Here is a 57129-nt window from a genome sequence, read left to right as displayed (position 1 = left end):
GGCGCGGACGGCTCCGAACCGTCCCTGGGAAGGAGTATCCCGGCCGCGTACGGTGTGAGCATGGGGGAGAGCACAGCCGTTCGGAGTGAGGGGCCGGGATGAGCGACGCGATGATCTTCGCGATCAGCCTCGGGGTGACGATCCTCGGGCTCGTCGCGAGCTGGGGCGTCCACCGCCGCCGGGGCGCGGCGACGGGCCTGCGCGGCGCGTCGCTGGCGCTGGTGCCGCTCGCGGCGGCCATGACGGGCGTGACGGAGTTCTTCGTCGACCTGGCGTTCAGCCCCGTCAAGTGGATCGGCGTGGGCGTGGCCGGGCTCGCCGTGGTGCTCTACCTGTCGTCCGGCGCGATGCTGAGCCGGCGCGCGGGCGCGGCGCCCGCGGAGGCGCCCGCAGGGAAGAAGGCGCGCCCGCAGGCCGGCGGCGGCGGACGCGGCGCGGTGGAGCCGCCCGCGCGGCGCGACGGCGGGGACCCCGAGCTGGCGGAGATCGAGGAGATCCTGCGCAACCGCGGCATCAGCTAGACCGCATGATCCGGTCCCGTCGCGGGGCCGGTTCCGAGGGCGTCCCGGCCGGGGCGCCGCCCGTGATCGCGCGGGCGGCGCCCCGGCCGTGTTTCTTCCGGTGAAGATCGCCGTCCGGAGGACGGTTGATATCGGAACGGACTCGGATCGGTAAAGCTTGTCGTTGTCGGGCTTCGGACGGTCCAAGCATCGATGTGACCAAACGTACTATTCGGGCGATTCACCCGTTAGGCCGGTCGGACGCGTGTGCCCGAGATGACGACGAGATCACAAGTCAGATACGGGGACTGGCGTCCGTCGCCCGGTCGATGGACAGTCGTGCTCGAAGCACGAGGTATCCCTCCGGCAAACGCGGCATGACGGGCATGGACGGCGCTGGACGATCTCCGTCGCCGGACGGCCCGCGCGCCGTCGGCGGCGGTGCCGCACCACGGCCGGATCGGTAGGAGGTAGGAAAGCGTGACCACACCCCTAGAGGTGTCCGGTTCGGAGTCCGAGGCGCAACCCGAGGCCGTCCTCGCGGGCGTCGGGGCGAAACAGATCCAGGGCCGGTCCCTGGGCCAGATCGCCTGGCTCCGCCTGCGGCGCGACAAGGTCGCGCTCACCGGCGGCGTCATCGTCGTGCTGCTGATCGTCGTGGCGATCGTCGGCCCGTTCCTGGTCCAGTCCCCGCTGACCTACCACCAGGACCTGATCGACCCGACGTACAACCGGCCCAACAGCGGCATCTGGCACACCGGCATCTCGGGCGAGCACTGGCTCGGCGTCGAGCCCGGCACCGGCCGCGACATGCTCGCCCGCATCGTCCACGGGGCGCGGATCTCGCTGCTCGTGGCGTTCCTGGCGACGCTGCTGTCGGTCGTCATCGGCGTCGTCCTCGGCATCACCGCCGGGTACTTCGGCCGCTGGGTCGACACCGTGATCAGCCGCGCGATGGACGCGTTCCTCGCCTTCCCGCTCCTGCTGTTCGCGATCGCGCTCGTCGGGGTCGTCTCCGACGGCGCGTTCGGGCTCAAGGGCAACGGGCTCCGGGTGAGCGTCCTGGTCTTCGTGATCGGCTTCTTCAACTGGCCGTACATCGGCCGCGTCATCCGCGGGCAGACGCTGTCGCTGCGCGAGCGGGAGTTCGTGGACGCGGCGCGCAGCCTCGGCGCGCGCAACGGCTACATCCTGTTCAAGGAGCTGCTGCCGAACCTCGTCGCGCCGATCCTGGTGTACTCGACGCTGCTGATCCCGACCAACATCCTCTTCGAGGCAGCACTCTCGTTCCTCGGCGTGGGGGTGATCCCGCCGACCCCGTCGTGGGGCGGGATGCTCACGCTCGCGGTGCCGATCTACTCGTCCGACCCGATGTACATGATCGTGCCGGGCCTGGCGATCTTCATCACCGTCCTCGCCTTCAACCTCCTCGGTGACGGGCTGCGGGACGCTCTCGACCCCCGGGCCAAGTGACCCCGGTTTTCTTCCTGTCACACGAATGAAGAGGTGCGCCTGCGCATGAAGAAGATCAGACCCCTCGCGGCCGCTGCGGCCGTGCTCGTGACCGGGGCGGCCCTGACGGCCTGCAACGGCGGGTCGGGCGGATCCAGCGGACCCGGTTACAACGCCGCGGTGAACAAGGTCGTCAACGCGTCCGACACGAAGGGCGGCACGCTCCGCCTGGCCGACTCCGACGACTTCGACTCCCCGGACCCCGGCAACACCTACTACGCCTGGACGCAGAACTTCGCGCGCCTGTACGGGCGCGGCCTGACGACCCTGGCGCCGGGCGCGGGCCAGGAGACGCTGAAGGTCGTCCCGGACCTCGCCACGAGCCTCGGCACGCCGGGCGACGGCGGCAAGACCTGGACGTACAAGCTGCGGACCGGCGTCAAGTACGACGACGGCACCACGGTCACGGCGCAGGACGTCAAGTACGCCATCGAGCGCAGCAACTACTCCGACGAGCTCCAGCTCGGCCCGAAGTACTTCAAGGCCTACCTCCAGGACAACTCGCCCGCGTACAAGGGCCCCTACAAGGACAAGAGCGACTCGGGCCTGAAGTCCATCGAGACCCCGGACCCGCAGACGATCGTCTTCCACCTGGCCAAGCCGTTCGCGGAGTTCGACTACCTGGCCGCGATGTCGCAGTCGATGCCGGTGCCGAAGGCCAAGGACACGGGCCTGAAGTACGAGTCGAAGATCGTCTCGTCGGGCGCGTACAAGGTCGACAGCTACGTCCGCGGCAAGTCGATGACGCTGTCGCGCAACACGTACTGGGACCAGAAGACGGACCCGATCCGCAAGGCGCTGCCGGACAAGATCGACCTGCAGCTCAAGCAGAACCCCGATGACATCGACAACCGGCTCCTGGCCGGCAAGCTCGACATGGACATCACGGGCGTCGGCGTCCAGAGCGGCACGCAGGGCAAGGTGCTGCAGGGCAACCAGAAGGGCTTCACCGACAACCCCTTCCAGGGCTTCCTGCGCTTCCTGTCGCTCAACATCCACGTGAAGCCGCTCGACAACATCCACTGCCGGACCGCGGTCCAGTACGCCACCGACAAGGTCGCCGCGCAGACGGCCTACGGAGGCCCGCTGGCCGGCGGTGACCTCGCGACGACGCTGCTGCCGCCGTCGGTCGCCGGCTACCGCAAGTTCGACCTGTACCCGCAGACCTACAAGAAGGCCGGCGGCCTGGACGACGCCACGATCGCCAAGGCCAAGCAGGAGCTGGCGGCGTGCGGCCAGCCCAACGGCTTCTCCACCAAGATCTCCGCCCGGTCCGACCGGCCCAAGGAGGTCGCGATGGCCCAGGCGATCCAGCAGGGCCTGACGAAGGTCGGCATCAAGGTCGACATCGTCCAGTTCCCGGCCGGCGACTACTTCAACAAGTACGTCGGCGCTCCGAAGTACGTCCACGACCACGGCATCGGCATGATGCTCATGGCGTGGGCCGCGGACTGGCCGACCGGCTACGGGTTCCTGTCGCAGATCATCGACGGCCGCGCGATCAAGCCGTCCGGCGGCAACAACCTGCCCGAGCTGGACGACAAGCAGATCAACGACGCCTTCGACGCGGCGATCGCCAACGTCCAGGAGGCCGCGCGCCTCAAGGCCTACGGCGACATCGACGAGGCCGCGATGAAGCAGGCCGTCGACGTGCCGCTGATCTACGCCAAGGCGCTGCTGTACCGGCCGAAGACCGCGACGAACGTGGGCATCACGCTGGGCTACGGCGGCATGTACGACTACCTCAACATGGGCGTGACGAAGTAGTCCCCTCCCGTCCGTGAGTTCATCCGAAGGCAGGTGAAGGCGGCGCCCGCCGGCCGGTCCGAAGATCTCGGGCCGGCCGGCGGGCGGAGCCGATCAATGTGCTCGCTTACATCATCCGGCGCCTGATCGGGGCCGTGCTCATGCTGCTGCTGGTCAGCCTCGTGACCTTCGGCATCTTCTTCTGGATCCCGAAGCTGGCGGGCCAGACCACCGATCAGCTCGCGGCGGCCTACGTGGGCAAGGCGCCGACCGCGCAGGCGATCCAGGACACCAAGGAGCGCCTCGGCCTGGACAAGCCGGTCATCGTGCAGTACGGCACGTACCTGAAGGGGATCGTCGCCGGTCAGGACTTCAAGGCCGGTCCCGTCGTGGACCACTGCCCGGCGCCCTGCCTCGGCTACTCCTTCCGCACCAGCCAGCCGGTGCTCCCGCAGCTCATGGACCGCGCGCCCGCGACGCTGTCGCTCGCGGCCGGCGCGTCGATCATCTGGCTCGCCGCCGGCATCTCGATCGGCGTGCTGTCCGCGCTGAGACGCGGCAGCGTCTGGGACCGGGTGGCGATGGTCGTCGCGCTCGGCGGCGTGTCCCTGCCCATCTACTTCACCGGCCTGGTGTCGCTCGCGATCTTCTCCTACAGCCTCGGGATCTTCCCCGGCGGCGGCAGTTACGTGCCCTTCACGCAGGATCCGGGGACGTGGTTCCTGTCGCTCGTCCTGCCCTGGGTGACGCTGGCGTTCCTCTACGCGGCGATGTACGCGCGGCTCACCCGCGCGGGGATGCTGGAGACGCTCGGTGAGGACTACATCCGCACGGCGCGGGCCAAGGGCCTGCCCGAGCGGACGGTCATCACCAAGCACGCCCTGCGCTCCACGCTGACGCCGATCCTCACGATCTTCGGCCTGGACCTCGGGCTGATGCTGGGCGGCGCGGTGCTGACGGAGAACACCTTCAGCATCCCGGGCCTCGGCCAGCTCGCGATCAGCTCCATCGGTACCGGCGACCTGCCCGTGGTGCTCGGCGTGACGCTGCTCGCCGCGTTCTTCATCGTCATGATCAACCTGGTCGTGGACCTCCTGTACGCGGCCATCGACCCGAGAGTGAGGCTGGGCTGATGACGGGGGAGCCGTTCCTCTCGGTGCGCGACCTGAAGATCCACTTCCCGACCGACGACGGGCTCGTCCGGTCGGTGGACGGCCTGACGTTCGACCTCGAACGCGGCCGGACGCTCGGCATCGTCGGCGAGTCCGGCTCGGGCAAGAGCGTCACGAGCCTCGGGATCCTCGGCCTGCACAACCGCCGCAACGCGAAGGTGTCGGGCGAGATCTGGCTGGACGGCAAGGAACTGGTCGGCGCGTCGCCCGACGAGGTCCGGCGCCAGCGCGGCCGCAAGATGGCGATGATCTTCCAGGACCCGCTGTCGTCGATGCACCCCTTCTACACGGTCGGCAAGCAGATCGTCGAGGCGTACCGCGTCCACAACGACGTCTCCAAGAGCGTCGCGCGCAAGCACGCCATCGACATGCTCGGCCGGGTCGGGATCCCGAAGCCGGACCGGCGCGTGGACGACTACCCGCACCAGTTCTCCGGCGGCATGCGGCAGCGCGCGATGATCGCGATGGCGCTGTCGTGCGACCCGGAGCTGCTGATCGCCGACGAGCCGACCACGGCGCTCGACGTGACCGTCCAGGCGCAGATCCTCGACCTGCTCCGGGACCTGCAGCAGGAGTTCAACTCCGCGATCATCATGATCACCCACGACCTCGGGGTCGTGGCGGAGCTGGCCGACGACGTGCTCGTGATGTACGCGGGCCGGTGCGTGGAGCAGGCGCCGGTGGACGAGGTCTTCCACGCCCCGCAGCACCCCTACACCTGGGGGCTGCTCGCGTCGATGCCGCGGCTGGACCGGGCGCGTTCGGAGCGGCTGAACCCGATCAAGGGCTCACCGCCCAGCCTCATCAACGTGCCGAACGGGTGCGCGTTCCATCCCCGCTGCGCCTACGCGACGCTGAACGAGGGACGCAGCGAGTCCGAGCGGCCCGAGCTGACGGAGGCCGCGCCGGGGCACCTCGCCGCGTGCCATCTCCCGCTGGACAGGCGGCGGGAGATCTGGGAGTCCGAGATCCGGCCGACGCTGTGACGAGCACGAGTGGGAAGACAGTGAGCACTTCAGAGACCACGACGGACGCGGCGCCCGCCGAGCGTCCGGCCCCGTCCGGCGAGCCGCTGCTCCAGGTGGAGGACCTCGGCAAGCACTTCCCGGTGACGGCCGGGCTGCTGCGCCGCCAGGTCGCCGCGGTGAAGGCCGTGGACGGGGTGTCGTTCTCGGTCCGCCGGGGCGAGACGCTCGGCCTGGTGGGGGAGTCGGGCTGCGGCAAGTCCACCACCGGACGGATGATCATGCGGTTGCTGGATCCGTCGTTCGGGCGGATCACCTTCGACGGCCGGGACATCACCGGGCTGTCGCAGCGGCAGCTCCGGCCCCACCGCCGCGACCTGCAGATGATCTTCCAGGACCCGTACTCGTCGCTGAACCCGCGCAAGACGGTCGGCGCGATCGTCGGGGCGCCGTTCCACCTGCAGAACGTCCAGACCGAGCACGGCGTGAAGAAGGCCGTCCAGGAGATCCTGGAGCTGGTGGGCCTCAGCCCCGAGCACTACAACCGGTACCCGCACGAGTTCTCCGGCGGGCAGCGGCAGCGCATCGGGATCGCCCGCACGCTGGCCCTCAAGCCCAAGCTGATCATCGCGGACGAGCCGGTGTCGGCGCTGGACGTGTCGGTGCAGGCCCAGGTCGTCAACCTGCTGGAGGACCTCCAGGACGAGCTGAACCTCACCTACGTGGTGATCGCGCACGACCTGTCGGTCGTCCGGCACATCTCCGACCGCGTCGCCGTGATGTACCTCGGCAAGATCGTCGAGGTCGCGGACCGGAACGACCTGTACGAGCGGCCGATGCACCCGTACACGAACGCGCTGCTGTCGGCGGTGCCGGTGCCCGACCCGTCCCGGCGGGAGGGACGCGAGCGGATCCGGCTCCAGGGCGACGTGCCGAGCCCCCTGGACCCGCCGCCCGCGTGCCGCTTCCACACGCGCTGCTGGAAGGCGCAGGACATCTGCAGGCAGCAGGAGCCGCCGCTGGTGGCGCTGAGCCCGGGCCACGAGGTGGCGTGCCACTTCCCGGAGAACACGACGGTCAGCGCGACCGACCTGGTGGCGAAGGCGGAGGCGGGACCGTCCGGGTCGGGCGACGCCTGACCCCGGCGCGCACGAGAGCGGCCCGCACGGAACCTTCCGTGCGGGCCGCTCGCGGTCCGGGCCGGGGCCGGGCGCCGCGCGGGGAGACGCGGCGCCGGCCCCGGGGTCACTCGGTGGAGATGGCCCGCAGGACGTCCATCCGGCCCGCCCGCCACGCCGGCCACAGCGCGGCCAGCACGCCGATGACCGCAGCGACGATCAGGTACGTGACGAGCGATCCGTAGGGGATCGACAGGATGTTCAGGCCGTCGTCGGCGAGGGCCTGCTGCAGCGACGTCCCGAACCCGATGCCGATGCCCATGCCGAGCAGGGCGCCGAACACCGCGATCACGATGGACTCGGCCCGGATCATGCGGCGGAGCTGGCGGCGGCCCATCCCGATCGCGCGCAGCAGCCCGATCTCGCGGGTCCGCTCGACGACCGACAGCGCGATCGTGTTGATGACGCCGACCGCCGCGATGATCACCGACAGGACCAGCAGGATCGTGATGAAGCTGATGAGCCCGTCGACCTGCTTGCCGACCTCGTCCTTCAGGTCGGCCTGGTCCTGGACCTTCAGCGCGGGGTTCGCCGCGACGGCCTTGTCCAGCCCCGCCTTGGGCGCCGTGGAGCCGCCGGTGTCGACCGCGACGAACGACACGACCGGACGGGCCGTGTGCGCCAGGTGCGCCTCCTCGGACACGATGCGAGGGCCGACCATGCCGCTCTCGTCGTACACGCCCTTCACCTTCAGCGGCAGCGTCTTGCCGTCGGCGAAGGTGACCGGCAGGACCGACCCGACCGCGACGCCGCGCGCCTTGGCCGTCGGCGCGTCCAGCAGGATGCCGTCGCGGCCCGGGTCGTCGGACCCCGACGTGATCTTCAGCCGCGCCGCCTTGGCCAGCGTGGGCATGTCGGCGGCGATGTAGCCGACCTTCTTGCCCGCGATGACGGCGTTCCCGTCGTACTGGCGGGCGGCGGTCTTCACGCCCGGCACCTTCGTGATGGCGGTGACGGTGGCCGGGTCGATCCCGCCCAGACCGGACGAGCTGATGAGGTAGTCCGCGCCGAACTGGTCGTCGATCTGGGAGTTCACCGACGCCCGGATGGACGCGCCGAGCACGTTCACCGTCGTGATCAGCGCGAGGCCGATCATCAGGGCGGCGGCGGTGGAGGCGGTCCGGCGCGGGTTGCGCAGGGCGTTCTGCTGCGCGAGCCGTCCCGGCACCCGCAGGACCTTCGCGAACGGCCACCCCAGCACCTTGATCACCGGGACGCTGATCAGCGGGGCGAGCATCGTCACGCCGATGAACACCGCGAACGCGCCCGCGCCGACCAGCACCGCGTTGCCGGTGCCGCTGCTCGCCGAGCCGCCGAGGCCGAGGCCGATGAGGACGGCGCCGAGCGCGGTCAGGACCGCGCCGAGCACCAGCCGGATCCGCAGCGACCGCTGGGGGAGCGCGACGTCGTCGCGCATCGCGGCGACCGGCGGGATCTTCGCGGCGCGCCGCGCCGGGAAGTACGCCGACACGACCGTCACGATCGTCCCGACGAGGTAGGACACGATCGCCGTGCGGGCGGTGAACACCAGGCCCCCGCCGCCGACGAACCGCTGGAGCGCGACGGCCAGCCCCGCGCCGACCGCGATCCCGAGCGTGGACCCGACGATCCCGACGGCGATGGCCTCTCCGATCACCGCGCGCGTCACCTGCCGCCGCGCCGCGCCGATCGCGCGCAGCAGCGCCAGCTCACGCGTGCGCTGCGCGACGAGCATCGAGAACGTGTTGAAGATGATGAACGCGCCGACGAACACCGCGATGAGCGCGAACGCCAGGAAGAACGTGCGGAAGAACCCGAGGAACGCCTCGACGTCGCTCTTGTTCTCCGCGCGCATCTTCGTCCCCGTGATGGCCTCCAGGCCGCTGGGGAGCTGGGTGGCGACGCGGTCGCGCAGGACCTGCTCGCTGACGCCGTCGCTGCCGAGCTGGATCTCGGAGAACTGACCGGGCTTGAGCAGCAGCCGCTGCGCGGTCGCGGTGTCGAACGAGGTGATGGTCGCGCCCATCATGTTGCCGGTGTGGACGAGCCCGGTGATCCGCATCGTCTGCGGCGGCCCCGCCACGATGATCTTGACGGAGTCGCCGACGCGGTAGTGCGCCTTCTTCGCCGTCTCCTCGTCCAGCAGGACCTCGCCCGGGCCGTTCGGCGCGCGGCCCGACGACAGCCGCGTCGCGCCGTCGTCGCCGGTCCAGTTGACGCCGAGCTGCGGCGGGCCGGACCCGCCGATCAGCTTGCCGTCGCGGCCGACGACCGCCGCGTACCCGCTGACCTGGCCCTCGGCGGTCTTCACGCCGTCGACGGCCTTCAGCTTGTCCACCAGCGACGCCGGGATCGGCTGGGCGTTCTGCCCGTCGTCGTCCCCGCCGGTGACCTTCTTGGCGCGGACGTCCACCGCGACGTTCTTGCCGACGCTGCTGAACAGGTCGTCGAACTGCTTGCTCATCGTGTCGGTGAACATCAGCGTGCCCGCAACGAACGCCACGCCGAGCAGGACCGCGACGCCCGTCAGCAGCAGGCGCACCTTGTGCGCCATGAGGTTGCGGAGCGTGACCTTGGTCATCATCGGGCCGTGACCCCCGGCAGGTCGAAGCCCTTCATGCGCTCCAGGACGCGCTCGGCGGTCGGCTCGCGCATCGTGTCGACGATCCGGCCGTCGGTGAGGAACACGACCTCGTCGGCGTACGCGGCGGCGGATGGGTCGTGGGTGACCATGACGATCGTCTGGCCCATCTCGCGCACCGAGGACCGCAGGAACTCCAGCACCTCCGCGCCCGAGCGCGAGTCCAGGTTCCCGGTCGGCTCGTCCGCGAAGATGATCTCCGGGCGGGACGCCAGCGCCCGCGCGCACGCCACGCGCTGCTGCTGGCCGCCCGACAGCTCCGACGGACGGTGCTTGAGCCGGGGCCGCAGCCCGACGGTGTCGATGACCCGGTCCAGCCACTCCTGGTCGGGCTTGCGGCCGGCGATGCCCATCGGCAGCGTGATGTTCTCCAGCGCCGTCAGCGTCGGGACCAGGTTGAACGCCTGGAAGACGAACCCGATCTTGTCGCGGCGCAGCCGGGTGAGCTGCTTGTCCTTGAGCTTGGTGAGGTCGGTGCCGCCGATGAAGACCTCGCCGGAGTCGACGGAGTCCAGCCCCGCCATGCAGTGCATGAGCGTGGACTTGCCCGAGCCCGACGGACCCATGATCGCGGTGAAGCGGCCCCGGGGGATCCCGACGGTCACCTGGTCGAGCGCGACGACCTGGGCGTCCCCGCGCCCGTAGGACTTGGCGATCCGGTGCGCCGAGGCGGCGAAGTCACCCGCCCCGGGCGCGGGATGCGCGTCGGCGGTCGATGGGGCGGAGTTCGTCACGGTTGGTCCCCTGTTCGTGGTGAAAAGTCGCTTTGCCCGTTCGCGGAGCGGTGCCCGCAGGCCCGCGCCGCTCACCACAGAACAGTAGGAGTCCGGACGTATCGGGGGATGAGTCTAAGGAAGGGAATCTCCGGTCCACCCCTGGCAGGAGATTCCGGCGATCCATCGTCCTCGGGGACTAGACCGCCACCGGCCCTCTGGGGGACGACCCCGGCCCGCCGCCTCGGGGCCGGTCTCGGCCCGGTTTCAAAGGGGTCTCGGCGGGGTCTCGGTCAGCCCTGGCCCGGACGGCTCAGCCCCGTCTCGTAGGCGTACACCACGGCCTGCACCCGGTCCCGCAGACCCAGCTTGGCCAGCACGTTCCCCACATGGGTCTTCACGGTCGTCTCGCTCACCACCAGCTCCGCCGCGATCTCGGCGTTGGACTGGCCGCGCGCCACATGCGTCAGGACCTCGCGCTCCCGCTCGGTCAGGGTGGCCAGGCCCGGCGGGGGAGCCGAGTCCCGGACGGCGGGCAGCCGCGTCGCGAACTTGTCCAGCAGCCGCCGCGTCACCGACGGCGCGACGATCGCGTCGCCGTCGGCCACGATCCGGATCGCCGCGACCAGGTCCTCGGGCGGGGAGTCCTTCAGCAGGAACCCGCTCGCACCCGCCCGGACGGCCTCGATCACGTACTCGTCCAAGTCGAACGTCGTGAGGATCAGAACCTTCGGGTCGTGCGACGCGGCGCCGTCCCGGATGATCCGCCGGGTCGCCTCGATGCCGTCCACCCCCGGCATCCGGATGTCCATCAGCACCACGTCCGGCAGCAGCGACCGCGTCAGCTCCACGGCCGCCGCGCCGTCCCCGGCCTCGCCGACCACCGCCAGATCCGGCTCGGCCTCCAGGATCAGCTTGAAGCCCGTCCGCAGCAACGGCTGGTCGTCCACCAGCAGGACCCGTACCGCGTTCACCCGGCAGCCTCGCTCACCGTCATCGCCTCCGCTCCGGACGCGGCGCCGTCGCCGCACCGCCCAACCTATCCGTCCCGCGCGGCGCCCCGGTCCCGGGCCGCCGCGCGGCTACGCCTCCAGCGGGAACCGCGCCCGGACGCCGAACCCGCCGCCCACGCGCGGCCCGATCCGCAGCTCGCCGCCGAACAGCGCCACCCGCTCGTACATCCCGACCAGGCCGTGCCCGGGGCTCTCGGCGTCGTCGGCGCTGATCGTCGCGGTGCCGTGCCCGTCGTCCTCGATCTCGACGGTCAGGTCCCGCTCGCCGTAGTACAGCCGCACCCACGCCCGCGCCGCCGGGCCCGCGTGCTTCAGCGTGTTCGTCAGCGCCTCCTGGATGAGCCGGAACGCCGCCACGTCCACGCCCGGCGACGGCGTCCGCGCCTCGCCCTCGATCCAGAGCTGGACCGCGAGGCCCGTCTCCCGGACGTGCTCCAGCAGCTCCCCGACGTCGCCGAGGCCCGGCTGCGGCGCCAGCTCCCCGCCGCCGCCCTGGTCCCGCTCGGTCCGCAGCACGCCGACGATCCGCCGCATCTCGCTGAGCGCCGTCCGGCCGACCTCCTCGATCGTCGACATCGCCTCCCGCGCCCCCGCCGGGTTGCGGTCGATGACGCGCCGCGCCGCGCCCGCCTGCACGGTCATCACGCTCACGTGGTGGGCGACCACGTCGTGCAGCTCCCGCGCGATCCGGGAGCGTTCCTCGATCCGCGCCGCCCGCGCGTCGGTGCCCCGGGCGCGCTCCAGCCGCGCCGCGCGGTCCTCCAGCTCGGCGAAGTACACCCGCCGCATCCGCAGGTTCCGGCCGAGCACCCACGCCCCGGCCACCAGCAGCCCGTTCATCAGGAACACCATCAGCCCGACGTCCCCGGGCGTCGCGGCCAGCACCGCCAGCACCGCCGCCAGCGCCACGACCCCGCCGAGCGCGGCCCGCGCCAGCGGCCGGTGCGCCGCGACCCCGTACACCGCGACCAGGAACGCCGCGATCTCCGGGACCGTCGGCGGATACCGGCCCGCCGTCAGCGCCACCATCGCCCCCACCGCGATCACCAGGACCGGCAGCGGGAACCGGCGCCGCAGCGCCAGCGCCGCCGACGCGATCACCAGCAGCGCGACCTGCCGCGCGTCCGGCCCCGCCCACACCCCCCCGTCCTGCGGCGGACGCTCCAGCAGCGCCTGCGGCAGGCCCACGGCCAGCAGCAGGGCGCCGAGCAGCGCGTCGGCCGCCGGCGGACGCGCCCGGAACCAGGCGCGACAGGCGCGGAGACCGTGAATGCGGGGTGACACGCTTCTCACCCTAGGAGGTCACGACGGCCCCCGACCCCTCCTGGACGCGGATCCCCGATCCTCCCCAAGGAGGACACCGCGTCCACCCCGCGGGCCGCCCGCTCGGCCGCCCGCTCGGCCGCCCGCGGGACGCCTCACGGGTCGTCGCGGCCCGGCGCCGCCATCGCGTCCGCCGGGGACTCGCGCGGCGCCGGCACGGCCGGCAGCGGCGGCGGCGTGCCGCCGAACTCCGGGCACCGCTTTCGGTGGTCGCACCAGTCGCACAGCCGGCTCGCGCGGGGCCGCCACTCACCGGTGTCGGTCGCCCGCCGGATCGCGTCCCACAGCGCCTCCACCTTCCGCTCGGTCGCCCGCAGATCCGCCTCGTCCGGCGCGTACCGCAGCACCTCCCCGTTCCCCAGGTACATGAGCTGCAGCAGCCGCGGCACCGCCCCGCGCAGCCGCCACAGCACCAGCGCGTAGAACTTCATCTGGAACAGCGCCCGCGCCTCGAAGTCCGCGCGCGGCGCCGTGCCCGTCTTGTAGTCCACGATCCGGACCTCGCCGGTCGGCGCGACGTCCACCCGGTCGATGAAGCCCCGCAGCCGCAGCCCCGACTCCAGCACCGTCTCCACGTACAGCTCCCGCTCGGCGGGCTCCAGCCGCCGCGGATCCTCCAGCGTGAAGTACCGCTCCACCTGCCGCCGCGCCTGCTCCAGCCACTCCGCCCGCTCCGCCGCCCCGGCCGCGTCCGCCGCGAACAGCCCGTCCAGCTCCGGCTCCCGCGCCAGCAGCCGCTCCCACTCGGGACCCAGCAGGCCCAGCGCCGCCCCGACCGTCCGGCCGTCCGGCGGCAGGTCGTACAGCCGCTCCAGCACCGCGTGCACCAGCGTCCCGCGCACCGCCGCCGGGCTCGGCCGCTCCGGCAGCTTGTCGATCACCCGGAACCGGTACAGCAGCGGACACGTCATGAAATCCCCGGCCCGCGACGGCGACAGCGACCCCGCCACCTCCACCTCCGCCGCACCCGCGTCCGTGCCCGCATCCGCCTCCGTCGTCATGGCTCACGAGCGTAGGGGAGCCCTCCGACGAAACCGCGCCGGGAATCGCCGTTGTGGACAACGCGTGGACATGCGGCGCACACCCGGCCGGGCGGCGCGGGCCGGGGCCGTAGCATCGGACCGTGACCGACAGCCCGCCCTCGCCGCAGGGAACACCGCCCGCCGGAGACCCCGGCCCGCGCGGCGCCGGCATCCCCATCGGACGCCCGTTCGGCGTCCCCGTCTTCGTCTCGCCGAGCTGGTTCGTCGTCGCCGTCATCGTCACCGTGCTCTTCGAGAGCCAGGTCCACGACGTCGTCGCCCGCCCCGGCAGCTTCGCCGTCGCGTTCGCCTACGCCGTCCTGCTCTACGGGTCGGTGTTCGTCCACGAGCTCAGCCACGCCGTCACCGCCCGCGCCCTCGGCCTGCCCGTCCGGTCGGTCACCCTCCACATCCTCGGCGGCGAGACCTCCATCGGCCGCGAGGCCGACGGCCCCGGCGGCGAGTTCCTCATCGCCCTCGCCGGACCGCTGGTCAACCTCGTCCTCGCCGGACTCGGGTTCGCCGCCCGCGCGTTCGTCCCCCTCCCGCCCGTCGGGCTGCTCCTGCTCGACGCCCTCGCCTTCGCCAACCTCCTCGTCGGCGTCTTCAACCTCCTGCCCGGCCTGCCCCTGGACGGCGGCCGGCTCGTCCGCGCCGCCGTCTGGAAGGCCACCGGCCGCAGCCGCAGCGGCGCCGTCGCCGCCGCCCAGATCGGACGCGGCGTCGCCGTCCTCTGCCTCCTCGCCGGCGCCTACCTCAGCACCCGCTCCACCGACGACGGCGGCATCGGCTGGCTCACCCTCCTGTGGTCCGCGCTCGTCGCGTCGTTCATCTGGGTCGGCGCCACCCAGACCCTGCGCGCCGAACGCATCCGCGAGCGCATCCCGCGCCTCAGCGCCCGCGCCCTCGCCCGCCGCGCCGCCCTCCTCACCGCCGACCTGCCCCTCGCCGAGGCCGTCCGCCGCGCCCAGGCCGAGCACGCCGGCGCGATCGTCGTCGTCGACCACGACGGACGCCCCCGCGGCCTCGTCAGCGAGAAGGCCGTCACCGCCACGCCCGAACACCGGCGCCCCTGGGTCACCATCGGCGACCTGTCGCGCGGCATCGAACCCGGCCTCACCCTCCCCGCCGACCTCACCGGCGAAGACCTCGTGGACGCCCTCCGCAACGCCCCCGCGTCCGAATACCTCCTCCTCGAACCCGGCGGCGGCGTCTACGGCGTCCTCGCCACCGCCGACGTCGACCGCGCCTTCAGCGGCGCCTGACGCGGGCGCCTGACCAGGCCCGGACGGCCGCTAGCCTTGACGCCCATGAGCGAACCCTCCACCCCGCCCGTCCCCGCCGCCGCGACCGGCCGCATCCCGCACGGACCGTTCCGCCCCGGCGACCAGGTTCAGCTCACCGACCCCAAGGGACGCATCAACACCATCACCCTGCAGCCAGGGAAGCTCTACCACTCGCACAAGGGATCCATCCCGCACGACACCATCATCGGCAGCCCCGAAGGCAGCGTCTTCCGCTCCACCGGCGCCGTCGAGTACCTCGCCTTCCGGCCCCTGCTCACCGACTACGCCGTCCGCATGCCGCGCGGCGCCGCCGTCGTCTACCCCAAGGACGCCGCCCAGATCGTCGCGCAGGCCGACATCTTCCCCGGCGCCCGCGTCGTCGAGGCCGGCGCCGGATCGGGCGCCCTCACCTGCTTCCTGCTGCGCGCCGTCGGCGAGCACGGCCTCGTCTCCTCCTACGAGCGCCGCCCCGACTTCGCCGACATCGCCCGCGCCAACGTCGAGCGCTTCTTCGGCGGCCCCCACCCGTCCTGGCGCCTCACCGTCGGGTCCCTGGAGGACGCCCTCGCCGACACCGAGGTGGACCGCGTCGTCCTCGACATGCTCGCCCCCTGGGAGTGCGTCGACGCCGTCGCCAAGGCGCTCGTCCCGGGCGGCATGGTCTGCGCCTACATCGCCACGACCACGCAGATGTCCCGCGTCGTGGAGGACCTGCGCTCCCACGGCGCGTTCGCCGAGCCCTACGCCTTCGAGACGCTGCTGCGCTCCTGGCACGTCGAGGGCCTGGCCGTCCGGCCCGACCACCGCATGATCGGCCACACCGGCTTCCTCGTCACCGCGCGGCGCCTCGCCGACGGCGTCACCCCGCCGCAGCGGCGCCGCCGTCCCGCCAAGGGCGCCTACAGCGCCGACGCCGCGCCCGACAGCGCGTCCGCCGCCGCGCCCGAGGCCGCCGACGACACGCCCGACGAGTCCTAGATCACATTCGGGGGCCGCGCCACGCCCGGGAACTTTTCCGCCGTCCCGGCCGGCGCGACGCCGTCCGGCTGTCCGCCGCCACTTCGCTCTGGGCGGACATAGCCGGTGATGTCGGCAAATCCTGTCGCCACCGGAGCGCGCCGCCGACAAGAACCACCGTCCCACCAGCCCCACAACGCAAACACCGCGCCGCCGCGCCCCCGCGACCGCACCCGCCCCGACACGCCCCCCACGACACGACAACCGAAAGGGCAGGTTACGGAACCGCTCCAGATAGGTAGGGTCTCAATAGGTCGTCGGCTCTCTTCGTGAGGAGGTGACGGGGCGTGGCCGCTCGTGATGATGCTGGGGCGCGCAGCGCGCAGGACAAGGAGGTCAAGGACCTCCGCACTCAGGTTTCCTTCCTGGAGGAGGAGATCTCAGTACTGCGCCGCAAGCTCGCGGAATCCCCCCGCCAAGTACGGGTTCTAGAGGAACGTCTCCATGAGGCACAGGCCAACCTGGCCGCCGCCACGGGTCAGAACGAACGTCTCGTATCGACCCTGAAGGAAGCGCGCGAGCAGATCGTCGCGCTCAAGGAGGAGGTCGACCGGCTGGCGCAACCGCCGTCCGGCTACGGCGTCTTCCTCGAAGCCAGGGACGATGGAACGGTCGACATCTTCACCGGAGGCCGCAAGCTCCGCGTGAACGTCAGCCCGTCCGTCGACGTCGAGGACCTCAAGCGCGGCCAGGAGGTCATGCTCAACGAGGCACTCAACGTCGTCGAAGCCCTCGCCTTCGAGCAGCAGGGCGAGGTCGTCATGCTCAAGGAACTCCTCGACGACGGCGAACGCGCGCTGGTCATCGCGCACGCCGACGAGGAGCGCATCATCAAGCTCGCCGAGCCGCTGCGCGGAGTCCCGCTCCGCGCCGGCGACTCGCTCATGCTCGACTCCCGGTCCGGATACGCCTACGAGAAGATCCACAAGGCCGAGGTCGAAGAACTCGTCCTCGAAGAGGTGCCCGACATCTCCTACGAGGAGATCGGCGGGCTCGGCTCCCAGATCGAACTGATCCGCGACGCCGTCGAACTGCCCTACCTGCACGCCGACCTCTTCCGCGAGCACCAGCTCCGGCCCCCCAAGGGCGTCCTGCTCTACGGGCCCCCCGGCTGCGGCAAGACGCTCATCGCCAAGGCCGTCGCCAACTCCCTCGCCAAGAAGGTCGCCGAGCAGACCGGCCAGGAGGGCAAGAGCTTCTTCCTCAACATCAAGGGCCCCGAACTCCTCAACAAGTACGTGGGCGAGACCGAGCGCCACATCCGGCTCGTGTTCCAGCGCGCCCGCGAGAAGGCCTCCGCCGGAACCCCGGTCATCGTCTTCTTCGACGAGATGGACTCCATCTTCCGCACCCGCGGATCCGGCGTCTCCTCCGACGTCGAGAACACCATCGTCCCGCAGCTCCTCAGCGAGATCGACGGCGTCGAAGGCCTGGAGAACGTCATCGTCATCGGCGCCTCCAACCGCGAGGACATGATCGACCCCGCGATCCTGCGCCCCGGCCGTCTCGACGTCAAGATCAAGATCGAACGCCCCGACGCCGAGGCCGCCAAGGACATCTTCTCCAAGTACATCGTTCCCGGCCTCCCGCTGCACCCCGACGACCTCGGCGAACACGACGACAGCCCCACCGCCACCATCGACGCCATGATCCAGCGCGTCGTCGAGCGCATGTACACCGAGAGCGAAGAGAACCGCTTCCTCGAGGTCACCTACGCCAACGGCGACAAGGAAGTCCTCTTCTTCAAGGACTTCAACTCCGGCGCCATGATCCAGAACATCGTCGACCGCGCCAAGAAGATGGCCATCAAGCAGTTCCTCGACACCGGCCAGAAGGGCATGCGCGTCCAGCACCTGCTCGCCGCCTGCGTCGACGAGTTCAGCGAGAACGAGGACCTCCCCAACACCACCAACCCCGACGACTGGGCCCGGATCTCCGGCAAGAAGGGCGAACGGATCGTCTACATCCGCACGCTCGTCTCCGGCACCAAGGGCGCCGAGGCCGGCCGCTCCATCGACACCGTCGCCAACACCGGCCAGTACCTCTGACCCCCGCACCGACCACGCCGCGGCGCGGCGGCCCGCCCACCGGCCGGCCGCCGCGCCGCGGCACGTCGGCCCCGCCACACCGGCGCCCCGGACCCCGCCCCGTGGCCCCGCCCCCGCCCTCCCGATAGGCTCGACCATATGAGTGTTCGGCGCGTCATGGGCATCGAAACCGAGTACGGCGTCTCCGTGCCCGGTCAGCCAGGGGCCAACGCGATGGTCACCTCGTCGCAGGTCGTCAACGCCTACCTCGCGGCGTCCGCCGCACGGGCCAGACGGGCCCGCTGGGACTTCGAGGAGGAGAACCCCCTCCGGGACGCCCGCGGCTTCGACCTCGCCCGCGAGGTCGCCGACCCCACCCAGCTCACCGACGAGGACCTCGGCCTCGCCAACGTCATCCTCACCAACGGCGCACGCCTCTACGTCGACCACGCGCACCCGGAGTACTCCGCGCCCGAGTGCACCAACCCCCTCGACGCCGTCATCTGGGACAAGGCGGGCGAACGCGTCATGGCCGACGCCGCCGCCCGCGCCGCCCTCATCCCCGGCACCCACCCCATCCAGCTCTACAAGAACAACACCGACAACAAGGGCGCCTCCTACGGCTGCCACGAGAACTACCTCATGCGGCGGCAGACGCCCTTCGCCGACATCGTCCGCCACCTCACCCCCTTCTTCGTCTCCCGCCAGGTCGTCACCGGCGCCGGACGCGTCGGCATCGGCGTCGACGGACGCGGCGAAGGCTTCCAGATCAGCCAGCGCGCCGACTTCTTCGAAGTCGAGGTCGGCCTGGAGACCACCCTCAAACGCCCCATCATCAACACCCGCGACGAGCCGCACGCCGACCCCGACAAATACCGGCGCCTCCACGTCATCATCGGCGACGCCAACATGAGCGAGGTCTCCACCTACCTCAAGCTCGGCACCACCGCGCTCGTCCTCGCCATGATCGAGGACTCGTTCCTCACCACCGACCTCACCGTCGACGCGCCCGTCGCGTCCCTGCGCGCCGTCTCCCACGACCCCGCGTGCAAACACCTCCTGACGCTCCGCGACGGCCGCAAGATGACCGCCGTCCAGCTCCAGCTCGAATACCTCGACCAGTCCCGCAAATACGTCGAAGACCGCTACGGCGCCGACGTCGACGACATGACCAAGGACGTCCTCGACCGCTGGGAATCCGTCCTGCACCGGCTCGGCGACGACCCCATGCAGCTCTCCCGCGAACTCGACTGGGTCGCCAAGCTCGAGCTCCTGGAGGGCTACCGCAGCCGCGACGGCCTCGACTGGTCCCACCCCCGGCTCCAGCTCGTCGACCTCCAGTACACCGACGTCCGCGCCGACAAGGGCCTCTACAACCGCCTCGTCGCCCGCGACCGCATCGACCGCGTCGTCACCGAGAACCAGGTCCGGGACGCCGTCGAGGACCCGCCCGAGGACACCCGCGCCTACTTCCGCGGCCGCTGCCTGCGCCAGTACGCCGACAACGTCGCCGCCGCCTCCTGGGACTCCGTCATCTTCGACGTCCCCGGCCGCGAGTCCCTCCAGCGCGTCCCGACCCTCGAACCGCTGCGCGGCACCAAGGACCACGTCGGCGCGCTGCTCGACCAGTGCCGCACCGCCGCCGACCTCGTCGCGACCCTCACCGGCCAGAACGGCTGACGTCCCGCCACGCGCGCCGCGCCCGGCTCGGCCGGGTCCGGCGCGCGCTCGCGTTTCCGCCCCCTTTTCGTGACCGCTTCGCCCGTTTCACGGGTTCGCGGGACGGCGATAACCCTGCCAGGACCCCCCGGCCCCGCGCGGGCGGTACGGCGGATCATGGCAGCCGCTGGCCGTCGGTGATCGGAGATAGGCTGAGAGGACCGGCAGAGCGGAGGTATCGACATGGCCACGAAGGACACCGGCGGTCAGAAGCAGACCACGCGTCGCACGGAGGAGACCGAGGAGACGCAGGCCACGACTGGCGAGGACGTCCAGGAGCGGCAGGAGAAGCTCAGCGACGACGTCGAGGCAATTTTGGACGAAATCGACGAAGTTCTCGAGGAGAATGCGGAGGAATTCGTCCGTGGGTACGTCCAAAAAGGCGGGGAATGAGCTAGTTCGCCCGAATTGCTCATCTTGAAAATCAGAATGGTTTGAATTACTGTGCCGGGCAGTATCCCGGAGGGTGGGTGGGTGGCGATGGTGCAGGCCAAGAAGTGTCGTGACTGTGGCGAGACCAAGCCGGCGGCGGAGTTCTGGAAGCGTAAAGCGTCTGCCGATGGCCTGTCGCTTTACTGCAGGGCGTGCTTCGGCATTCGGAACTCGGCGTCCTATCGGGACAAGCGTGCCGCGGAGGGCAAGTCGGCCAGGCCTTATCGGCGACTTCGCGACACTCCTGACGGAATGAAATATTGTCCTCAATGCGACGAGACGAAGCCTATCGCGGAATTCGGGAAAAATCGGGCGAGGTCAACCGGGTTGACGAACTACTGCCGTCCGTGCCATAGCCGTGTCTCGGACGAGGCGAAGCGGCGGCTCTACGGCAGTCAGCGGAGTTACCTGCTCCAGCTGCGTTACGGCCTCACCGAGGCGCAGGTGGACGAGATGATCGCCGGTCAGGGCGGAATCTGTGTGCTCTGCCTGCGTGATCCAGCCGTCCATGTGGATCATGATCATTCGACTGGTGCGGTGCGGAGTATCTTGTGCTTCCGCTGCAATGGGGGCCTCGGCCAGTTCGATGACAACCCGCGACGGCTCTACGAGGCGGCGGACTACCTCGAAAAACGGACCTGGTACGTGCGCCTGCTCCGACTCGAACTCGGGACCGCCCAGATCACGTCGTCCGCGCTGCGAGCTTGGCGTGAGGAGACGTACCCGGGCTTCGCCAATCGGCGCAGGGCGGAAATCCTGCTCAGGGAGGGTCTGACGAGTCGCGGGCAACTGCGCCTGCGCTGTGGACTCGATGCTGCAGACGTGGACGACCTCCAGGCGATCCAGCAGGACGTATGCGCGATCTGCGTGGACGGCCCGGCTGAGCACGTCGACCATTGCCACGAGACCTTGGCGGTGCGCGGGCTGCTGTGCGGCGGCTGCAACACCGGGATGGGGCAGTTGCGGGACGATCCGGCGGTGCTGCGCCGCGCGATCGATTACGTGCTCGGTCTGCTGGTGCGTGAGGTGCCGGATGGGAGTGGCGGCACGCGGTTGTCTTTCACGGAACCGGATGTGGATCCGGCGACGGTGCCGCAGGGCGGTTGGGAGAGGCATCGTCTGGCGGATGCGGCGTTCCGGAAGGAGGAGCGGGATCGGGAGGGCGTGCGGGATTCGTGGATCGCGGATCCGGTCGAGGTGTGACAGTGCGGGGCCGGCGGTGGGCGGGCGAGGTGGTGGTGGGCGTGTGTCGGGGTAGTGAGCGTGTGTCGGGTGGGGTGGACGATGGGTTCGCGCTCGGCTGATCGCGGAGGTGATCGTCCGGCATGCGATGGGGCGTGGTTGAACAGTAGGGTCATAAGGTCTGCGTCGGTCCGTCCGGAAGGGCGGCGGCGCGTTGGTGGAGGGAAGGAGTCGCGTGGCGTCTCACGATGCGCACACCGCACGGTCGGCGGGGCTGTTCGCGAGCCCGGGCACGTCGTCGTTCTCGGAGTTCCTGGGCGCGTACGCGCCGGATCTGATGCCGGGTGCCCGGCCGTTGCCGGAGGGGGTGACGGCGGGGGACGAGATTCCGCACGGGACGACGATCGTCGCGGTGACGTTCCCCGGCGGGGTCGTCATGGCGGGCGACCGGCGGGCGACGGCCGGGAACATGATCGCGCAGCGTGATGTGGAGAAGGTGTTCCGCGCGGACGAGTTCTCGGCGATCGCGGTGGCCGGGACGGCGGGGCTCGGCATGGAGCTGGTCCGGTTGTTCCAGGTGGAGCTGGAGCATTACGAGAAGCGTGAGGGCCGGACGCTGTCGGTGGAGGGGAAGGCGAACCGGCTGGCGTCGATGGTGCGCGGGAACCTGGCGATGGCGATGCAGGGTCTGGCGGTGGTGCCGCTCTTCGCGGGTTATGACGAGGTGCGGAACCAGGGCCGGATCTTCTCTTATGACCCGGCGGGCGGTCGTTATGAGGAGCGGGACTTCCATGCGATCGGTTCGGGTTCGGTGTTCGCGCGGGGTTCGGTGAAGAAGCTGTTCCGTGCGGATCTGTCGGCGGAGGACGCGGCGCTGGTGTGCGTGCAGGGTCTGTACGACGCGGCGGACGACGATTCGGCGACGGGTGGTCCGGATCTGGCGCGGGGGATCTTCCCGGTGGTCGCGGTGGTGACGGCGGACGGGTATCGCCGGCTCGGTGAGGACGAGGTCGGCGCGGTGGCGCGGGCAGTCGTCGAGGGACGTTACGACGCGCCGGGCGGGCCGACCGCCCCGCTGCGATAGAAGGGATCCAGTTCCGTGTCCATGCCGTTCTACGTGTCGCCCGAGCAGCAGATGAAGGACAAGGCGGATTACGCGCGGAAGGGGATCTCGCGCGGCCGCAGTGTGGTGGTGCTGCAGTACGCGGACGGGATCCTGTTCGTCGCGGACAATCCGTCGCGCGCGCTGCACAAGATCAGTGAGATTTACGACCGGATCGCGTTCGCGGCGGTCGGGAAGTACAACGAGTTCGAGAATCTGCGGCTCGGCGGGGTCCGGTACGCGGATGTGAACGGGTATCAGTACGACCGGCGGGACGTGACGGCGCGGGGTCTGGCGAACGTGTACGCGCAGTCGCTGGGGACGATTTTCACCGAGACCAACAAGCCGTACGAGGTGGAGTTGGTGGTCGCGGAGGTCGGTGAGGATTCGGGGACGGATCAGATCTACCGGCTGACGTTCGACGGTTCGGTGGCGGACGAGCACGGTTATGTGGCGATGGGGGGCCAGGCGGAGGCGGTGGCCCAGTCGCTGAAGGACCGGTATCAGGAGGGCGCGCCGCTGGAGGACGCGTTGCGGACGGCGGTGCGGGCGCTGGAGGCGCAGGATTCGGAGCGGCGGCTGGCGGCGGAGTCGCTGGAGGTCGCGGTGCTGGACCGGAACCGGGAGCACCGGTTGTTCAAGCGGTTGCCGGCGGCGCGGATCGGGGAGCTGCTGGGCGCGAACGACTCCTGATCCGGGCGTTTCGTCCGGGTGTGAACCCGTCGCAGCCTTTCTGGTGAGGTTGCGGCGGGTTTTTCGCGCCGGTGATCGTGATCTACATCGTAAAGGTGCGGGCCGGGGGTGAGAAACAGAGCGGTCCGGAGACTGCCAAGTCGGCGTCCGGGCGCATAGGCTCGGGGTGTGGACAGGCGCATCTTCGGGCTTGAGAACGAGTACGGCGTCACCTGCACCTTCCGCGGGCAGCGGCGGTTGTCACCCGATGAGGTGGCCCGCTACCTGTTCCGCAGGGTGGTGTCGTGGGGCCGTTCCAGCAACGTGTTCCTGCGCAACGGCGCCCGGTTGTACCTCGACGTGGGCAGCCACCCCGAGTACGCGACGCCGGAGTGCGACAGCGTCGTGGACCTGGTGACGCACGACAAGGCCGGCGAGCGGATCCTGGAGGGCCTGCTCGTCGACGCGGAACGGCGGTTGCGCGAGGAGGGCATCGCCGGGGACATCTACCTGTTCAAGAACAACACCGACTCGGCCGGGAACTCCTACGGCTGTCACGAGAACTACCTGGTGGGGCGGCACGGGGAGTTCGGCCGCCTGGCCGACGTGCTGATCCCGTACCTGGTGACCCGCCAGATCATCTGCGGCGCGGGCAAGGTGCTGCAGACGCCGCGCGGCGCGGTGTACTGCGTGTCGCAGCGGGCGGAGCACATCTGGGAGGGCGTGTCGTCGGCGACGACGCGGTCGCGTCCGATCATCAACACGCGGGACGAGCCGCACGCCGACGCCGAGCGGTTCCGGCGGCTGCACGTGATCGTGGGCGACTCGAACATGAGCGAGACCACGATGCTGCTGAAGGTCGGCGCGACCGACCTGGTGCTGCGGATGATCGAGGCGGGCGTCGTCATGCGGGACCTGACGCTGGAGAACCCGATCCGGGCGATCCGCGAGGTCAGCCACGACATGACGGGCCGCCGGAAGGTGCGGCTGGCCAACGGCCGCGAGGCGAGTTCGCTGGAGATCCAGAAGGAGTACTTCGGCAAGGCGAAGGACTTCGTGGACCGGCGCGGCGGGGACGTCACCGCCAAGCGGGTGCTGGATCTGTGGGAGCGGACGCTGCGCGCGGTCGAGACCGGCGACCTGGACCTGGTGGGCCGCGAGATCGACTGGGTGACGAAGTACCGGCTGATCGAGCAGTACCGCCGCAAGTACGACCTGCCGCTGTCGTCGCCGCGCGTGGCGCAGCTCGACCTGGCCTACCACGACGTCCACCGGGACCGCGGGCTCTACTACCTGCTGGAGAAGCGGGGCGCGGTGGAGCGCGTGACGCGGGACCTGGACGTGTTCGAGGCCAAGTCGGTGCCGCCGCAGACGACGCGGGCGCGGCTGCGCGGCGAGTTCATCCGCAAGGCGCAGGAGAAGCGGCGCGACTTCACGGTGGACTGGGTGCACCTGAAGCTGAACGACCAGGCGCAGCGGACCGTCCTGTGCAAGGACCCGTTTCGTTCCGTGGACGAGCGGGTGGACAAGCTGATCGCCGGAATGTGATCATTTCCGGCCGCCCCGCGGCGGCCGGTTGTCACCGGAGGGGTAGGGTGAGCGCTCAGTTCGCGCTCACCACCCCGAAGGACCCGCATGCGCCGTCGCTTCCTCGTGCCGCGTTCCGTGTCGTTCCGGTCGCCCGCCGCAGGGTCGCTGGCGGTGGCGCTGGCGGTCGGGCTGCTGGCCGGGGGGTGCGGGGGCGGCGGTGACGTCCAGGTCGAGGTGAAGGGCAAGGCGGGCGCGGAGCCTTCGGTGTCGTTCCCGAAGGGCGGCAAGCCGGACGCGGGGTACGCCGAGAAGTCGCTGCACGACGGGAAGGGCGCGCCGGTGCGGCGCGGCGACCTGGTCGTGGCGGACTATGTGAGCTACCGGTGGAACGGCGCGAAGACGCGGCTGCTGGACGACACCTACAAGGCGGGCGTTCCGGCGGCGTTCCAGACCGGGAAGCTGGTGAAGGGCCTGGACCGGGCGCTGGCGGGCGCGCGGCCGGGTGAGCGGGTGGTGGCGCGGGTCCCGCCGGCGGACGCCTACGGGGCCGACGGCGATCCGGCGCACGGGGTGAGCGCGGGCGACACGCTGGTGTACGTGCTGGACGTCCGGGCGGCGTTCGGGAAGAACGCGGTCGTGCCGGGACGGCAGCAGACGCTGGACGATCCGAAGCTCCCGAAGGTCGGCCCGGTGGCGCCGGGCCGGGCGGCGTCGGTGCTGATGCCGCAGACGGCGCCGCCGAAGGCGCTGACGACGCAGACGCTGGTGGACGGCGGCGGCCCGGTCGTGGCGTCCGGGCAGCTCGTGGCGATGCAGTACCAGATGATGAACTGGCGGGACGGCCAGGTGCTGGGCTCGTCGTGGCAGGACGGCGAGGTGCACTGGGCGGTCGCGGGCCGTCAGCAGCTCGTCGCGGGCCTCGACCAGGCGCTGGTGGGGAGCCGGGTGGGCAGCCGCCTGCTGGTGGTGGTGCCCCCGGCCCTGGGCAAGGCGGCGTGGCGCTCGCGGTTGCAGCTCAAGCCGTCCGACACGCTGGTGTTCGTGGTGGACGTCCTCGGCGCGTACTGAGAAACCGGGTTCCTACACTGGCCGCGTGGAGGACATCGAGGCGGTCGGGCTGCTGCAGGACCCGGTGCGGCGGCGCCTGTACGAGTACGTCGCCGCGCAGGGCCGCGAGGTGGGGCGCAACGAGGCGGCCGAGGCGGCGGGCGTGGCGCGGACGCTCGCGGCGTTCCATCTGGACCGGCTGGCGGCGGCGGGCCTGCTGGAGACGGCGTCGCGGCGGCTGACGGGCCGGTCGGGGCCGGGCGCGGGACGGCCGGCGAAGGTGTACCGGCGCGCGGCGGGGGAGCGGGGCGTGTCGCTGCCGCCGCGCGACTACCGGGCGGCGGCGTCGATGCTGGCGGAGGCGGCCGAGGACGCGCGGCTGGACGAAGCGCTGCACGCGGTGGCGCGGCGCCGGGGCGCGGCGGCGCGGGACCCGGGCGGTCCGTGCGCGGACCTGGACGCCGCGCGGGCGCTGCTGGAGCGGCGCGGCTACGAACCCTATCTCGACGACGACGGCGGCGGCCCGGTGCTGCGGATGCGCAACTGCCCGTTCCATGTGCTGGCCGAGGAGTTCCCGCCGCTGGTGTGCGGGATGAACCTGGCGCTGCTGGAGGGCCTGTTCGGGGACGCGCCCGGCCTGGCGGTGCGCATGGCGGCGCGGCCGGGCCTGTGCTGCGTCGCCATCTCTAAAACAAATGAAGATTGACATAGAAGCGGGCGCCGTGCTGACATGAGCCCATGACCGGCCACCATCTCGCCCAGCTCAACGTCGGCAGGCTCCGCCACCCCCTCGGCGACCCCCGCTCGGTCGGGTTCGCCGACGCCCTCGGCCCGATCAACGCGCTCGCCGACGCCGCGCCCGGCTTCGTCTGGCGCCTGGTGGACGCGGGCGGCGCCGACGCCACGGGCCTTCGCCCGTTCGGCGACGACACGCTCGTCAACCTGTCGGTGTGGGAGTCGCGGGAGGCGCTGTGGGAGTTCACCTACCGCAGCGACCACCTGGAGTTCCTGCGGAGCCGCCGCGAGTGGTTCGCGCCGCCCGGCGGCCCCCACCTCGCGCTGTGGTGGGTCCCCGCCGGGCACGTCCCGACGCCGGAGGAAGCCGTGGAGCGGCTCGCGCACCTGCGCGCGCACGGCCCCACGGCCCGCGCCTTCACCTTCCGCGAGGACTTCGCCCCGCACGACGCCTGACCGGCTACAGCAGCGACGCGGCGTGCCGTCCGGCGGCGGCGGCGGTGAGGAAGTAGGGCAGGTCCTGGTCCAGGCGGCGGCCCATCGTGGACATCCGCACGCCCCACTCCTTCTCGGCGGCGCGCAGCGCGTCCTCCAGCCCCTCCACGCCGACCGGGACGAGCGCGTGCCGGTCGCCGAGCGCCGCCGCGTCCGCCGCGACGCGCGTCCCGAACGTCCCGCCGAGTTCGGGGACGGGGACGTCCGCGCGGGCCAGCGCGACGCGCCCGTAGGCGGTGAGGCTGTGGTGCGACACCCCGACGTGCCGCTCGCGCAGGTCGCCCTCGCTGACCCGCAGCGACGCGACCGGACGGCCGGACAGGACGGCGGCGGCGTTCACGGCCTCGCCCGCCGACACGCCCGAGAATCCCCACTTCGTCCCGGTGCCGAGGTTGCCGGGGCCCTGCGCCACGACGACGACCTCGGCGTCCAGGACGAGCCGCGCCGCCAGCAGCCCCGTGTGGACGGTCACCGCCTCCAGGTCGCCGCCGAACGCCTGCCCGGTCGTGACCGTCGCCGCGAGCGCCCCGGCGCCCTTGAGCTGCCCGATCGACATCGAGAACCACGCGGGCAGCGCCCCGCCGTCCGGCATCACGTACACCACGCGGGTGCCCGGACGGTCCGCCAAAAGGCCCGCCAGGATCGGCGGCAGCGCCGAGTGCAGGTCCGCGACGATTACCGGCAGCCCGGCGAGGGAGTCGGCGTCGCGCAGGACCTCGTGGTGCGGCGAGTCCTGCTCGTCGGCGCCGAGCAGCGTCGCCTGCAGCGGGGTGTACCGGGCCTTCACCAGATGCCCCGGGCCGTCCGGATCGGGCGGCAGCCGGTCCGGGATCGCGACGACGATCGCATAGCCGCCGGTCCCCAGGCCCATCGCCAAGGCCGTAGTGTTGAGCAGGACGGTGTCGCCGGGTTCGGGCCGCCCCACCAGCGCGGGGTAGGCCAGGGCGCGGCAGGCCCCGTCGCCCCCGACCGCGACGTCCAGTTCGATCGCCCCCGGCCATTCCCGGCGGACGCCCTCTACCGTGCCTTTGCGCCATCGGATCACACGGAGAACGGTAGCGTCCGGTTCGCCGGTCGCGGGGATGATCCGCGGACGAGCCGAACCCAAGGAGGAGGTGGCCCATGTCGCGGCGCAAGACCGAGCGCCTGCTCAACCTGGTGGTGTGCCTGCTGGCCACCCGCAGGTACCTGACGGCCGAGCAGATCCGCCGGGCCGTGCCGGGCTATCCCGAGGGCGCCGAGGCGTTCAAGCGGATGTTCGAGCGCGACAAGGAGGAGCTGCGCGAACTCGGCGTCCCGCTGGAGGTCGGCAGCGACCGCACCGGCGGCGGCGGCGAGGAGACCGGCTACCGCATCCCCCCGCAGGACTACGAACTGCCCGAGATCCACCTCGGCCCCGACGAGGCCGCCGTGCTCGGCCTCGCCGCCCGGGTGTGGCAGCGCGCCAGCATGGCCGACGCCGCGTCCGGAGCGCTGCTGAAGCTGCGCGCCGCCGGCGTCGAGACCGGCGACGCGCCCGACCCCGCAGCCGTCGTCGGCGTCGAGCCGCGCGTGGACGCCGGCGACCCCGCCTTCCCGGCCCTGTGGGAGGCGGTCCGCGACGGCCGCCCGGTGACGTTCGAGTACCAGGGCGTCGGCCGGACGTCGTCGGCGCGGCGGCACCTGGAGCCGTGGGGCGTCGTGAGCCGCCGCGGCCGGTGGTACGTCGTCGGCCACGACCGCGACCGCGACGGTACCCGCGTGTTCCGGCTGAGCCGCATCCTCGGCGCCGTCGTCCCCGACGGCCCCGCCGGGACGGTCACCGTGCCCGCGGGCGTGGACGTCCGCAAGATCGCGTTCGACTCCGGCGAGCCCGTCGGCGACCCGCGCCCGGCGACGGTGCGGCTGCGCGCGGGCGCGGTGCAGGGCCCGCGCCGGTGGGCGAGCGACGTCCGGCCCGCCACCGGCGGCTGGGACGGCTGGGACGAGGCCGTCCTGACGTTCCGCGACGTCGACAGGTTCGCCCCCTACCTCGCCCGGTTCGGCGGCGACGTCGTCGTCCTGGACCCCCCCGACCTGCGCGAGGCGGTCATCCAGCGGCTCAAGGCGGCACTGGCGGTGAACGGATCATGAGCACCCCCGCAGGCACCGCGTCCACCGGCCGGCTCGGCCGGCTGCTGGCGCTCGTCCCCTATGTGATCAACCGGGACACGGTCGCGGTCGGCGAGGCCGCCGCCGCGTTCGGGATCACCGAGAAGCAGCTCATCGACGACCTCAACCTCCTGTGGTGCGTCGAGCTGCGCGCCCCCGACCCCTACTGCCCGATCGACCTGTCCTACGAGGGCGGGGAGATCACCGTCGCCGAGGCCGAGACGATCGCCCGGCCGCTGCGGCTCAAGGTCGACGAGGCCGCCGCGCTGCTCATCGCGCTGCGGACGCTCGCCCAGATCCCCGGCCTGCACGACCGCGACGCCCTCAGCCGCGTCATCGCCAAGCTGGAGACCGCGGCGGGCGCGGCGGCGGCGGTCGCCGGGCAGGTCGCGGTCGAGGTCGGCGGCCCCGGCGACCGCGCCCACCTGGCGCTGCTGCGCGAGGCGATCACGGCGGGCCGCCGCGTCCACCTCACCTACTACGTGCCGGCGCGCGACGAGAACACCGAGCGCGACGTCGACCCGATGCGGCTGCTGGTCGTGGAGGGCGCCACGTACCTGGAGGGGTGGTGCCGCCGCGCCGAGGCCGTCCGGCTGTTCCGCGTCGACCGGATCGCCGGGCTCACCGTCCTGGACGTCGCGGCGCAGGTCCCCGAGGACGCCGAGCCCCGCGACGTGGACGGCGGCCTGTTCCGCCCGTCGCCGCGCGACGAGAGCGTCACCCTGGACCTGGCGCCCGAGGGCCGGTGGGTCGCCGACGGCTACCCGTGCGAGAGCGTCGAGGAACTGGGGGAGGGGCGGCTGCGCGTCGTGCTGCGCACCCCCGACACCCGCTGGGTCCGGGCGCTCGCGCTGCGGCTGGCCGAGCACGGCCGCGTGGTGGCGCCCGAGTCGCTGGTCGCCGAGGTCCGCGCCGAGGCGGCCCGCGCCCTCGCGCTCTACGAGAACGTCTGAGGAGTCCGGTACCGTGGCGGACGTGGGATGGACCGGTCTGGCGGTGGCGCTCGGGTTCGCGGGCGTCGCCGTGCTCGCCTACTGCGCCTTCCGCGTCTACCTGGGCGTCCGCCGGTTCGGACGTGAACTGGAGCGGACCAGGGCGAGACTCGCGCCCAAACATCGGGAGCTGCGCGGCGAACTCCACCGCCTCCAGCGGTCCCACGCGCCACAGGACCCCGGCGACGGCGTACGATCGGGTTGAGTAACGCCTGCTGAAAAGGGAATTCTCTCATGCCGAACCTTGGAACCCCCGAGCTGCTCATCCTCCTGCTCGTCGTCGTCCTGATCTTCGGGTCCGCGAAGCTGCCGCAGCTCGCCCGTTCCCTGGGCAAGTCGGCGCGCATCCTCAAGGCCGAGACCAAGGGCCTGCGCGAGGACGATGACGAGACCGCCGCCAAGCCCGCCCCGGCCGCCGACGCCGCGCCCGGCGCCCGCGACCGCGCCGCGCAGCTCCGCGCCGAGGCCGCCCGCCTGGAGCGCGAGGCCGACGCCCGCGAGGGCCGCGTGCACCGGCCCGGCGAACTGCCCTCCGGCGAGCCGATCCAGGGCGTCCCGGTCAGCGACTACGGCACCGGCCGCAACCAGCACTGACCGGCGCTGACGCCCCGGCCGCCCTCCGTCCACCCACACCCCCGAAGAGTCCATGCTGAAGCTGACGACGCGGCGCGACGTCGACCCCGAAGGCCGCATGCCGCTCATGGAGCACCTCCGTGAGCTGCGCAACCGGCTGGTCAAGTCGATCCTCGCCCTCGCCGCCGGCGCGGTCGTGGCGTGGCTGTTCTTCGACCCCATCTGGGACTTCGTCAAGGAGCCCTACACCAAGGTCCCCGCCGAGCACTGCATCAACCGGCACTGCGACCTGGTCGTCCACGGCCCGTTCGACGGGTTCTTCATCCACCTCAAGGTCGCGCTGATGGTCGGCGCGGTCCTGTCGTCGCCGGTCTGGCTGTACCAGCTCTGGGCGTTCGTCGCGCCCGGCCTGTACCGGCGCGAGCGCCGCTGGACGTACGTGTTCATGACGGCCGCGATCCCGCTGTTCCTCGTCGGCGCGGGCCTGGCCTACGTCACGATGGACAAGGGCCTGCGGCTGCTCGTCGGGCTGGCGCCCGGCGACACGCTCGTCCTCATCGGCATCCAGGACTACCTGTCCTACGCGCAGGCGATGCTGCTGATCTTCGGGCTGACGTTCGAGCTGCCGCTGTTCGTCGTCATCCTCAACCTCGCCGGGGTGCTGCGCTTCCGCACGCTCATGCGCACCCAGCGGTACACGATCTTCGGGCTGTTCGTGTTCGCCGCCGTCGCGACGCCGAGCGCCGACCCGTTCACCATGCTGGCGCTCGCGCTCCCGACCGTCCTGCTGTACGAGGTCGCGGTACTGCTCACCTACTTCAACGACCGCCGCCGCGACCGCCGTCCCGACCCCTACGACGGGCTGAGCGACGACGAGCCGTCCCCCCTCGAAGTCGACTGACGGCCGGATTCGGGCCGAGGGAAACCGGGCCCGGAGTGCGTATTCGGCCGGTCGAAACCGTAGGCTCGAAACCATGACCACCCCCGACACGCAGTCGGCCGACACCTCACCCGCCGCGCGCTACGCCGCCTACCGCGCCCGCACGGCCGGGAACGGTCCCGCGCTGCTGGACTTCCAGACCCTCTACGACTTCGAACTGGACGCGTTCCAGATCGAGGCGTGCCGCGCCCTGGAGGCCGGCAGCGGGGTCCTCGTCGCGGCCCCCACGGGGTCGGGCAAGACCATCGTCGGGGAGTTCGCCGTCCACCTGGCCCTCGCCGCCGGCGCCAAGTGCTTCTACACCACGCCGATCAAGGCGCTGTCCAACCAGAAGTACGCCGACCTCGTCCGCCGCTACGGCCCCGGCCGGGTCGGGCTGCTGACGGGCGACAACAGCGTGAACGGCGAGGCGCCGATCGTCGTCATGACGACCGAGGTCCTGCGGAACATGCTGTACGCGGGGTCGTCGACGCTGACGGGGCTGGCGTTCGTCGTCATGGACGAGGTCCACTACCTCGCCGACCGGTTCCGCGGCGCCGTGTGGGAAGAAGTGATCATCCACGTGCCCGAGTCGGTGCGGATCGCGGCGCTGTCGGCGACGGTCAGCAACGCCGAGGAGTTCGGCGAGTGGCTGCAGGCCGTCCGCGGCGACACGGCCGTCATCGTGGACGAGCACCGGCCCGTCCCGCTGTTCCAGCACATGCTCGTCGGCACCCGCCTGTACGACCTGTTCGTGGAGAGCGGCAAGGGCAAGGACCGGCAGGGCAAGCTCAACCCGCAGCTCCAGCGGCTCGCCGTCGAGGAGGTCCGCCGCGCGAGGGTCAACCAGGGCCGCCGCACCGGGCACCGCCGCGCGCCGCGCCCGCAGCGGTTCCGGCCGCCGCTGCGCCCCGACGTCATCACTCGGCTGGACCGGGCCGGGCTGCTCCCGGCGATCACGTTCATCTTCAGTCGCGCCGGGTGCGACGCGGCCGTCCAGCAGTGCCTGCACGCCGGGCTGCGCCTCACCTCCCGCGAGGAGGCCGAGGAGATCCGCGCCCACGTCGAGCTGCGGACCGCCGACATCCCGCCCGAGGACCTGCGGATCCTCGGCTACGCCGACTTCCTCGGCGGGCTGGAGCGCGGCGTCGCCGCCCACCACGCCGGGATGCTGCCGACGTTCAAGGAGATCGTGGAGGAGCTGTTCACGCGCGGGCTGATCCGCGCGGTGTTCGCCACCGAGACCCTCGCGCTCGGGATCAACATGCCCGCGCGGACCGTCGTCATCGAGAAGCTCGACAAGTGGAACGGCGAGGCCCACGTCAACCTCACGCCCGGCGAGTACACCCAGCTCACCGGGCGCGCCGGACGGCGCGGGATCGACGTGGAGGGCCACGCCGTCGTCGTGTGGAACCCGAGCGTGGACCCGGCGTCGGCGGCGGGGCTGGCGGGCGCGCGGACGTACCCGCTGAACTCCAGTTTCCGGCCGTCCTACAACATGGCGGTGAACCTCGTCGGCGCGGTCGGCGCCGAGCGGGCCCGCACGCTGCTGGAGGAGTCGTTCGCGCAGTTCCAGGCCGACCGCGCCGTCGTCGGCCTGGCCCGGCAGGTCCGCAAGAACGAGGAGGCCCTGGCCGGGTACGCCAAGGCCGCCGAGTGCGACCGGGGCGACTTCATGGAGTACGCCGCGATGCGCCGCGCCCTGTCGGACCGGGAGGCCGCCGCGTCCCGCGAGCGGTCCCAGACGCGCCGCGCCGAGGCCGCGCGGTCCCTGGAGCACCTGCGGCCCGGGGACGTGATCCTGGTGCCGTCCGGGCGCCGCTCCGGGCTCGCCGTCGTGCTGGACGCCGGGGTCGGGCGCCGCTCGGACGGGCCGGCGCCGCTCGTCCTCACCTCCGCCCGGTCGGTGCAGCGGCTGTCGATCCAGGACTTCCCGCGCGCGGTCGAGCCGGTCGCGCGGATCCGCGTGCCGAAGTCGTTCAGCCCCCGCAACCCGCAGGACCGCCGCGACCTGGCCGCGACGCTGCGCGCCCAGGTCCCCGACGACGTCCGCGAGCGCCGCCGGTCGCGCGACGTGCCCGCCGGGGACGACGGCGAGATCGGGCGGCTGCGCGCCGACCTGCGGTCCCACCCCGTCCACGCGTGCCCGGAGCGGGAGGACCACGCCCGCTGGGCCGAGCGGTACTTCCGCCTCGAACGCGACACCGAGCAGCTCCGCCGCCGCGTCGAGGGCCGCTCCCAGGTCATCGCGCGGACGTTCGACCGCGTCACGGCCGTCCTGGAGCAGCTCGGCTACCTCGACGGCGGCGCCGTCACCGACGACGGCCGCCGCCTCGGCCGCATCTACAGCGAGCTGGACCTGCTCACCGCCGAGAGCCTGCGCGCGGGCCTGTGGGAGCGGCTGGACCCCGGCGAGCTGGCCGCGTGCGTGTCGGCGCTGGTGTTCGAGTCCCGCCAGCCCGACGACGCCGCGCCGCCGCGCAGCCCGTCGGGGAAGGTGTCGGACGCGCTGGAGGCGATGGTGCGACTCTGGCGCACCTTGTCCAACGTCGAGCGCGACAACGAGGTGTCGTTCCTGCGCGAGCCCGACCTCGGGCTGGCGTGGACGGCGTACCGGTGGGCCAAGGGCGACGACCTGGACGAGGTCCTGCTCGACGCCGGGCTGACCGCCGGGGACTTCGTCCGCGCCGTGAAGCAGCTCCTGGACCTGCTCGGCCAGATCGCCGACGCGTCGCCGCCCAACGGGCACGTCCGGACCACGGCGCGCAAGGCGATGGACGCGATGCGCCGCGGCGTCGTCGCGTACTCGTCGGTCACCTGACGGCCGCCCGGCGGCCGTCCTCACCCAAGGAGCCCCCCGTGACCTCCCCCTCCCGCCGGGACGGCGCGTTGCTGGCCATCAGCGACGTGCACACGGCATTCGAGGAGAACCGCGCCGTGGTGGACGGCATCCGTCCCGGGTCGCCCGACGACTGGCTGATCGTCGCCGGGGACATCGCCGAGCGCGCCGCCGACGTCGAGGCGACGCTGGCGCTGCTGGCGGACCGGTTCGCCCGCGTCGTGTGGACGCCCGGCAACCACGAGCTGTGGACGACGCCCGGCGACCCGTGCGACCTGCGCGGCGAGGCCCGCTACCGGCACCTGGTGCAGGTGTGCCGCCGCCTCGGCGTCAGCACGCCCGAGGACCCCTACCCGGTGTGGACGGGCCCCGGCGGGCCGGTGACGGTCGCGCCGCTGTTCGTCCTCTACGACTACACGTTCCGCCGCGACGGGATCACCTCCAAGGAGGCGGCGCTGGAACGCGCGCAGGAGTCCGGGGTCGTCTGCACCGACGAGGTGTACCTGCACCCCGAGCCGTTCGCGTCGGCCGACGACTGGTGCCGCGATCGCCTCGCGCGGACCGAGGCGATGCTGGACGCCTGCGACCCCGCGCTCCCGACCGTGCTGGTCAACCATTTCCCGCTGGTGCGCGACCCCACGCGGATTCTGCGGTACCCCGATTTCGCGCTCTGGTGCGGGACCGAGCACACCGCCGACTGGCATGTTCGTTATCGGGCTAGTGCCGTCGTTTATGGGCATCTGCACATTCCGCGGACCACGTGGCACGACGGCGTGCGTTTCGAGGAAGTCTCACTGGGATACCCGCGCGAATGGAGATCGCGGCCCGCGGGTCCCGCCCGGCCCCGGCAGATCCTTCCCGTCCCGGAGCAGACTTCCTGAACCGGGCGAACCGCGCTTCCCGTTCTCCGGTGACAAAAAGGAATGCGGATCCGTGGTCCCGGGGGAGTGGACGCGAAAAGGGCCGGGTGATGGTCTCACCCGGCCCTGGTGCGTCCGCCGCCGGTGCCGCGCCGGGCGGATCAGGGGATGTGCCGCCGGATCAGTGGACGGCGTCGTACTGCTCGATCACGGTCGCCGGAATGCGGCCGCGCTCGTTGACCTTGATGCCCTGTGACTTCGCCCACTCGCGAATCTCGGCGGAGCGCTCGCGGTTGTTCTGCGTCCGCACCGGACGCCCGCCCTTGGCGGCCTTCGGACGGGCACGCCGGGCGTTCTGGACGAACTGCTCCAGATCCGCGCGGAGCTGCGCGGCGTTCTTCTTGCTCAGGTCGATCTCGTAGGGGACGCCGTCGAGCGCGAAGCTGACCGTCTCGTCCGCCTGTCCGCCGTCGATGTCGTCGACGAGGAGAACCTCGACCTTCTGTGCCATGCGGGGACTCCCTTGTTATGCATCCGGCTTGGCGTCCGGATGTGCCTCGATGAACGCAGCATAGACCTCATCGGAGATTTTGCCACGCTCGGAGACTTCGACACCCGCGGACTTCGCCCATTCCCGGACGTCGCCGTTGGTGTAACCCTTGACCTTCGCGGCGGCGGTGCTTCTGCGTCCCTTACCGGCGGGCTTCACCTCCTTCGCCTCGGTCAGGAACAGCTCCAGCGTTTCCAGCGCCTCGCGCAGGCGCTTGTCGTTCTCATCGCCGAGGTCGATGGTGAACGTGCGGTCGAGCACGCCGAAGTCCCGCTTGGCGACGTCGCTCCCTTCGGAGCCGTCGATGTCGTCTACCCGAATGACCTTCTCGGCCATGTGCGCTCTGTCTTCCTTCCCTCGCCGTTGCGGCGGTCCGACCGTAGCGGATTGCCGGAGCACGCCGCCGCGAACCGGGCGCGATCTCCGGAATGGTGGTGTTCTTTACCCTCCGCCGCGGCCATTGCCGCCATAAGCCGGGCACGGCCCGGCCCCGCCATTCTCCCGTCCCGGCGGACCGCCCGCGCCCGCGCGCCGGGGCCGTCGCGGTGCCGTCGTGGTGCCGTCCCGGGGCCGGACAGGGCGGGACCCCGGGCGCTTACCCAACGCACCGGGGTCCCTGAAGGGTTCGTCGTCCTGCGCACGCGCGGCCCGCGTGACGGGTCAGTCTCAGTCTTCCGCCGCGTGCTTCCGTTGCACTACCGCGCCATGGGGGCACGGGCCGGATTCGAACCGGCAACCTCGGCGGCCGTCCGCCCGTCCGTCCGGTCCGCGACGATCGACGACCTGCTGATTCTGGAGCGAGAGCCTGAGCTTGGTCGCGGCTGCCTCTGCCTGTTGGGCCATCCCGGCGCGAAAGGCCGGGAGGGGGACTCGAACCCCCACTGGACACCGCGTGGTTCAGTCTGACGTCTCAGTTTCAGCGTCGCGCCCCGTTCCCGGGGCGCACCCCCGCGCTCCAGCGGGGGAGTCTCATCCTCTCAGCCGAGCAGGTAGCCGAAGACCGCCTCGCCGACGCTGCGCTCGGTCACCTCGAACGCGTTGGCCTCCTCGCGGGCGAACTTCACCGCGCGGGCGAGCGCGTCGGCGCGCTCCAGCAGTTCGTTGACGCGCCGGGCGGGCAGCGCGCCGGAGAACTTCACGGTCGTCCAGTGGCCGACGGCGACGTCCTCGTAGAACACCTCGACCTGGGCGGGGTGCTTGTCGGTCGCCTCCGCCTTGACGTGGTTGAACGGCACCTTCTTGGTCTTCAGCGTCCGGACCGGGTCGGTCTTCCACGCGTCGCCCGCGGCGTCGAACGACCAGTTCTCGGCGGTGTCCAGCACCGGCAGCCGCTCCAGCAGGTGCCGCACCTCGGCGAGCTGCTTCTCCAGGAACAGCAGGTAGGTGACGGGCACGTCGCGCAGCAGCGCGCGGCCGTCCACGACGACGTCGGCGCGGGCCTCGCAGTTGGCGTGGTCCTTGGTGGCCGTGACGTCGAACAGCCGGGTGAGCGCCGCGGCGGTGCGCAGGACGTCCTCGCCCTTGACCTGCACGCGGGTCGACTCGGGCGGGAACTGGTCGCCGTCCTCGTCCTTCGGCTGGTACACGCGGGAGATCCCCGACAGCAGCGGCTGCTTCTGGACGAGCTGCCCCGCCTCGGCCAGCTCGCGCTGGGCGCGGGCGCGGACGCCCTTCTCGACGGCGATGATCTGGTTCAGCTTCGGCATCGCGCCTCCCCCCGGTGTCCCCGGAACCGTAAGTGATCTTCGCCGGCCGTGCACCCGGTTTTCGGACGGAAGGTTTGGACCGGGACGTCCGGGACATCCTGCGGGGGCGCCTCGGGGGAGAACGGCGCACCCGACCCGGCACCCGGAGGCCGTCCATGCTCGCTCTCGCCGCCGCGTTCGTCTTCGCGCTCGCGCTGCTGTTCGACCTCGCCGACCTGTCCAGCGGCTCGGTCGGCGTGCAGACGCTCATCGTGCTCGGCCTGCTCCTGCTCGCCCTGGAGATGGCGGGGGTCGGCCCGGCGCGGCGCGCCGCGTGGCCGCGCCGCCGCCGTCGCTGATCTACAATGTAAAGGCGCGGGGCGGTCAGCAGCCGTCACGGGCGAAGGCGCGCAGCCGGTCCAGGTCCAGCACGGTGATCCGCCGCCACCCGGTCCGGACGAGCCCGCGCCGCCGCAGCTCGTTCAGGGCGCGCGCGACCGTCTCGCGGGAGGCGTCCATCCAGCTCCCGAGCTCCTGCTGCGACAGCGGGGGAGCGATGTCGACGGCGCCGCCGGCCGGCGCCGCCCGGTGCCGCAGGGACAGCTCGGCCAGGTCGGCGAGCAGGCCCGCGAGCCGCTGGGGGCCCTTGGCCGACACCTGGGCCTGGAGGCGGCGGCTCGCGTCGTCCAGCCGTCCGACCATCGTGCCGCTGACCAGCCGCCACAGGCCCGGGTTGGCGTCCAGGAACGCGGTGAACCGCTCGGCGGGGACGAGCAGGCCGCGCAGCGGGCCGAGCGCCGTCACCGTCGCCGACCGCTCCCGCGACCCGAGCACCGCGCTCTCGCACACGAGGTCGCCGGGCCCGCGCACGGCCAGGACGACGTCGTGGCCGTCGGCGGTCGCGGCCGTCACCTTCGCCCAGCCGCGCTCGATCACCACGACGTGGTCGGAGGTGTCGCCCTGCACGCACAGCGGGGCGCGCGCCGCGTAGGGCCGAGACCGCGCCGAGGCGCGCAGCGCGGCGCGGTTCCCGGCGTCCAGGGCGGCCCAGAACGGCAGCGCGGGACGCGCGCCGCCGCGCGCCGGGTTCGGGATGGTCCGCTCGGTCACCGCAGGTTCCGTTCCGCGCGCCTCGGGACGGGGCGCGCCGCTCGGTCGGCGGGGGCGGCCGGCGCCGCCGCCGGTGGGCCGGTACCCGTGCGGTGGGGGGAGTGGGCCGTCGCGGCCGGCCGTCACGGGTACCGGCCCGTGCGCCCGCCGCCGGTGCCGTCCCGTCCCGAGGCGGACGGTCCCGGCGGCGGGGCGTCCGGTGCCGGGAGGAACCCCTCGCCGGGTTCCATCGTGGGGCCGCGGGGCGCCCGCGTCTGCGTCACCTGACACACAGCGCGGATCCGGGCAAGGGCAGGCGGTCAGACGTCGGCGCCGTCGCGGGCCAGGGCGTGCAGGAGGCGGTTGACGGGGCTGTGCAGGCCCCACCGGTCGGCGAGTTCGACGAGGGCGGCGGGATCGCGCGGGCCGCTCGGGAGCCGGTCGTCCAGGACGGCGAGGACGGGGTCGTCGATGTCGGTGACGACCCGCACGACGGTCTCGGCGGCGGTGAGGTAGTCCCCGGCGGCCTCCAGCCGGCGCCGCGCGCCCGCCGGGAACCCCTCGGCGGTGCCGTCGGCGAGGGCGGCGCGGATCCCGGCGACCGAGCCGAACCGGGTGACCAGGGCGGCTGCGGTCTTGTCGCCGATGCCGGGGACGCCGGGCAGCCCGTCGCTGGGGTCGCCGCGCAGGGTCGCGTAGTCGCCGTAGGCGCGGCCGGGGATGGCGTACTTGGCGGCGATCTCCTTCTCGCCCATGACCTGGAGGTTGCGGACGCCGCGCGCGGTGTAGAGGACGGCGACGGGCCCGTTGTCGTCGGCGAGCTGGAACAGGTCGCGGTCGCCGGTGACGATGTCGACGGGCCCGTCGGCCCCGCCGCGCACGGCGAGGGTGCCGATGACGTCGTCGGCCTCGTAGCCGGGGACGCCGGCGCGGGCGAGGCCGACTGCGTCCAGCACGGCGTCGATGACGGGGAGCTGGGCGCCGAGCGCGTCGGGGGTCTGGTCGCCGCCGTCGTCGGCGACGCGGTGCGCCTTGTAGGACGGGATCGCCGCGACGCGGAACTCCGGCCGCCAGTCGGCGTCCATGCAGCACACGAGCCGGTCGGGCGCGCGGTCCTGCACGAGCCGGGCGATCATGTCCAGGAGGCCGCGCACGGCGTTGACGGGCGTCCCGTCCGGCGCGGTGACCGACTCGGGCACGCCGAAGAAGGCGCGGAAGTACAGCGACGGCGTGTCCAGCAGCATCAGCCCGCTCATGGGCACCATCGTCGCACGCGCCGCCGACAGGACCGGGCGGCGCGTTTGGGATGCTGGGACCGACACGGACGGGCGACAGGAGGGGAGGCGGATGTGACGACGGAGTTGTATCCGGCGGAGCGGGTCGGGCGGGTGCGGGACGCGGCGCGCGCGGCGGGTCTTGGGGCGGTGCTGCTGACGCCGGGCCCGGACCTGCGGTACGTGACGGGCTACGACGCCAAGCAGCTCGAACGGCTGACGTGCCTGGCCGTCCCGGCGCAGGGCGATCCGTTCCTGGTGGTGCCGCGGCTGGAGCTGCCCGCCGCGCGGGAGTCCCCGGCGGGCGCGCTCGGGGTGGAGCTGGTGCCGTGGGAGGAGACCGACGACCCGTACGCGCTGGTCGCGGCGCGGCTGCCGCGCGGCCTCGGGCGGGTCGCGGTCGCCGACCGGATGTGGGCGGTGATGGCGCTGAGGCTGCGCGCGGCGCTGCCCGACGCCGAGCAGGTCGCGGCGGGGACGGTCCTTTCGGACCTGCGGGTGCGCAAGAGCGCGGCGGAGGTCGCGGCGCTGCGCGAGGCGGGCGCGGCGATCGACCGGGTGCACCGCCGGGTGCCGGAGTTCCTGAAGCCGGGCCGCACCGAGCGGCAGGTCGGCCGGGACATCGCCGACGCGATCCTGGACGAGGGGCACTCCTCGGTCGACTTCGTGATCGTCGGGTCGGGGCCGAACGGCGCGAACCCGCACGCGGAGCTGAGCGACCGGGTGATCCGGCCGGGCGAGCCGGTGGTGGTGGACATCGGCGGGCAGATGCCGAGCGGGTACTGCTCGGACTCGACGCGCAACTACTGCGTGGGGGAGCCGCCGGCGGAGTACCGGGAGTACTTCGCGGTGCTGCTGGAGGCGCAGCGGACGGCGCGGGCGGTCGTCCGTCCGGGCGTGGCGGCGCAGGACGTCGACGCCGCCGCCCGCGACGTGATCGCCGGGGCGGACTACGGGGAGTTCTTCGTCCACCGGACGGGGCACGGGATCGGGCTGGAGACGCACGAGGAGCCCTACATCGTGGCGGGCAGCGCGGTGCCGCTGGAGCCGGGCATGGCGTTCTCGATCGAGCCGGGGATCTACCCGGGGCCGCACGGCGCGCGGATCGAGGACATCGTGATCTGCACCGAGGACGGCTGCGAGAGCGTGAACGGCACGCCGCGCGAGCTGGTGGTCGTCGACTGACCGGGGCGCGCGGCGCGGGTGGGGCGGGGTCCGGCCGCGGGCCCCGCCCCTCCGGCGTTCCGGGACGTTCACACCTCTAGGGTCAAGCCGTCGTATCCGCGATGTCACGGGTGTGGCAGGGCAGATAACGATATCTGCACCAATAGGCTTCACGGTCGGTGATCGCCCTTGCGGCCCGCCTGTACTGCCCTGTAGTGCTTTGAGACATTGTTCCCCCCGGGTTACGAACGCATGTTCGCCAGGTTGCGGATCCGTCGTGGGGCCGGTGTCGAGCCGGTCGGGACGGAACCGCGCCGGACGCAGAGGAGACGCCGTGGCAGAGGTCGTCCTGACGAAAGTCGGGAAGGTGTACCCCGACGGAACCCGTGCCGTGACCGGTCTGGACCTCACGATCGCCGACGGGGAGTTCCTGGTGCTGGTCGGCCCGTCGGGGTGCGGGAAGACGACGGCGCTGCGGATGGTCGCCGGGCTGGAGGAGATCTCCGAGGGCACGCTCACGATCGGCGGGCGCACGGTGAACCGCGTCCCGCCCCGCGACCGCGACGTCGCGATGGTGTTCCAGAGCTACGCCCTCTACCCGCACCTGTCGGTCCGCGACAACATCGGCTTCGGGCTGTCGCTGCGCCGGATGGACAAGAAGGTCATCCGCGCGAAGGTCGAGGAGGCCGCGAAGATCCTCGGCCTGACCGACCACCTGGACCGCAAGCCCCGCAACCTGTCGGGCGGGCAGCGCCAGCGCGTCGCGATGGGACGCGCGATCGTCCGGGAGCCGCAGGCGTTCCTGATGGACGAGCCGCTGTCCAACCTCGACGCCAAGCTGCGGGTGCAGACCCGCGCGCAGATCGCCCGGATCCAGCGGGATCTCGGCGTGACCACGATCTACGTCACCCACGACCAGACCGAGGCGATGACCCTCGGCGACCGGGTGGCGGTGATGAAGCGGGGCGAACTGCAGCAGGTCGCCCCGCCGCAGGAGCTCTACGACCGGCCCGCGAACCTTTTCGTGGCCGGTTTCATCGGCTCACCGGCCATGAACCTGATCCAGGGCGCGCTGTCGGGCACCGCGGAGAACCCGCGGGTCGCGATCGGCGGCCAGACGCTGGAGCTGGCGCCCGAGGTGTTCGCCGCGCGGCCCGGCCTGGCCGGGTACCTCGGCCGCGACGTCGTCGTCGGGATCCGTCCCGAGGACATGGAGGACGCCGCGCTGAGCGGCGGCCCGGACGGGACGACGCTGGTGTCGACCGCCGAGCTGGTCGAGGCGATGGGCTCGGACGTGCTCGTCCACTTCACCGTCGAGGCCGCCCAGGTCGTCACCGAGGACACCCGGGAGCTGGCCCGCGACGCGGGGGCCGACGTCCCCGGCGAGGGCGGCGCGGCACCCCACACCGACGTCGTCGGGCGGTTCAGCCCGCGCACCGGCGTCACCGTGGGCGATCCGGTCACGGTCCGCGTGGACACCGGACGCCTGCACTTCTTCGACATCGAGACCGGCGCGTCGATCTGGGGATCGGCCGCCGGGCCTTCCAGGGAGGACGAGGGATGAGGATCAGCAGACGGGTGCTGGGCGCCGCGGTGGCGGCGGGCCTGGTGGCGTCGTCGGCCGCGGCGTGCGGCGGCGACGACAAGAAGGACACCGGCTCGGGCGGCACCGAGCTGAAGGGCGTCAAGATCGAGGTCGCCGCCAAGTGGACCGGGCCGGAGGAGCAGAACTTCCGCAAGGTCCTCAAGGCGTTCGAGCAGAAGACCGGCGCGACCGTCACCTACGCCTCCACCGGCGAGGACACCGACGCCTACCTCGGCCCGCGGCTGGACGCCAAGAACCCGCCGGACGTCGCGATCCTCCCGCAGCCCGGCCTGCTGCAGCAGTACGCCGCCAAGGGGCAGCTCAAGCCGCTCGGCGCGGACGTCACCGGCGAGGTCGACAAGAACTTCTCGCCGTACTGGAAGGACCTCGGCTCGGCGGGCGGCAAGTCCTACGGCGTGCTCGCCAAGGCGGCCTACAAGTCGATCCTGTGGTACCGGCCGCAGGCGTTCGCGGACGCGGGGATCCAGCCGCCGGCGACGTGGGCGGACCTGGTGAAGGACTCCCAGACGCTGCAGGACGCGGGCACGACGCCGTTCACGCTCGCCGCCGCGTCCAGCGACTCCTGGACGCTCACCGACTGGTTCGAGAACGTCTACCTGTCGCAGGCCGGGCCGGAGAACTACGACAAGCTCGCCCAGCACAAGATCAAGTGGACGGACCCGACCGTCGGCAAGGCGCTGGAGACCCTCGCGCAGATCTGGGGCAAGCCCGACTTCCTGGCGGGCGGCCTCGCGCAGGCCACCAAGACCAAGTTCGACGCGTCGGTCACCGACGTGTTCGGCACGCAGAAGGCCGCGATGGTCTACGGCGGCGACTTCGCCGCCGCCAACGTCGCGACCACCAAGGCCAAGGTCGGCACCGACGCGAAGGTGTTCGCGTTCCCCAAGGCCGGGAACACCGCGCCCGCGCTGCTCGGCGGTGACATCGCCGTCGCGATGAAGGACGGCAAAGGCGCGATGGCGCTGATGAAGTTCCTCGCCTCGCCCGAGGCCGGGAAGGTGTGGGCCGGGCTCGGCGGCTACCTGTCGCCGAACAAGAACGTCCCGCCGTCGGCCTACAGCGACCCGATCGCCAAGCAGCTCATCGCGCAGCTCCAGCAGGCCGGCGACGCCGCCCGCTACGACCTGTCGGACCTGGCCCCGGCCGCGTTCGGCGCGACGCCCGGCAAGGGCGAGTGGGAGGCGCTGCGCGCGTTCGTGCAGAAGCCGTCCGACGTCAAGGGCGCGCAGCAGAGGCTGGAGGACGAGGCCGCCAAGGCCTACAAGTAGGGCTTCCGTCCGGCGGGGCGCGCCGCGCCCCGCCGGAGCCGGCGCCCCGGCCTCCGGGCCGGGAACCCGAGGTGAGGGACATGATGGCTCCGCGAGAGGACACGCCGCCCGCGACGGCGGGCGCCGCGACGGGCGGCGCCGCCGCCACCGGGCCGGACGCGAGCACGGGGCGGCGGGACGGGCTTCGGCCGCCGTCGTGGCTGGCCGGGTCGTTCCTGCTGCCCGCGCTGCTGCTGCTCGGCTTCCTGGTCGTCTACCCGATCGTCTACACGGTGGTCCGGAGTTTCCTGGACTCCTCCGGCGGCTTCACCACGAGCAACTACACCGGGATCTTCGAGGGGCACGGCAACCTGCTCGCCGTCCGGAACACGGCGATCTGGGTGGTGGTCGCGCCGACGCTGGTCACGATCGTCGGGCTGCTGTTCGCGGTCCTCACCGAGCGGATCCGGTGGGCGACGGCGTTCAAGCTCGTGGTGTTCATGCCGATGGCGATCTCGTTCCTGGCGTCCGGCGTGATCTTCCGGCTGGTGTACGAGCAGGACCCCGACAAGGGCGTCGCGAACGCCGCGATGGTCGCCGTCCACGACGCGTTCAGCGCCGAGACCGCCTATCCGGGGGCGGGCCCGCGCGCGGGCGCGGCGCAGCCGCTGCGCGCCGAGGGCGGCGCGGTCGTGACGGCCCGTCCGGTGACGGCGGGGAGCACGGCGCTGCTGCCGCTGCTGCGCGTCAAGCCCGAGTACCTGCCGGCCAAGCCGGTCCCGGCGCGGGCGGCGGCGCCGCCGGGCCCGGGGCGGATCACCGGGACGGTCTGGTTCGACTTCACCCGGGGCGGCGGCGGACGGCCGAACGCGGTGGACCCGTCGGAGGCGGGCCTGCCGGGCGTGCGGGTCCAGGCGGTGCGGGACGGGAAGGTCGTCGCGTCCGCCACCACCCGCGACGACGGCACGTTCACGCTGGCCAAGGTCCCGGCGGGGCCGGTCACGCTGCGGCTGCCCGCCGGCAACTTCACGGCGGCCTACGGCGGCGCGGAATGGCTCGGCGACACGCTCATCACGCCCGCGATCATCGGCGCGTACCTGTGGGTGTGGTCGGGGTTCGCGATGGTGCTGATCGCCGCCGGGCTCGCCGCGATCCCCCGCGACGCGCTGGAGGCCGCGCGGGTCGACGGCGCCACCGAGTGGCAGGTGTTCCGGCGGGTGACGATCCCGCTGCTGTCGCCGGTGCTGGTCGTGGTGCTGGTGACGCTCGTCATCAACGTCCTGAAGGTCTTCGACCTGGTCTTCGTCATCGGCGGCGGCGACCCCAACGCGGGGGTGCTGGCCTTGCAGATGTGGACCGAGTCGTTCGGCGGCGGCAACGACCAGGGAGCGGGCAGCGCGATCGCGGTGCTGCTGTTCCTGCTCGTGCTGCCCGCCATGCTGTTCAACATCCGGCGGCTGCGGCGGGAGCGGAAATGACGGCCCACGACACGGTGCCTGGGGACGGCTCGGCGGGCGCGCCGCGCCGGGGGATCGCCGCGCGGGTCGCGGGACGGCTCGGCGGCGGCGCGGTGCAGGCCGTGCTGGTGCTGGTGGCGCTGTTCTGGCTCGTCCCGACGCTCGGGCTGCTGGTGGCGTCGCTGCGGTCCAACGCCGACAACAACTCCAGCGGCTGGTGGACGGTGTTCACCAAGCCGTCGCAGCTCACGTTCTCCTCCTACAGCGCCCTGCTGGACAAGCCCGACTTCGTGGACTCGTTCTGGAACACGGTGCTCATCACCGTCCCGGCGACGGTGCTGGTCGTCGTGATCGCCTCGCTGGCGGCGTACGCGTTCGCGTGGCTGGAGTTCCCCGGCCGCGACTGGCTGTTCCTGGTGGTCGTCGCGCTGCTGGTCGTGCCGGTGCAGGTCGCGCTGGTGCCCGTCGCCAAGCTCTACGGCAAGATCGAGTTCGGCGGGTTCCAGATGTTCGGGTCGATCACCGGGGTGGTGCTGTTCCACGTCGCGTTCGGCCTGCCGTTCGCGATCTTCCTGCTGCGCAACTTCTTCGCCGCGATCCCCCGGGACCTGCTGGAGGCGGCGCGGATGGACGGCGGCTCGGAGTGGACGATCTTCCGCCGGGTGATCTTCCCGCTGGGCGGCCCGGCCATCGCCTCGCTCGGCATCTTCCAGTTCCTGTGGGTGTGGAACGACCTGCTGGTGTCGCTGGTGTTCGCCGACACCGACGCGCAGCCGATGACCAAGTGGCTGCAGTCGCAGATGCGGCAGTTCACCGGGAACATCGACATCCTGGCGCCGGGCGCGTTCCTGTCCCTGATCGTCCCGCTGGCGGTGTTCTTCGCGTTCCAGCGCTACTTCGTGCAGGGCGTGCTGGCCGGCTCGGTGAAGTGACCCGGCGGGCGTCCCCGCGGTCCCGCACACGGGTGGACCGCGGGGCCGCCCTCTTCGGGTGGCCTCAGGCCGCCGCGCCGCCGTGCCCGATCGCCAGGCCCGTCGCGGGGTCGAAGAAGTGCAGCCGGCGCGTGTCCACGGCGACGTCGAGGTCGTCGCCGGGGCGGACGCGGGAGCGGGAGTTCACGCGGGCCGTCCACAGCGCCTTGTCGGCGGCCAGGGGGAGCGCGGCGCCGTCGTCCCCGGCGCCCTCGTCGTCGGCGAGGTCGGCGGTGTCCTTGTGCTCGACCGGCGGCGCGTCGATCGCGAAGATGACGTTGATCTCGCTGCCCAGTTCCTCGGTGACCCCGGCGGTGACGCGCAGCGGCGCCCAGCCGTCGCGGCCGGCGTGCGCGCCGTCCTCGAAGTCCGACGGCCGCACCCCGACGATCACCTCGCGGCCCGCGTAGGCGGACAGGCCAGGACGCTCGGCGGCGCGGGCGGCGTGGACGGGCAGGGTGAACCCGGCGAACGACACCGTCAGGCCGTCGTCCCCGCCGGCCAGCCGCGCGGTCGCGAAGTTCATCGCGGGCGAGCCGATGAACCCGGCGACGAACAGGTTCACCGGGTCCTCGAACAGCCGCTGCGGGGTGTCGACCTGCTGCAGGACGCCCTCGCGCAGCACGCAGACGCGGGTGCCGAGCGTCATCGCCTCGATCTGGTCGTGGGTGACGTACACGGTGGTGACGCCGAGGCGGGCGTGGAGCTGGCTGAGGGACGCGCGCATCGACACGCGCAGCTTGGCGTCGAGGTTGGACAGCGGCTCGTCCATCAGGAACGCCTGCGGCTCCCGGACGATCGCGCGTCCCATCGCCACGCGCTGGCGCTGCCCGCCCGACAGCTCGGCGGGCTTGCGGTCCAGGAACTGCTCCAGTCCGAGCATGCGGGCCGCGGCGACGACCTTGGCGCGCCGGTCCTCCTTGGACATGCCGCGCAGCTTCAGGCCGAACTCCAGGTTCTTCCCGACGGTCATGTGCGGGTAGAGGGCGTAGTTCTGGAAGACCATCGCGATGTCGCGGTCCTTGGGGGCGAGGTCGTTGACGACCCGGTCGCCGATCGCGACGGTGCCGGCGCTGATCTCCTCCAGGCCCGCGATCATCCGCAGGGCGGTGGACTTGCCGCAGCCCGACGGCCCGACCAGGACCATGAACTCGCCGTCCCCGATCTCCAGGTCCAGCCCGGACACGGCCCTGCTCCCGCCGCCGTAGACCTTGTCGACGCCCGTCAGCGTGATCGCCGCCATCGGGTCCCCCTCGCACTAAGTGGAAACGTTTCCATTCGGTGGTTAAGCGTTAAGCTCACCAGGCATAATTCGATCTAAAGCCATGGAAACGTTTCCAGGAAAGGGGGCGGGCGATGACGGCGACGATCAAGGACGTCGCGGCGGCCGCGGGCGTCGGCATCGCGACCGTGTCGCGGGTGTTCTCCGGCAACGGCCCGGTCGGCGCCGCGACCCGCGAGCGCGTCCTGGCCGCCGCCCGCGCGCTGGACTACCGGCCCGACGCCGCCGCGCGCGGGCTGAAGACGCGCGCGGCGGCGGGCATCGGGCTCGTCCTGCCCGACGTCGCCGACCCCTTCGCCGCCGAGCTGGCCGCCGGGGTCCTGGCCGCCGCCCGCGACCTCGGCGAGCACGTCGTGCTGGACGTCACCGGCGGCGACCCCGCCCGCGAGGCCGCCGTCGTGGAGCGGCTGGCCGGGCAGCGGCTCGGCGGCGTCGTCGCCGTCCCGGCCGGGCAGGACGCCGACTGGGCGGCGGCGGCCCGCGCGGGCGGCGTCGTGTTCGCCGACCGGGCGCTCGCGGCGTTCCCGCACATCCCGGCCGTCCGCGCCGACGACGCGGCGGGCGTGCGGGCGCTGGTGGAGTACCTGACCGGGCTCGGGCACCGCCGCGTGGCGTTCCTCGGGGCCGCCGCGCCCGGCGCCGCCCCCGGCGTCCGCGAACGCGCCTTCCGCGACGCCCTCGGCGGGGCCGAGGCGGTGCTCGTGCCCGCCCGGACGTCCCGCGACAGCGCCTACGGGGCGGCGGCGGGGCTGCTGCAGAGCCGCCCCGACGTCACCGCCGTCGTCGCGTCCGGGCGGCTGCTCGGCGAGGCCGCCGTCCTGGTCGCGCGGGAGCTGGACCTGCGGGTGCCCGCCGACGTGTCCATCGCCGTGATCGACGACGTCCCGTGGGCGGAGCTGTGCGACCCGCCGCTCACCGCCGTCGCCCGCCCCGCCCGCGCGATGGGCCGCCGCGCCGCCGAACTGCTGGCCCGCGACCCGGGCCGCGCGCGGCCCGCTGCGCCCGCGCCCCTGCCGACCGAACTGGTGGTGCGGGGGAGCTGCGGGCCGCCGCGCGGCGCCCGGGGGAGGCCCTGACGGACCGCCGTGTCGCGCGTCCCCGCGCGGGCGAGATCGCCGGAGCGGCGGCGGAACGCGGCGGACCGCGCTATTTTTTCCGGGTGGAGGAGATCGATCGTCAGATACTGCGCCTTCTCGCCGACGACGGGCGGATGAGCTTCACCGACCTCGCGCGCGAGACGGGCCTGTCGGTGTCGGCGGTGCACCAGCGCGTGCGCCGGCTGCAGAAGCGGAACCTCATCAAGGGCTTTGCGGCACGCCTGGACCACGAGCAGATCGGGCTGCCGCTGACCGCGTTCGTGTCGATCAAGCCGATCGACCCCGCCGCGCCCGACGACGCGCCGGACCGGCTGACGGGCGTCCCGGAGATCGAGGCGTGCCACTCGGTCGCCGGGGACGAGAGCTACATCCTCAAGGTGCGGGTGGCGTCGCCGAACGCGCTGGAGGACCTCCTGCAGCGCATCCGCGCCGCCGCGAACGTCGCCACCCGCACCACGGTCGTGCTGAGCACCCCGTGGGAGGGGCGCCGCCCGCCGATCTAGGGAGCGAACGCGGCCAGGGCCGTGCGCGCGGTGTCCAGGGCCCGGTCGGGGTCGGCGTCCGGCCCGATGATCTCGGGGTCGAAGTTCAGGTCGACGAACACCTCGGTCATGCCCTGCGCAGCGATCCGGTCCAGGTCCCCGCGGATCTCCGCCGGCGACCCGGTGAGCGGCGTCCGGTCCGCCGCGCCGCCGGGACGCAGCCGCACGGCGGCCCGGCAGACGAACCGCAGCGCGTCCGGGTCGCGTCCGGCGTCGCGGGCCGCGTCGCGGACGACGCCGATGGAGCGGGCGAGCGTCGCGGGGTCGGCGCGGCTGCTGCTGATCCAGCCGTCGGCGCGGCGCCCGGCGCGGCGCAGGGCGGCGTCGGCGGTGCCGCCGAGCAGGACCGGCAGGGGCCGCTGGACGGGCGCGGGCTCGACGCGGATCGCGGGGAAGTCGTAGAACTCGCCGTGGAACTCGGCCGTCCCGTCGTCCCACAGCGCCCGCAGGATCGTCAGGTACTCCTCGGCGCGGGCGCCGCGCCGGGCCTGCGCGACGCCGGCCGCCGCGAACTCCTCCGGCATCCAGCCGGTGCCGAGGCCGAGGTCGAGCCGTCCGCCCGCGACGCGGTCCAGGGTGGCGGCCTGGTGGGCGAGCAGCGGGGGAGCGGTGAAGGGCAGGTTGAGGATCGCGACGCCGAGCCGGACGCGCTCGGTGTGCGCGGCGAGGTAGGCCAGCGTGACGAGCGGGTCGGGGACGTTGCGGTACGGCGTCTCGGCCCCGACGGGGTTGGCGACCCGCTGCAGCGTCCACAGGGAGTGGTACCCGGCGGCCTCGGCCTCGCGGGCCACCAGTGCCTGGCGGTCCGGCGTGGCCCAGGCGCCCGTGACGGGCACCGCGAACCCGGTCTTCATCCTGCGGCTCCTTCCGGCCGTGGTCACTGACCTCCGACCTTACTATGTCAAGGCGGCGGGCGGGTGCCGCGGCACATCACAGGGCGGACGGAGGCGTGGACCGGCGCCCGGCAGATACGCTCGGCGCGGGAGCGGTCCTGAAGGAGGGTTCATGCGGCGTCCGGTGGAACAGTTGGCGCAGGCGGTGAAGCCGAGGCTGCGCGGGTGGCTGCACGCGGGGACGTTCCCGGTGGTGTTCGTGGCGGGGCTGGTGATGGTCGCGCTCGGCCCGACGCTGGCGGCGCGGCTGTGCGCGGCGGTGTACGCGCTGACGTCGGCGCTGCTGTTCGGGGTGTCGGCGTTCTATCACCGGGGCCGGTGGTCGCCGCGCGTCGGCGAGGTGCTGCGCCGCTTCGACCACGCCAACATTTATTTGATCATCGCCGGGACGTACACGCCGTTCGCGTACCTGATCCTGGACGGGATGGCGCGCGTCCTGGTGCTGTCGGTGGTGTGGGGCGGGGCGCTGGCGGGCGTGCTGTTCCGGGTGCTGTGGGTGGGGGCGCCGCGCTGGCTGTACACGCTGCTCTACATCGGGCTGGGCTGGGTGGCGGCGTTCTTCGTCCCGCAGTTCCTGGACGGGACGGGCGCGGTCGTCGCGGCGCTGGTGATGGTCGGCGGGGTGCTCTACAGCGTGGGCGGGCTGGTGTACGGGCTGCGGCGCCCGGACCCGTCGCCGAGCTGGTTCGGTTTCCACGAGGTGTTCCACGCGTTCACGATCGCGGCGTACGTGCTGCAGTACATCGCGGTGTCGTTCGTGGTGTACCGCGCGGTGTGATGCGGGTTCCGGCGGCGGGCGGGCTGTGTCAGGATGCCCGGCATGGGGTTCGCCGACCGTTACATCGCCGAGGACGAGGCGCTGGTGCTGGCCACGCGCCGCCACTGGACCGAGATGATCGAGGAGTTCCTGCTCCTGGCGCTGGTGTGGGTCGTGGCGGGCGCGGCGGCGTGGGCGCTGCCGCTCGGTGAGGACTGGGGCCGGACGGCCGGGTACGTCGTGCTGGGCCTCGCGGTGGTCGCGTCGGTGTGGGTGTGGCTGGTGCCGCTGCTGCGGTGGCGCGCGGAGATCTACATCCTCACCACCAAGCGGATCTACCTGCGGAAGGGCTTCCTGACCAAGTCGGGGCACAGCATCCCGCTGGCGCGGGTGAACGACGTGGCGTTCCGGGCGACGCTGTGGCAGCGGATCATGCGGTACGGGACGCTGGACGTGCAGTCGGCGTCCGAGCACGGGATGCTGCGGTTGAAGCGAGTGCCCGATCCGGAGGGGTTCAAGATGCGGATCGACCAGGCGGCGGCGGCCGAGCAGTCGCGGTTCCAGCAGGGTCCCGGCCCGGTCTGAGGGGCTCGCCCGCTCAGGGCGCGGCGGCGATGAAGCGGCACTCGCCGAACGCGACCTCGTCGCCGGGGCGGAGCCGGGCGGGCCCGGTGAGGCGGCGGCCGTTGACGCGGGTGCCGTTCATGGAGCCGAGGTCGTGGACGGTCCAGTGGTCGGCGCCGGGCGCGCGGTGGATCTCGGCGTGCAGGCGGGACACGGTGCGGTCGGGCAGGGTGAGGTGGCAGCCGGGGGCGCGGCCGACCAGGACGCGGGCCAGGCCGTCGGGCGGGAGCGCGAAGCGGGGCAGGCGCGGTGCGCGCCACGCCTCCTCCAGCCGGGCGGTGACGAGCGAGAGGCCGGCGATGAGGCCGGTGAGGCGTCGGGTGACGCGGCTGGTCGGCGGGAGGTCTTCGACGATCCCGGCGAGTTCGGCGTCGCTGCGGGCGCGCAGGGCGCGGTCGACGCGCTGCTCGAAGGTGTCCTGCGAGAGCCGTCCCTCGGCGTGGTGGTCGGCGAGGACGCGCAGGACGCGGTCGCGTTCGGCGTCGGAGGCGCGTGCGGGGACGAGCCCGTGGTGTTCGTGCGCGACGCCGTCCATGAGGGTCAGTATCGAGTGCGCCGCACGCGCTGTCCAGACGGGCCGGGGTCAGCGGGACAGGAGGTCGCGGGCGATGTGGGTCACCTGGATCTCGTCGGTCCCGGCGTAGATCTGGAACGACTTGGCGTCGCGGGCGAGCTGCTCGACGCGGTACTCGCTCATGTAGCCGTTGCCGCCGAAGAGCTGGACGGCCTCCTGCGCGACCTCGGACGCGGCCTGCGCGGCGTACAGCTTCATCGCCGACGCCTCGGCGAGGGTGGTGTCGCGTCCGGCGCGCTGCATCTCCAGGTGCCGGAAGACGAGGTTCTGGACGTTGAGGCGCGCGACCTCCATCTTGGCGAGCTTGAGCTGGACGAGCTGGAACTCGCCGATGGCCTGCCCCCAGAGCTGCCGGTCGCGGGCGTAGGCGACCGACAGGCGCAGGCACTCCTCGATGACGCCGAGGGCCATCGCGGCGACGCCGGCGCGTTCGGTGACGAAGTTCTGCCGGGCGGACTCGCGTCCGCCGCCGTCGCCGGCGGGCAGCAGCCGGTCGGCTCCGGCGCGGACGTCGGTGAGCAGGAGCTGCCCGGTGGGGGAGGAGTGCAGGCCCATCTTGCGCAGCGCGGGGGTCTGCTCCAGGCCGGGCATGCCGCGGTCCAGGACGAACGTGAGGATCTCGCGGTCGCGGGGCGGGCGGCCGTCGTCGAGCTTGCAGTAGAACACGATGGTGTCGGCGTGGGGGCCGTTGGTGATGAAGGTCTTGTTGCCGTTGAGGACGTAGCCGTCGCCGTCGCGGCGGGCGGTGGCGAGCATGCCGCCGAACGCGTCGGAGCCGGAGCCGGGCTCGGTGATCGCCCAGGCGCCGACCTTGTCCAGGGTGAGCAGGTCCAGGCCCCAGCGGTCCTTCTGCTCGGGCGTGCCGCGCTTCATGATCGTCCCGGCGGCGAGGCCGAGGCTGACGCCGAGCGCGGTCACCAGGCCGGGCGCGACGCGCGACAGCTCGATGACGGGGAGCAGGGCCATGGAGCCGCCGCGCGCGATGTCCCCGCCGCCGGTGCCGCCGCCGGTGCCGTCGCGGCGGGACGTGAAGGAGGTGCGGGCCAGCTCGTCCATGCCGAACGTGCGGAACAGGTCGCGCAGCAGGTCGTAGGGCGGGAGGTCGCCGGAGTCCAGGTCGTCCAGGCGGGGCCGGACCTTCGCCTCGATCCAGCCGCGGACGGCGTCGCGGACCATGACGTCTTCGTCGGACCACTCGATCATGCGTCACCTCTCGTCGTGCCGGGCGGGGACCATCCAAGCAGACGACGAAAGCGGACGCTTACTCAGGGGAGGAGGACGACGTCCGCGAGGATCCCGGGGCCGGTGAGCCGCGCGGCGGCGGGGCTGTCGTAGACGACGAGCAGCCGCGTCCCGGCGCCGGAGCGTTCCAGGACGGCGATGCCCTCGGCGTGGTCCTCGCCGTCGCCGTGCGGGAGGTCGCCGAGGACGGTGAGGGCGTCGCCGCGCAGCACGCCGGGCGCGTCGGCGTGCGCGGCGCCCGCCCACCGCACGACGCGGACGGGCCCCGACAGCGCCATGCTGGGGCCGGTGAGGATCAGCAGGTCGTCGCCGTCGGGGCACAGGTCGCGGATCCCGAGGCCGCCGAGGTCGAGGAAGTGCGTGCGGTACCGCTCGCCGTCGTCGCCGAACGGGAGCGCGACGAGGCGGCGGGGGTCGGCGGGGTGGGGTCCGGGGCGGATCTCGACCAGGACGGCCCAGCCGCGCAGGACGGGCCCGCGCAGCCCGAGGTAGAGGCGGTCGCCGTGGACGGCGACGCCCTCGACGTCCAGCCCGTTGTCCTTGCTCGGGATGGCGAGGAACGGCGCGAGGTGCGGGTCGTCGGCGAGCAGGTCGGCGACCGAGTCCTTGTCCAGGCCGAGGGCGGCGGCGGTGCGGTCGCCGTCGCGGGCGACGGCCTCGGGCATCCCGTCGGCGCCGGTGGCGAGGGGGATGCGGGCGAGCACGTACCGGTTGTCCTCGCGGACGACGGTCGCCAGGCGGCGCCGGGCCTTGCGGTCGGACTGCCCGTCCTTGATCCGCTTGCGCTTGAGGCTGTGCGACCCGACCGCCCACAGCCAGCCGCCGTGCACGGCGAGGCCCTCGATGTCGGCCTCCTCCTCGGCGCCCGCGGGCAGCGGGACGAAGTCGGCGAGCGCGACCGTGCGATGCCCGGTGTAGGCGGTGACGCGGCCGTCCGCGCCGGTCACGGCGGTGAGGCGCTCGACGGTGGCGGTCTCGTCGCCCGCGACCCACAGGCAGTCCCCATCGCGGCGGACGGCCGACAGGTTGGTGTGCGTCTCGTTCGCCCGGCTCTCGTCCTCGAAGCGCAGTTCGACCCGGCGTTCCACGATCATGCGCAGATCGTCCCACAGGCAGCGGGCGGGGGAACGCCGGGCCGGGCGTCCGGGTCAGGCCAGCGTCAGGCCGGGGTGCGCATCGCGCGGTGCACGGCGGCCCAGTACGCGGCGGTGAGGTCCAGGACGCCGTCGAACCCGCGGCGGACCTGCGCGAGGTCGACCTCGTCGCGGCACACGCCGGCGGCGGCGGCGACCAGCTCCTCCCGGTCGGACTTGGCGGCCTCGCAGATGTGGACGTAGAAGTACTCGCAGGAGGCGTGGAAGTCCTCCTCGTCGTACAGGTGCTTGTAGTTGCGCATCCCCTCGTACATGCGGATCGTCGTGGAGTGCGCGAGGGCGTCCTGGGCGAGCAGCGCGCCCTGCACGACGCGCGGGTCGGCGTCGGTGAACAGGGCGCGGCGGGCGTCGCCGAACGCGCGGGTCTCGGGGCGTCCGCCGCCGGCGCGCAGCTCCTGGACGGAGTAGCCGCCGCCGCGCAGCCGCCCGAGCAGCCCGGTCAGCATGCGCTCCAGCAGCAGCAGGTGCGCCTTGTCGGGGTCGCCGTTGCCGTACTCGGTGTAGAGGTGCTTGACGCGGGCGGCGCGGGCGGCCAGGTCGTCGGTGTGCAGGACCGACAGCGCGATCATCACGGTCGTGTCGATCGTGCGGGCGTAGAACTCGCGGGCGAACACCTCCACCTGCCGGAAGGGGAGCGGACCCGACATCCAGTGCCGGTAGAAGTCGTTCTCCAGCGCGGGATGGCGGCGGACCGAACCGGCCAGGTCCCGGATCGTTTCCGTGGCGGCGGCGTGCTGGACGGGCAATGGATCTCCCTCGACGGGGTCGGACGGCGGGCGACTCGAAGACAACCTACGACGGTTACCGGGAGTCGGAAACAATGTTGCGTGCCGGTTCCACGGCGCGAACAGTCCTGATCATGACCGAAGGTGGTCACGGCCCGCACCGGGGGTGTCAAGGGGGCGCGGCGGCCGGAACCGGCCGCGCCGCGGCGGGCGCCGCGCGGCGGAACGTTCCCGTGCGTTCGCGCGGTCTTTCCGCCTCCCGGCGCGGCGGTTCGGCACAATGCTCTCGAATCCGCCGAGGGAGCGGATCCCTCTGACTTCCTGCGAGGAGCCCACGATGGCCGGCATCACCGCGGCGTTGCGCGACCGCGACCCGAAGGACCGCCGCGCGGAGATCGTCCGTGTGCTCGTCGAGGCGTTCGCGCCGCTGATGGACCGCGCGCCCGCCGAGTTCCGCCGCCGCTTCCGCCGCATGGCGTCCGACCCGTTCGCGTTCTACCGGGGCAGCGCGTGCCTGTTCTATGCCGACATGGCCCTCGACGAGGACCCGTGGGCCGACGAGCGCACGTCCCGGGTGTGGATCCAGGGGGACCTGCACGCGCAGAACTTCGGCACCTACATGAACGACGACGGCGTGTTCGTGTTCGACGTCAACGACTTCGACGAGGCCTACGTCGGGCACTTCACCTGGGACGTGAAGCGGCTGGCGGCGAGCGTGGCGCTGCTGGCGTGGGGCAAGGCGCTGTCGGACGCCGACATCCGCCGCCTCATCGAGACCTACGTCCGCGCCTACGTCGACCAGGTCCGGCACTTCGCCGAGCACGGCGACGACGACGCGTTCGCGCTGACCCTGGACACCGCCGACGGGTACGTCCGGGACGTGCTCGTCGCGGCGCTGTCGTCCACGCGGATCGCGCTGCTGGACCGGCTGACGCGGGTGGAGAGCGACGGGCGGCGGTTCCGCGAGCACCCCGGGCACCGGCGGCTGGACGACGCCGAGCGCGCCCGCGTCGAGGCCGCCTACCGCGCCTACCTGGACACCATCCCGGCCGACAAGCGGTTCCGGGAGCTGACCTACGCGGTGAAGGACATCGTCGGGTCCTCGGGGTTCGGGATCGGGTCGGCGGGCCTGTCGGCGTACACGATCCTGGTCGAGGGGCACAGCCAGGCGCTGGAGAACGACGTCATCCTGTCGATGAAGCAGGGCAACGTCGCGGCGCCGTCCCGGATCGTCGACGACGCCCACATCCGCGCCTACTTCCGCCACCACGGCCACCGCACCGCGGTGTCGCGGCGCGCGCTGCAGGCCAACACCGACCCCTGGCTCGGGTACACCGAGCTGGACGGCGTCGGGTACGTCGTGCAGGAGCTGTCCCCCTACGAGGCGGACCTGGACTGGTCGGCGCTGACCGAGCCGGACGAGATGGTGCCCGTCCTGGACGACCTGGGCCGCGCCACCGCCAAGATCCACTGCGTGTCCGACACCGACTCCGACCACACCCTCGTCGGGTTCCAGGTCGAGGACGCGATCAGCGCGGTGATCGGCGCGGACGAGTCGGCGTTCGTCGCGGCGATGACGGAGTTCGGCACCGAGTACGCGGCGGTCGTCCGCGACGACCACCGGCTGTTCGTGGACGCGTTCCGCAACCACGAGATCCCCGGGCTGTGACGCCCCGCCGTCCCCGGGCCCGCGCGGGCCCGGGCACGGCGTCCGGGGTCAGCGGGTGAACGCCAGCGACGCGCCCGCGCTGATCATCACGACGAGCACGACCATCACGACCGGCTGGCCGAGCGGACCGGGCCGCCGGCGGGCCCGCGCGACGGCGGGCGGCGCGGCGTGCCGGACGGGCGCCGCGGCCGGGCGCGGCGGCGCGG

At 72.4% G+C, this 57129-nt stretch carries 53 protein-coding genes; 36 read left to right on the top strand and 17 right to left on the bottom strand.

The annotated features are described in order from the left end of the window. Window positions 1-98 precede the first annotated feature (98 nt). The 6 genes from BTM25_RS28275 (at window position 99) to BTM25_RS28250 (ending at window position 7034) form a co-directional block, all read left to right on the top strand. Window positions 99-521 (top strand): hypothetical protein, encoded by a 423-nt coding sequence (locus BTM25_RS28275; protein WP_103566666.1) that lies wholly within the window; start codon window positions 99-101, stop codon window positions 519-521. A gap of 459 nt (window positions 522-980) precedes the next feature. Beyond that, window positions 981-1973, top strand: a complete 993-nt coding sequence (locus BTM25_RS28270) for an ABC transporter permease (protein ID WP_103566665.1) — start codon at window positions 981-983, stop codon at window positions 1971-1973. A 45-nt stretch (window positions 1974-2018) separates the two neighbouring features. Continuing rightward, complete coding sequence (locus BTM25_RS28265) at window positions 2019-3779, top strand: ABC transporter substrate-binding protein (RefSeq protein ID WP_103566869.1); 1761 nt, start codon at window positions 2019-2021, stop codon at window positions 3777-3779. Window positions 3780-3877: 98 nt separating this feature from the next. Then, window positions 3878-4891: an ABC transporter permease gene (locus BTM25_RS28260; RefSeq protein WP_103566663.1), complete on the top strand. Its 1014-nt coding sequence runs from the start codon at window positions 3878-3880 to the stop codon at window positions 4889-4891. Then, a complete protein-coding gene (locus BTM25_RS28255; protein WP_103566661.1) occupies window positions 4891-5916 on the top strand; it encodes an ABC transporter ATP-binding protein in 1026 nt (341 codons plus the stop codon). Before BTM25_RS28260 ends, BTM25_RS28255 begins: the two co-directional genes overlap by 1 nt. Window positions 5917-5936: 20 nt before the next feature. Further along, entirely contained in the window at window positions 5937-7034 is a 1098-nt protein-coding gene (locus BTM25_RS28250) for an ABC transporter ATP-binding protein (RefSeq protein ID WP_103566659.1), read from the top strand. 106 nt (window positions 7035-7140) lie between these two features. On the opposite strand, the gene BTM25_RS28245 is transcribed toward BTM25_RS28250, so the two are convergent. The 5 genes from BTM25_RS28245 to BTM25_RS28225 all read right to left on the bottom strand — a co-directional run bounded on the left by BTM25_RS28245 (window position 7141) and on the right by BTM25_RS28225 (window position 13743). Next, window positions 7141-9636 (bottom strand): ABC transporter permease, encoded by a 2496-nt coding sequence (locus tag BTM25_RS28245; RefSeq protein WP_235828750.1) that lies wholly within the window; start codon window positions 9634-9636, stop codon window positions 7141-7143. Then, window positions 9633-10427: an ABC transporter ATP-binding protein gene (locus tag BTM25_RS28240; RefSeq protein WP_103566656.1), complete on the bottom strand. Its 795-nt coding sequence runs from the start codon at window positions 10425-10427 to the stop codon at window positions 9633-9635. The genes BTM25_RS28245 and BTM25_RS28240 overlap by 4 nt, the downstream gene beginning before the upstream one ends. A 272-nt stretch (window positions 10428-10699) precedes the next feature. Next, a complete protein-coding gene (locus BTM25_RS28235) occupies window positions 10700-11380 on the bottom strand; it encodes a response regulator (RefSeq protein WP_103566655.1) in 681 nt (226 codons plus the stop codon). A gap of 108 nt (window positions 11381-11488) precedes the next feature. Further along, entirely contained in the window at window positions 11489-12703 is a 1215-nt protein-coding gene (locus BTM25_RS30785; protein ID WP_103566653.1) for a sensor histidine kinase, read from the bottom strand. Window positions 12704-12837: 134 nt separating this feature from the next. Beyond that, window positions 12838-13743: a RecB family exonuclease gene (locus BTM25_RS28225; protein ID WP_103566652.1), complete on the bottom strand. Its 906-nt coding sequence runs from the start codon at window positions 13741-13743 to the stop codon at window positions 12838-12840. 122 nt (window positions 13744-13865) lie between these two features. On the opposite strand from BTM25_RS28225, the gene BTM25_RS28220 reads away from it, so the two are divergent. From BTM25_RS28220 to BTM25_RS28165, 12 genes are all read left to right on the top strand, one after another. After that, window positions 13866-15029, top strand: a complete 1164-nt coding sequence (locus BTM25_RS28220) for a site-2 protease family protein (protein WP_235828749.1) — start codon at window positions 13866-13868, stop codon at window positions 15027-15029. Between the two features lie 45 nt (window positions 15030-15074). Next, the gene (locus BTM25_RS28215) at window positions 15075-16028 is read left to right on the top strand and encodes a tRNA (adenine-N1)-methyltransferase (protein ID WP_205648315.1); all 954 of its coding nucleotides are present in this window, start codon (window positions 15075-15077) and stop codon (window positions 16026-16028) included. Window positions 16029-16354: 326 nt separating this feature from the next. Continuing rightward, window positions 16355-18115, top strand: coding sequence for a proteasome ATPase (arc, locus tag BTM25_RS28210; RefSeq protein ID WP_103566650.1), 1761 nt, complete (start codon window positions 16355-16357; stop codon window positions 18113-18115). Between the two features lie 138 nt (window positions 18116-18253). Beyond that, window positions 18254-19774 carry a depupylase/deamidase Dop gene (dop, locus tag BTM25_RS28205; RefSeq protein WP_207657006.1) on the top strand — a complete coding sequence of 507 codons (1521 nt, stop codon included), beginning with the start codon at window positions 18254-18256 and terminating at the stop codon, window positions 19772-19774. Between the two features lie 222 nt (window positions 19775-19996). Continuing rightward, window positions 19997-20206: a ubiquitin-like protein Pup gene (locus BTM25_RS28200; RefSeq protein WP_103566646.1), complete on the top strand. Its 210-nt coding sequence runs from the start codon at window positions 19997-19999 to the stop codon at window positions 20204-20206. 87 nt (window positions 20207-20293) lie between these two features. After that, entirely contained in the window at window positions 20294-21448 is a 1155-nt protein-coding gene (locus BTM25_RS28195; protein WP_235828762.1) for an endonuclease VII domain-containing protein, read from the top strand. Between the two features lie 214 nt (window positions 21449-21662). Beyond that, the gene (prcB, locus tag BTM25_RS28190) at window positions 21663-22511 is read left to right on the top strand and encodes a proteasome subunit beta (protein ID WP_205648314.1); all 849 of its coding nucleotides are present in this window, start codon (window positions 21663-21665) and stop codon (window positions 22509-22511) included. Window positions 22512-22532: 21 nt separating this feature from the next. After that, window positions 22533-23222, top strand: a complete 690-nt coding sequence (gene prcA / locus BTM25_RS28185; protein WP_103566642.1) for a proteasome subunit alpha — start codon at window positions 22533-22535, stop codon at window positions 23220-23222. Window positions 23223-23390: 168 nt separating this feature from the next. After that, window positions 23391-24749: a Pup--protein ligase gene (gene pafA / locus BTM25_RS28180; RefSeq protein ID WP_103566641.1), complete on the top strand. Its 1359-nt coding sequence runs from the start codon at window positions 23391-23393 to the stop codon at window positions 24747-24749. An 87-nt stretch (window positions 24750-24836) separates the two neighbouring features. Further along, window positions 24837-25799: an FKBP-type peptidyl-prolyl cis-trans isomerase gene (locus BTM25_RS28175; protein ID WP_103566639.1), complete on the top strand. Its 963-nt coding sequence runs from the start codon at window positions 24837-24839 to the stop codon at window positions 25797-25799. A 25-nt stretch (window positions 25800-25824) separates the two neighbouring features. Beyond that, complete coding sequence (locus tag BTM25_RS28170) at window positions 25825-26484, top strand: helix-turn-helix transcriptional regulator (protein WP_103566638.1); 660 nt, start codon at window positions 25825-25827, stop codon at window positions 26482-26484. 32 nt (window positions 26485-26516) lie between these two features. Continuing rightward, window positions 26517-26969 carry a DUF3291 domain-containing protein gene (locus BTM25_RS28165; RefSeq protein ID WP_103566637.1) on the top strand — a complete coding sequence of 151 codons (453 nt, stop codon included), beginning with the start codon at window positions 26517-26519 and terminating at the stop codon, window positions 26967-26969. Window positions 26970-26973: 4 nt separating this feature from the next. On the opposite strand, the gene BTM25_RS28160 is transcribed toward BTM25_RS28165, so the two are convergent. Next, on the bottom strand, window positions 26974-28053 hold the full coding sequence (locus tag BTM25_RS28160) for a DUF3866 family protein (protein ID WP_205648313.1): 1080 nt from the start codon (window positions 28051-28053) through the stop codon (window positions 26974-26976). A 77-nt stretch (window positions 28054-28130) separates the two neighbouring features. On the opposite strand from BTM25_RS28160, the gene BTM25_RS28155 reads away from it, so the two are divergent. The 7 genes from BTM25_RS28155 (at window position 28131) to BTM25_RS28125 (ending at window position 35342) form a co-directional block, all read left to right on the top strand. Next, on the top strand, window positions 28131-29120 hold the full coding sequence (locus BTM25_RS28155) for a helix-turn-helix transcriptional regulator (RefSeq protein ID WP_103566635.1): 990 nt from the start codon (window positions 28131-28133) through the stop codon (window positions 29118-29120). After that, the gene (locus tag BTM25_RS28150; RefSeq protein WP_103566633.1) at window positions 29117-30091 is read left to right on the top strand and encodes a helix-turn-helix transcriptional regulator; all 975 of its coding nucleotides are present in this window, start codon (window positions 29117-29119) and stop codon (window positions 30089-30091) included. Before BTM25_RS28155 ends, BTM25_RS28150 begins: the two co-directional genes overlap by 4 nt. A gap of 22 nt (window positions 30092-30113) precedes the next feature. After that, window positions 30114-30335 (top strand): hypothetical protein, encoded by a 222-nt coding sequence (locus BTM25_RS28145; protein WP_235828748.1) that lies wholly within the window; start codon window positions 30114-30116, stop codon window positions 30333-30335. Between the two features lie 29 nt (window positions 30336-30364). Continuing rightward, window positions 30365-30724 (top strand): Sec-independent protein translocase subunit TatA, encoded by a 360-nt coding sequence (gene tatA, locus BTM25_RS28140; RefSeq protein ID WP_103566630.1) that lies wholly within the window; start codon window positions 30365-30367, stop codon window positions 30722-30724. 52 nt (window positions 30725-30776) lie between these two features. Next, window positions 30777-31604, top strand: a complete 828-nt coding sequence (gene tatC, locus BTM25_RS28135; protein ID WP_103566628.1) for a twin-arginine translocase subunit TatC — start codon at window positions 30777-30779, stop codon at window positions 31602-31604. 73 nt (window positions 31605-31677) lie between these two features. Next, window positions 31678-34443, top strand: a complete 2766-nt coding sequence (locus BTM25_RS28130; RefSeq protein WP_103566626.1) for a DEAD/DEAH box helicase — start codon at window positions 31678-31680, stop codon at window positions 34441-34443. A gap of 38 nt (window positions 34444-34481) precedes the next feature. Continuing rightward, window positions 34482-35342 carry a metallophosphoesterase family protein gene (locus BTM25_RS28125; RefSeq protein WP_103566625.1) on the top strand — a complete coding sequence of 287 codons (861 nt, stop codon included), beginning with the start codon at window positions 34482-34484 and terminating at the stop codon, window positions 35340-35342. Between the two features lie 160 nt (window positions 35343-35502). Here BTM25_RS28125 and BTM25_RS28120 read toward each other — a convergent pair whose 3' ends face one another. The 3 genes from BTM25_RS28120 to BTM25_RS28110 form a co-directional block, all read right to left on the bottom strand. Next, window positions 35503-35832 (bottom strand): histone-like nucleoid-structuring protein Lsr2, encoded by a 330-nt coding sequence (locus BTM25_RS28120; protein WP_103566624.1) that lies wholly within the window; start codon window positions 35830-35832, stop codon window positions 35503-35505. 15 nt (window positions 35833-35847) lie between these two features. Then, window positions 35848-36207, bottom strand: coding sequence for a histone-like nucleoid-structuring protein Lsr2 (locus tag BTM25_RS28115; protein WP_103566623.1), 360 nt, complete (start codon window positions 36205-36207; stop codon window positions 35848-35850). 641 nt (window positions 36208-36848) lie between these two features. Then, window positions 36849-37577: a DUF7873 family protein gene (locus BTM25_RS28110; protein WP_103566622.1), complete on the bottom strand. Its 729-nt coding sequence runs from the start codon at window positions 37575-37577 to the stop codon at window positions 36849-36851. 155 nt (window positions 37578-37732) lie between these two features. Between BTM25_RS28110 and BTM25_RS28105 the strand changes: the two genes are divergently transcribed. Continuing rightward, the gene (locus BTM25_RS28105; RefSeq protein WP_103566621.1) at window positions 37733-37915 is read left to right on the top strand and encodes a hypothetical protein; all 183 of its coding nucleotides are present in this window, start codon (window positions 37733-37735) and stop codon (window positions 37913-37915) included. Between the two features lie 25 nt (window positions 37916-37940). Here the strand turns inward: BTM25_RS28105 and BTM25_RS28100 are convergent, their stop codons facing one another. Both BTM25_RS28100 and BTM25_RS28095 read right to left on the bottom strand, forming a co-directional pair. After that, window positions 37941-38666: a Crp/Fnr family transcriptional regulator gene (locus BTM25_RS28100; protein WP_235828747.1), complete on the bottom strand. Its 726-nt coding sequence runs from the start codon at window positions 38664-38666 to the stop codon at window positions 37941-37943. 299 nt (window positions 38667-38965) lie between these two features. Next, window positions 38966-39901 (bottom strand): 5'-3' exonuclease, encoded by a 936-nt coding sequence (locus tag BTM25_RS28095; protein ID WP_205648312.1) that lies wholly within the window; start codon window positions 39899-39901, stop codon window positions 38966-38968. A 93-nt stretch (window positions 39902-39994) separates the two neighbouring features. Between BTM25_RS28095 and BTM25_RS28090 the strand changes: the two genes are divergently transcribed. The 5 genes from BTM25_RS28090 to BTM25_RS28070 all read left to right on the top strand — a co-directional run bounded on the left by BTM25_RS28090 (window position 39995) and on the right by BTM25_RS28070 (window position 46325). Further along, window positions 39995-41104 (top strand): M24 family metallopeptidase, encoded by a 1110-nt coding sequence (locus BTM25_RS28090; RefSeq protein WP_103566620.1) that lies wholly within the window; start codon window positions 39995-39997, stop codon window positions 41102-41104. Between the two features lie 313 nt (window positions 41105-41417). Next, window positions 41418-42647: an ABC transporter ATP-binding protein gene (locus BTM25_RS28085; protein WP_103566619.1), complete on the top strand. Its 1230-nt coding sequence runs from the start codon at window positions 41418-41420 to the stop codon at window positions 42645-42647. Then, window positions 42644-43957 carry an ABC transporter substrate-binding protein gene (locus tag BTM25_RS28080; protein ID WP_103566618.1) on the top strand — a complete coding sequence of 438 codons (1314 nt, stop codon included), beginning with the start codon at window positions 42644-42646 and terminating at the stop codon, window positions 43955-43957. Before BTM25_RS28085 ends, BTM25_RS28080 begins: the two co-directional genes overlap by 4 nt. Window positions 43958-44037: 80 nt before the next feature. Next, entirely contained in the window at window positions 44038-45414 is a 1377-nt protein-coding gene (locus BTM25_RS28075; protein WP_103566616.1) for an ABC transporter permease subunit, read from the top strand. Then, a complete protein-coding gene (locus BTM25_RS28070; protein ID WP_103566614.1) occupies window positions 45411-46325 on the top strand; it encodes a carbohydrate ABC transporter permease in 915 nt (304 codons plus the stop codon). Before BTM25_RS28075 ends, BTM25_RS28070 begins: the two co-directional genes overlap by 4 nt. A gap of 64 nt (window positions 46326-46389) precedes the next feature. Here the strand turns inward: BTM25_RS28070 and BTM25_RS28065 are convergent, their stop codons facing one another. Beyond that, window positions 46390-47607, bottom strand: coding sequence for an ABC transporter ATP-binding protein (locus BTM25_RS28065; protein ID WP_103566613.1), 1218 nt, complete (start codon window positions 47605-47607; stop codon window positions 46390-46392). A 113-nt stretch (window positions 47608-47720) separates the two neighbouring features. Here BTM25_RS28065 and BTM25_RS28060 point away from each other — a divergent pair, with 113 nt between their 5' ends. After that, window positions 47721-48722 (top strand): LacI family DNA-binding transcriptional regulator, encoded by a 1002-nt coding sequence (locus BTM25_RS28060; protein WP_103566612.1) that lies wholly within the window; start codon window positions 47721-47723, stop codon window positions 48720-48722. A gap of 83 nt (window positions 48723-48805) precedes the next feature. Further along, on the top strand, window positions 48806-49246 hold the full coding sequence (locus BTM25_RS28055; protein WP_103566610.1) for an Lrp/AsnC family transcriptional regulator: 441 nt from the start codon (window positions 48806-48808) through the stop codon (window positions 49244-49246). Here the strand turns inward: BTM25_RS28055 and BTM25_RS28050 are convergent. Further along, on the bottom strand, window positions 49243-50139 hold the full coding sequence (locus tag BTM25_RS28050) for a TIGR03619 family F420-dependent LLM class oxidoreductase (protein WP_103566609.1): 897 nt from the start codon (window positions 50137-50139) through the stop codon (window positions 49243-49245). The genes BTM25_RS28055 and BTM25_RS28050 overlap by 4 nt on opposite strands. A 151-nt stretch (window positions 50140-50290) precedes the next feature. Here BTM25_RS28050 and trhA point away from each other — a divergent pair, with 151 nt between their 5' ends. After that, complete coding sequence (gene trhA / locus BTM25_RS28045) at window positions 50291-50956, top strand: PAQR family membrane homeostasis protein TrhA (protein WP_103566607.1); 666 nt, start codon at window positions 50291-50293, stop codon at window positions 50954-50956. 42 nt (window positions 50957-50998) lie between these two features. Continuing rightward, window positions 50999-51520: a PH domain-containing protein gene (locus tag BTM25_RS28040; RefSeq protein WP_103566605.1), complete on the top strand. Its 522-nt coding sequence runs from the start codon at window positions 50999-51001 to the stop codon at window positions 51518-51520. A gap of 13 nt (window positions 51521-51533) precedes the next feature. On the opposite strand, the gene BTM25_RS28035 is transcribed toward BTM25_RS28040, so the two are convergent. The 4 genes from BTM25_RS28035 to BTM25_RS28020 form a co-directional block, all read right to left on the bottom strand. Further along, window positions 51534-52094, bottom strand: coding sequence for a DUF1707 and FHA domain-containing protein (locus BTM25_RS28035; protein WP_103566604.1), 561 nt, complete (start codon window positions 52092-52094; stop codon window positions 51534-51536). Window positions 52095-52142: 48 nt separating this feature from the next. Further along, on the bottom strand, window positions 52143-53336 hold the full coding sequence (locus BTM25_RS28030) for an acyl-CoA dehydrogenase family protein (RefSeq protein WP_103566602.1): 1194 nt from the start codon (window positions 53334-53336) through the stop codon (window positions 52143-52145). A 62-nt stretch (window positions 53337-53398) separates the two neighbouring features. After that, entirely contained in the window at window positions 53399-54469 is a 1071-nt protein-coding gene (locus BTM25_RS28025) for a DUF3616 domain-containing protein (protein WP_103566600.1), read from the bottom strand. A gap of 65 nt (window positions 54470-54534) precedes the next feature. Next, a complete protein-coding gene (locus BTM25_RS28020; protein WP_103566598.1) occupies window positions 54535-55275 on the bottom strand; it encodes an iron-containing redox enzyme family protein in 741 nt (246 codons plus the stop codon). 316 nt (window positions 55276-55591) lie between these two features. Here BTM25_RS28020 and BTM25_RS28015 point away from each other — a divergent pair, with 316 nt between their 5' ends. Further along, the gene (locus BTM25_RS28015; protein ID WP_103566597.1) at window positions 55592-56923 is read left to right on the top strand and encodes a DUF2252 domain-containing protein; all 1332 of its coding nucleotides are present in this window, start codon (window positions 55592-55594) and stop codon (window positions 56921-56923) included. Window positions 56924-57129 lie beyond the last annotated feature (206 nt).

This window comes from Actinomadura rubteroloni (assembly GCF_002911665.1).
GTDB classification, from domain to species: domain Bacteria; phylum Actinomycetota; class Actinomycetes; order Streptosporangiales; family Streptosporangiaceae; genus Spirillospora; species Spirillospora rubteroloni.
This window is presented reverse-complemented; position numbering and strand designations above follow the sequence as displayed.

Bases quoted from the DNA above. Each gene is read 5' to 3' on its own strand.
- BTM25_RS28275 (WP_103566666.1), top strand. From the start codon at position 99: ATGAGCGACGCGATGATCTTCGCGATCAGCCTCGGGGTGACGATCCTC.
- BTM25_RS28265 (WP_103566869.1), top strand. From the start codon at position 2,019: ATGAAGAAGATCAGACCCCTCGCGGCCGCTGCGGCCGTGCTCGTGACC.
- BTM25_RS28255 (WP_103566661.1), top strand. From the start codon at position 4,891: ATGACGGGGGAGCCGTTCCTCTCGGTGCGCGACCTGAAGATCCACTTC.
- BTM25_RS28245 (WP_235828750.1), bottom strand. From the start codon at position 9,636: ATGATGACCAAGGTCACGCTCCGCAACCTCATGGCGCACAAGGTGCGC.
- BTM25_RS28225 (WP_103566652.1), bottom strand. From the start codon at position 13,743: ATGACGACGGAGGCGGATGCGGGCACGGACGCGGGTGCGGCGGAGGTG.
- BTM25_RS28215 (WP_205648315.1), top strand. From the start codon at position 15,075: ATGAGCGAACCCTCCACCCCGCCCGTCCCCGCCGCCGCGACCGGCCGC.
- dop (WP_207657006.1), top strand. From the start codon at position 18,254: ATGAGTGTTCGGCGCGTCATGGGCATCGAAACCGAGTACGGCGTCTCC.
- BTM25_RS28200 (WP_103566646.1), top strand. From the start codon at position 19,997: ATGGCCACGAAGGACACCGGCGGTCAGAAGCAGACCACGCGTCGCACG.
- BTM25_RS28195 (WP_235828762.1), top strand. From the start codon at position 20,294: ATGGTGCAGGCCAAGAAGTGTCGTGACTGTGGCGAGACCAAGCCGGCG.
- prcA (WP_103566642.1), top strand. From the start codon at position 22,533: ATGCCGTTCTACGTGTCGCCCGAGCAGCAGATGAAGGACAAGGCGGAT.
- BTM25_RS28175 (WP_103566639.1), top strand. From the start codon at position 24,837: ATGCGCCGTCGCTTCCTCGTGCCGCGTTCCGTGTCGTTCCGGTCGCCC.
- BTM25_RS28165 (WP_103566637.1), top strand. From the start codon at position 26,517: ATGACCGGCCACCATCTCGCCCAGCTCAACGTCGGCAGGCTCCGCCAC.
- BTM25_RS28155 (WP_103566635.1), top strand. From the start codon at position 28,131: ATGTCGCGGCGCAAGACCGAGCGCCTGCTCAACCTGGTGGTGTGCCTG.
- BTM25_RS28150 (WP_103566633.1), top strand. From the start codon at position 29,117: ATGAGCACCCCCGCAGGCACCGCGTCCACCGGCCGGCTCGGCCGGCTG.
- tatA (WP_103566630.1), top strand. From the start codon at position 30,365: ATGCCGAACCTTGGAACCCCCGAGCTGCTCATCCTCCTGCTCGTCGTC.
- tatC (WP_103566628.1), top strand. From the start codon at position 30,777: ATGCTGAAGCTGACGACGCGGCGCGACGTCGACCCCGAAGGCCGCATG.
- BTM25_RS28130 (WP_103566626.1), top strand. From the start codon at position 31,678: ATGACCACCCCCGACACGCAGTCGGCCGACACCTCACCCGCCGCGCGC.
- BTM25_RS28120 (WP_103566624.1), bottom strand. From the start codon at position 35,832: ATGGCACAGAAGGTCGAGGTTCTCCTCGTCGACGACATCGACGGCGGA.
- BTM25_RS28115 (WP_103566623.1), bottom strand. From the start codon at position 36,207: ATGGCCGAGAAGGTCATTCGGGTAGACGACATCGACGGCTCCGAAGGG.
- BTM25_RS28110 (WP_103566622.1), bottom strand. From the start codon at position 37,577: ATGCCGAAGCTGAACCAGATCATCGCCGTCGAGAAGGGCGTCCGCGCC.
- BTM25_RS28105 (WP_103566621.1), top strand. From the start codon at position 37,733: ATGCTCGCTCTCGCCGCCGCGTTCGTCTTCGCGCTCGCGCTGCTGTTC.
- BTM25_RS28095 (WP_205648312.1), bottom strand. From the start codon at position 39,901: ATGAGCGGGCTGATGCTGCTGGACACGCCGTCGCTGTACTTCCGCGCC.
- BTM25_RS28080 (WP_103566618.1), top strand. From the start codon at position 42,644: ATGAGGATCAGCAGACGGGTGCTGGGCGCCGCGGTGGCGGCGGGCCTG.
- BTM25_RS28075 (WP_103566616.1), top strand. From the start codon at position 44,038: ATGATGGCTCCGCGAGAGGACACGCCGCCCGCGACGGCGGGCGCCGCG.
- BTM25_RS28070 (WP_103566614.1), top strand. From the start codon at position 45,411: ATGACGGCCCACGACACGGTGCCTGGGGACGGCTCGGCGGGCGCGCCG.
- BTM25_RS28065 (WP_103566613.1), bottom strand. From the start codon at position 47,607: ATGGCGGCGATCACGCTGACGGGCGTCGACAAGGTCTACGGCGGCGGG.
- BTM25_RS28060 (WP_103566612.1), top strand. From the start codon at position 47,721: ATGACGGCGACGATCAAGGACGTCGCGGCGGCCGCGGGCGTCGGCATC.
- BTM25_RS28050 (WP_103566609.1), bottom strand. From the start codon at position 50,139: ATGAAGACCGGGTTCGCGGTGCCCGTCACGGGCGCCTGGGCCACGCCG.
- trhA (WP_103566607.1), top strand. From the start codon at position 50,291: ATGCGGCGTCCGGTGGAACAGTTGGCGCAGGCGGTGAAGCCGAGGCTG.
- BTM25_RS28040 (WP_103566605.1), top strand. From the start codon at position 50,999: ATGGGGTTCGCCGACCGTTACATCGCCGAGGACGAGGCGCTGGTGCTG.
- BTM25_RS28035 (WP_103566604.1), bottom strand. From the start codon at position 52,094: ATGGACGGCGTCGCGCACGAACACCACGGGCTCGTCCCCGCACGCGCC.
- BTM25_RS28030 (WP_103566602.1), bottom strand. From the start codon at position 53,336: ATGATCGAGTGGTCCGACGAAGACGTCATGGTCCGCGACGCCGTCCGC.
- BTM25_RS28025 (WP_103566600.1), bottom strand. From the start codon at position 54,469: ATGATCGTGGAACGCCGGGTCGAACTGCGCTTCGAGGACGAGAGCCGG.
- BTM25_RS28015 (WP_103566597.1), top strand. From the start codon at position 55,592: ATGGCCGGCATCACCGCGGCGTTGCGCGACCGCGACCCGAAGGACCGC.